Annotated in this window: 38 protein-coding genes and 2 tRNA genes; 37 read left to right on the forward strand and 3 right to left on the reverse strand. The window is 50.5% G+C overall.

The window, feature by feature from the left end; genetic code table 11:
• The coding region (locus tag KOO62_09825; protein MBU8934292.1) for a VCBS repeat-containing protein at nucleotides 1-1231 on the forward strand (1231 nt) is incomplete at its 5' end.
• Between the two features lie 330 nt (nucleotides 1232-1561).
• On the opposite strand, the gene KOO62_09830 is transcribed toward KOO62_09825, so the two are convergent.
• On the reverse strand, nucleotides 1562-3370 hold the full coding sequence (locus tag KOO62_09830) for a S41 family peptidase (protein MBU8934293.1): 1809 nt from the start codon (nucleotides 3368-3370) through the stop codon (nucleotides 1562-1564).
• Between the two features lie 345 nt (nucleotides 3371-3715).
• Between KOO62_09830 and KOO62_09835 the strand changes: the two genes are divergently transcribed.
• From KOO62_09835 to KOO62_09860, 6 genes are all read left to right on the forward strand, one after another.
• On the forward strand, nucleotides 3716-4510 hold the full coding sequence (locus tag KOO62_09835; GenBank protein MBU8934294.1) for a hypothetical protein: 795 nt from the start codon (nucleotides 3716-3718) through the stop codon (nucleotides 4508-4510).
• Nucleotides 4511-4548: 38 nt separating this feature from the next.
• The gene (locus tag KOO62_09840) at nucleotides 4549-5172 is read left to right on the forward strand and encodes an HAD family hydrolase (protein ID MBU8934295.1); all 624 of its coding nucleotides are present in this window, start codon (nucleotides 4549-4551) and stop codon (nucleotides 5170-5172) included.
• Between the two features lie 97 nt (nucleotides 5173-5269).
• The gene (locus KOO62_09845; protein MBU8934296.1) at nucleotides 5270-6367 is read left to right on the forward strand and encodes an aminopeptidase; all 1098 of its coding nucleotides are present in this window, start codon (nucleotides 5270-5272) and stop codon (nucleotides 6365-6367) included.
• A gap of 152 nt (nucleotides 6368-6519) precedes the next feature.
• Complete coding sequence (locus tag KOO62_09850) at nucleotides 6520-7119, forward strand: hypothetical protein (protein ID MBU8934297.1); 600 nt, start codon at nucleotides 6520-6522, stop codon at nucleotides 7117-7119.
• A gap of 108 nt (nucleotides 7120-7227) precedes the next feature.
• Complete coding sequence (locus KOO62_09855; GenBank protein MBU8934298.1) at nucleotides 7228-7740, forward strand: transposase; 513 nt, start codon at nucleotides 7228-7230, stop codon at nucleotides 7738-7740.
• Nucleotides 7741-7947: 207 nt separating this feature from the next.
• Complete coding sequence (locus tag KOO62_09860; protein ID MBU8934299.1) at nucleotides 7948-8514, forward strand: hypothetical protein; 567 nt, start codon at nucleotides 7948-7950, stop codon at nucleotides 8512-8514.
• Nucleotides 8515-8728: 214 nt separating this feature from the next.
• Here the strand turns inward: KOO62_09860 and KOO62_09865 are convergent, their stop codons facing one another.
• Nucleotides 8729-11098 carry a S8 family serine peptidase gene (locus tag KOO62_09865; protein MBU8934300.1) on the reverse strand — a complete coding sequence of 790 codons (2370 nt, stop codon included), beginning with the start codon at nucleotides 11096-11098 and terminating at the stop codon, nucleotides 8729-8731.
• 379 nt (nucleotides 11099-11477) lie between these two features.
• On the opposite strand from KOO62_09865, the gene KOO62_09870 reads away from it, so the two are divergent.
• The 17 genes from KOO62_09870 (at nucleotide 11478) to frr (ending at nucleotide 28925) form a co-directional block, all read left to right on the forward strand.
• Nucleotides 11478-12005, forward strand: a complete 528-nt coding sequence (locus KOO62_09870) for a prepilin-type N-terminal cleavage/methylation domain-containing protein (GenBank protein MBU8934301.1) — start codon at nucleotides 11478-11480, stop codon at nucleotides 12003-12005.
• Between the two features lie 350 nt (nucleotides 12006-12355).
• On the forward strand, nucleotides 12356-13408 hold the full coding sequence (locus KOO62_09875; GenBank protein ID MBU8934302.1) for a pilus assembly protein PilM: 1053 nt from the start codon (nucleotides 12356-12358) through the stop codon (nucleotides 13406-13408).
• A 7-nt stretch (nucleotides 13409-13415) separates the two neighbouring features.
• On the forward strand, nucleotides 13416-14114 hold the full coding sequence (locus KOO62_09880) for a PilN domain-containing protein (protein ID MBU8934303.1): 699 nt from the start codon (nucleotides 13416-13418) through the stop codon (nucleotides 14112-14114).
• An 11-nt stretch (nucleotides 14115-14125) separates the two neighbouring features.
• A complete protein-coding gene (locus tag KOO62_09885; protein ID MBU8934304.1) occupies nucleotides 14126-14734 on the forward strand; it encodes a type 4a pilus biogenesis protein PilO in 609 nt (202 codons plus the stop codon).
• A 15-nt stretch (nucleotides 14735-14749) separates the two neighbouring features.
• On the forward strand, nucleotides 14750-16249 hold the full coding sequence (locus KOO62_09890) for a hypothetical protein (GenBank protein MBU8934305.1): 1500 nt from the start codon (nucleotides 14750-14752) through the stop codon (nucleotides 16247-16249).
• 19 nt (nucleotides 16250-16268) lie between these two features.
• Complete coding sequence (locus tag KOO62_09895) at nucleotides 16269-17555, forward strand: hypothetical protein (GenBank protein MBU8934306.1); 1287 nt, start codon at nucleotides 16269-16271, stop codon at nucleotides 17553-17555.
• Nucleotides 17556-17691: 136 nt separating this feature from the next.
• On the forward strand, nucleotides 17692-20631 hold the full coding sequence (locus tag KOO62_09900) for a hypothetical protein (GenBank protein ID MBU8934307.1): 2940 nt from the start codon (nucleotides 17692-17694) through the stop codon (nucleotides 20629-20631).
• Between the two features lie 137 nt (nucleotides 20632-20768).
• Nucleotides 20769-22421, forward strand: coding sequence for an AMP-binding protein (locus KOO62_09905; GenBank protein MBU8934308.1), 1653 nt, complete (start codon nucleotides 20769-20771; stop codon nucleotides 22419-22421).
• 40 nt (nucleotides 22422-22461) lie between these two features.
• On the forward strand, nucleotides 22462-22878 hold the full coding sequence (locus KOO62_09910; GenBank protein MBU8934309.1) for a secondary thiamine-phosphate synthase enzyme YjbQ: 417 nt from the start codon (nucleotides 22462-22464) through the stop codon (nucleotides 22876-22878).
• Between the two features lie 8 nt (nucleotides 22879-22886).
• On the forward strand, nucleotides 22887-23888 hold the full coding sequence (mtnA, locus tag KOO62_09915) for an S-methyl-5-thioribose-1-phosphate isomerase (protein MBU8934310.1): 1002 nt from the start codon (nucleotides 22887-22889) through the stop codon (nucleotides 23886-23888).
• A gap of 67 nt (nucleotides 23889-23955) precedes the next feature.
• Nucleotides 23956-24642, forward strand: coding sequence for a SprT-like domain-containing protein (locus KOO62_09920; GenBank protein ID MBU8934311.1), 687 nt, complete (start codon nucleotides 23956-23958; stop codon nucleotides 24640-24642).
• A gap of 564 nt (nucleotides 24643-25206) precedes the next feature.
• Nucleotides 25207-25638 carry a 50S ribosomal protein L13 gene (gene rplM / locus KOO62_09925; protein MBU8934312.1) on the forward strand — a complete coding sequence of 144 codons (432 nt, stop codon included), beginning with the start codon at nucleotides 25207-25209 and terminating at the stop codon, nucleotides 25636-25638.
• Between the two features lie 19 nt (nucleotides 25639-25657).
• Complete coding sequence (rpsI, locus tag KOO62_09930) at nucleotides 25658-26050, forward strand: 30S ribosomal protein S9 (GenBank protein ID MBU8934313.1); 393 nt, start codon at nucleotides 25658-25660, stop codon at nucleotides 26048-26050.
• 140 nt (nucleotides 26051-26190) lie between these two features.
• On the forward strand, nucleotides 26191-26985 hold the full coding sequence (gene rpsB, locus KOO62_09935) for a 30S ribosomal protein S2 (GenBank protein MBU8934314.1): 795 nt from the start codon (nucleotides 26191-26193) through the stop codon (nucleotides 26983-26985).
• Nucleotides 26986-27003: 18 nt separating this feature from the next.
• Complete coding sequence (gene tsf, locus KOO62_09940; GenBank protein ID MBU8934315.1) at nucleotides 27004-27597, forward strand: translation elongation factor Ts; 594 nt, start codon at nucleotides 27004-27006, stop codon at nucleotides 27595-27597.
• A 1-nt stretch (nucleotide 27598) separates the two neighbouring features.
• Nucleotides 27599-28333: a UMP kinase gene (gene pyrH, locus KOO62_09945; GenBank protein MBU8934316.1), complete on the forward strand. Its 735-nt coding sequence runs from the start codon at nucleotides 27599-27601 to the stop codon at nucleotides 28331-28333.
• A gap of 34 nt (nucleotides 28334-28367) precedes the next feature.
• Nucleotides 28368-28925, forward strand: coding sequence for a ribosome recycling factor (gene frr, locus KOO62_09950; GenBank protein MBU8934317.1), 558 nt, complete (start codon nucleotides 28368-28370; stop codon nucleotides 28923-28925).
• An 81-nt stretch (nucleotides 28926-29006) separates the two neighbouring features.
• On the opposite strand, the gene KOO62_09955 is transcribed toward frr, so the two are convergent.
• Nucleotides 29007-29444 (reverse strand): CBS domain-containing protein, encoded by a 438-nt coding sequence (locus KOO62_09955; GenBank protein MBU8934318.1) that lies wholly within the window; start codon nucleotides 29442-29444, stop codon nucleotides 29007-29009.
• A 176-nt stretch (nucleotides 29445-29620) separates the two neighbouring features.
• Here KOO62_09955 and KOO62_09960 point away from each other — a divergent pair, with 176 nt between their 5' ends.
• The 13 genes from KOO62_09960 to KOO62_10020 all read left to right on the forward strand — a co-directional run bounded on the left by KOO62_09960 (nucleotide 29621) and on the right by KOO62_10020 (nucleotide 41046).
• The gene (locus KOO62_09960) at nucleotides 29621-30292 is read left to right on the forward strand and encodes a hypothetical protein (GenBank protein ID MBU8934319.1); all 672 of its coding nucleotides are present in this window, start codon (nucleotides 29621-29623) and stop codon (nucleotides 30290-30292) included.
• Nucleotides 30293-30349: 57 nt separating this feature from the next.
• Complete coding sequence (locus KOO62_09965; protein ID MBU8934320.1) at nucleotides 30350-31114, forward strand: isoprenyl transferase; 765 nt, start codon at nucleotides 30350-30352, stop codon at nucleotides 31112-31114.
• On the forward strand, nucleotides 31111-31971 hold the full coding sequence (locus KOO62_09970) for a phosphatidate cytidylyltransferase (protein MBU8934321.1): 861 nt from the start codon (nucleotides 31111-31113) through the stop codon (nucleotides 31969-31971). The genes KOO62_09965 and KOO62_09970 overlap by 4 nt, the downstream gene beginning before the upstream one ends.
• 101 nt (nucleotides 31972-32072) lie before the next feature.
• Nucleotides 32073-32579 (forward strand): C40 family peptidase, encoded by a 507-nt coding sequence (locus KOO62_09975; protein MBU8934322.1) that lies wholly within the window; start codon nucleotides 32073-32075, stop codon nucleotides 32577-32579.
• Between the two features lie 39 nt (nucleotides 32580-32618).
• A complete protein-coding gene (uvrC, locus tag KOO62_09980) occupies nucleotides 32619-34445 on the forward strand; it encodes an excinuclease ABC subunit UvrC (protein ID MBU8934323.1) in 1827 nt (608 codons plus the stop codon).
• A gap of 38 nt (nucleotides 34446-34483) precedes the next feature.
• Entirely contained in the window at nucleotides 34484-35692 is a 1209-nt protein-coding gene (gene xseA / locus KOO62_09985; GenBank protein MBU8934324.1) for an exodeoxyribonuclease VII large subunit, read from the forward strand.
• A gap of 1 nt (nucleotide 35693) precedes the next feature.
• Nucleotides 35694-35936, forward strand: a complete 243-nt coding sequence (xseB, locus tag KOO62_09990) for an exodeoxyribonuclease VII small subunit (protein MBU8934325.1) — start codon at nucleotides 35694-35696, stop codon at nucleotides 35934-35936.
• Nucleotides 35936-36823, forward strand: coding sequence for a polyprenyl synthetase family protein (locus KOO62_09995; protein MBU8934326.1), 888 nt, complete (start codon nucleotides 35936-35938; stop codon nucleotides 36821-36823). Before xseB ends, KOO62_09995 begins: the two co-directional genes overlap by 1 nt.
• Nucleotides 36824-36837: 14 nt before the next feature.
• Complete coding sequence (gene dxs, locus KOO62_10000) at nucleotides 36838-38805, forward strand: 1-deoxy-D-xylulose-5-phosphate synthase (GenBank protein ID MBU8934327.1); 1968 nt, start codon at nucleotides 36838-36840, stop codon at nucleotides 38803-38805.
• Between the two features lie 24 nt (nucleotides 38806-38829).
• A complete protein-coding gene (locus tag KOO62_10005) occupies nucleotides 38830-39480 on the forward strand; it encodes a YiiX family permuted papain-like enzyme (protein MBU8934328.1) in 651 nt (216 codons plus the stop codon).
• An 82-nt stretch (nucleotides 39481-39562) separates the two neighbouring features.
• Nucleotides 39563-40429 carry an NAD(+)/NADH kinase gene (locus KOO62_10010; GenBank protein MBU8934329.1) on the forward strand — a complete coding sequence of 289 codons (867 nt, stop codon included), beginning with the start codon at nucleotides 39563-39565 and terminating at the stop codon, nucleotides 40427-40429.
• Between the two features lie 121 nt (nucleotides 40430-40550).
• Nucleotides 40551-40623: transfer RNA gene (locus KOO62_10015), tRNA-Gly, on the forward strand.
• 350 nt (nucleotides 40624-40973) lie between these two features.
• Nucleotides 40974-41046: transfer RNA gene (locus KOO62_10020), tRNA-Thr, on the forward strand.
• Nucleotides 41047-41114 lie beyond the last annotated feature (68 nt).

The raw sequence follows: 41114 nt of genomic DNA on the forward strand, positions 1-41114 counted from the left end.
GGGTAATGGCGATGGAACCTTCCAGAGTGCGGTTAACCATGCCGCCGGAGATAATCCTGTCTCTGTTTTCTCGATTGATCTTAACAGTGATGGTCACAATGATCTGGCCACAGCGAACTATAGCTCTGACAATGTTTCGATACTGCTGGGTAATGGCGATGGAACCTTCCAGGGTGCGTTTAACTATGCCGCCGGAGATCGCCCTGTCTCTGTTTTCTCGATTGATTTTGACGGCGATGGGGACAATGATCTGGCGACTGCAAACATAGACTCTGACGATGTTTCGATACTGCTGAATGAAACGATAACGGACATCGATGGCGATGGGATAAGCGACGACGATGATAACTGTCCAACCGATTATAACCCCGGACAGGAAGATACTGACGGTGACTTGATAGGTGATGCCTGTGACCTTGACGACGACAACGATGGTGTCGAAGACCTTGTAGATTTAGACCCGCTCGACCCCAGTGTATGTACCGATGCCGATTCAGACGGGTGTGATGACTGCACAATAGGTACTGATGGCTTCGGTCCCTTAGCAGATAATGACCCTGCCAACGACGGATTAGATACAGATGCTGATGGTATCTGTGATGCTGGCGACCCTGACGACGATAACGATGGCGTTTCGGATGCTCTCGATCCAAACGACACTGATCCCGATATTTGTGGTGATGCTGATTCCGACGGTTGTGATGATTGTACTATAGGTACTGACGACTTTGGCCCCTTAGCAGATAATGATCCTGCCAACGACGGCATGGATACAGACGCTGATGGTATCTGTGATGCTGGTGACAATTGCCCCGACTCAGCTAATACCGATCAATCTGATGTAGACAGTGACACGATTGGTGATGCTTGTGATAATTGCCCTGATTCAGTCAATACTGATCAGTCTGATGTTGATGGCGACACGGTGGGCGATGCCTGTGACAACTGTCCGGATGATCCCAACCCGGATCAGCTCGATACCAATGGTGACGGAGTTGGAGATGAATGCTGCTGCATCGGCCTGCGTGGCAATGTCGACTACGTATTGCCCGATGAAATCAACATCGCTGATCTGACTTACCTTGTAGCGTACTTATTCACTGGTGGTCCGCCGTCAGAATGCGAAGAAGAGACTGACATAGACGGCAATGACGAGATCAATATCGCTGACTTAACCTATTTGGTTTCGTACTTGTTTACTGGAGGACCCGCACCGGTTGTGTGTCCGTAGGGGTGGGATGATTGTCGAAACTGAAGACAGTGTCGACCTACAAGACTGGATGCCGGATCAAGTCCGGCATGACAAGTCCTTCGGGGGGATCAAGTCCGGCATGACAAGTAGTTCGGCCGGGTCTTACACATTACAGAATGGGGCAGACGACAGGTATCACCTGTTTAGGGCGTCTGCCGCCCACTTATGTAGTACCAAATTCCATGGGTGTTTGCCGCCCACGGAATCTGTCAGGGAATGGTTCCACCACGCATGTTTTAGTGTATCTACAAAGAAAAACGCGGCAGACAATCATGTCTACCGCGTGATGCTCAAACAGAGCTTAGTAATTTAGTTCACTTCGACTTTTTTCTGTCCCTTGGAGATCAGGTCCGAGTACTCGTTGCCTGATAGAAGAATCTCTACCGCCTTTTGAACGGCGGGATCGGTTCTTAGAACTACCTCTTCATAGACACCACGTTCTCCAGCAATTGCAGATACAATCTCGCGTTTGACAGTTTTGCGGATGTAGTTCCGCGACCGGTCAAAGTCATGACCCTTTTCGGATTCCACTGCAGCTTTCAGGCTGTCGAGCATGTTGGCAAAAAGGTCGGTCTGCTCTTCCTTTTCGATGGTCTCTTCCAGGCGTTCGACGGATGCTTCGAGGGCCGAAGTATAATCGAATTCTCTTTCCTCAATGTAAGCCCGAAATTGTTCGACGATGTCGTCGGTTATCTGGAAGCCAGGTTGTACATCGGGATGGTCGGAAACATACTTCACGGCAAAATCGAAGAACATCGACTTGCGGTAAAGGTTGATTTCGATTGGTTTCCAAAGGTCGCGTTCGACTTCGATGTCGGGAACAATACCGCCACCTCCGTACACGATCCGGCCGCCATTAGTATAGAAGATTTCCTTCTCTTCAACGACAGTCATAGTGTCGGTCTCATCAGCATCTTCGAGGTTGGCACTGGCGTGGGCGTCATCCTTGGCCTGTTTCTCAGGTTTCTGAATGCATCGTCCCGATGGAACGTAATACTTGGCGGTCGTGAGCTTAAGATTCATGGAGCCATCGTTGGAAATAGGGAATATCTGTTGCACCAATCCTTTGCCATAAGTTGTGGCCCCGAGGATGAGACCGCGATCCCAGTCCTGAATGGCTCCTGAGACGATCTCGGAGGCAGACGCGGTGCCCTCGTCAACGAGGATTATCAGCGGTTTGTCAGCGTACAGGGGCGGTCGTTCCGATTGGAAATGACGTTCACTGTTTTCGAACCGTCCCCGGGTGTAGACGATCTCGCGGCCCTGCTCGAGGAAAAGCTCAGCCGTTTCCTTAGCCTGGTCAAGAAGACCACCGCCGTTGGATCGCAGATCGAAGATCAAAGCCGAGATGTCCTGCTCGTTGAGAGCGCTAATTGCATCGCGTAATTCGTGACTGGTCTCTTCGGCAAAACGTGAAAGGCGGACATAGCCAATATCAGTCTCGGGAACGACGCCATAATAGTTGACCGACTTCAACTCAATCACAGCTCGCTCGATTTCAAACTCAATAGGGTCTTCAATACCAGTTCGTTTGATTGAGAGGATGATTGAAGTGCCGGCTTTTCCACGCATCAACTTGGATGCTTCCGAGGCCGTCATACCTTCGGTAGAGGTTCCTTCAATCTCCCAGACGACATCTCCTGCCCTGAGACCTTTGCGATAAGCGGGGGTGCCTTCAATGGGCGATATGATGCGTATTCGATCATCGCGGGCATCAATCTGCATCCCGAGACCTTCATACTTGCCATGGGTAGATTCCATCAGGGCATCGTATGATGAGCGCTTCAACAGGCTGGAGAAACGATCAAGCCCGGACAGCATACCTTCAATACCGGCAGTGATGACTTCGTCAGCATCAATCTCTTCCATGTACTGGTTGCGGATATTAAATGCAGTCTGGGTCAATCTCTTGACGTCGCGAAGGAAAGACTCTCTTTTCTCGCGTTGGGTTTCTTCGGGAGCTGTCTCAGTATCATTCAGGTCAATATGAACAGTATCGGCCCAAAAGACAGGCTCACTTGACGGTTGTCCCTGATAAGCCTCACCTGAACCTGCGAACCATATTAGAGCCAGAGCGAAAACGGTGAGTCCAAAGAGCTGAACTGTAAAGCGAACCATATTTGTGCCTCCATTGCACTTGGGGTCATTCTTTCTGCAATCTATCTACCAGAGTTCTATTGTCAAGTTCCGCCTGTACTTGTGGCGACTCAATCCTTCTGCTTCTTATACGCCTGTAATGGCGTTGTGGTTGCCGCTTCGACTGATGTTAAGAAGGTTGTTTTTACCAACCATATGCCATTTTTGATGTTGCCGCAGCCAATGTCAGGCCCCACATTAAGTTGTGATTTGTCCGTCACTCCCGTGAGAGTCGGGCTTGGTTGATAACCTGTTTGCATATATCGGGTTGCCCAGTGGGAACCATCACCGCTGGGCGAAAGATTGTGCTGATTGTGAACATGTGAGATGAAGGTAGTACGCCCCGAAAAGCGCGACTCTGTCCCTATAGCCATACTGATGCACCTGTTGATACCAGGGCTTGGCCACATATATTGGAAAGAGTATTTGTTCGGTCTATTCATCTTTCTTATCACCCTTACAGCCTCAGTATTGTTTGTCGTCTCTCTGTTCATTGCAATCCCGGTGCCAGCCCGACTGGTCATTTATGGTCTTCCCGTACTGTTCTATATCTTCTCGTTCGTTGATCTCTTTCGATCAGTCAGGACTGCGGCGGGAAAGGTGAGGCATACCCAACGCAGAGCAATTGTGTGTCTGACCGTTGGGTTTATTTTCCAGCTATTCTGGCCATTGGCTCCTGCTAACCTCGCTGTACGCAATTTCCCTGACATATTTATTCAGAACAGCGGAAACCTGTCGCCGTTCCATCTTGAAGGCGATTTTCTCAAGGCTAGTTCGCTGAGCTACTTTTTCAGCGTCTGGGTGGTGGACAAGCGGATTATCCATTCCTTGCCGGAGCGTTTTGATCTGGTGCGTTTCCACGACGAAACCGGCACCAAACAATGCGGCTGGGTAGTTGGATTTCCGGCTGAGGTGGTGGAACTTGCAGACGGAATTCTCATTGTCGATAACACACCGATCATTTCTATGGGCAGTAACGTGCCAGCTCTACCGGGAGACTGGCCGCTGGTCTCAGTCGGAGGATACAATATATTAATTGTCACGATGAATCTGGGCACGGTCGAACGTTTCCACGAAATCGATCTGGGAAGAATTGTCGGAAAGGTTGGTAAGGTTTTCTGAAACACTCGCAGTATGTCATTTTCGATCTGGACGGCACATTGATAGATTCCTCCGATGGGGTTGTAGAGGCTGTGAATTACTCATTACGGGAAATGGGAGAGCCGGAGCAGCCCCCGGATAAGATCAAGCCGTTTATTGGCTATTCGCTCACCCATATGTATCCGCATTTCACCGATGCACCCATGGGCGAACTACGCCGCCTCTTTCAGATTCAGGCCAAAAGGTCGATGGTTGCCTCAACTGTCGTTCTACCGGGTGTGGAGGAGGTGTTGAAGAGGCTCCATGAAGCTGAATACGGTCTGGCCATTGCATCCACCAAGATCATAATACATATTTCCGGTATCCTCGCTAAGTTTGGGTGGGAATCGATCTTTGAGGTGTTTTCCGGAGGGGATGAGGTGGCCCAGGTCAAACCCGATCCAGAGATATTTCGTCTCACGCTCGAAAGGTTGGAAGCCAATCCGGGGCAAGCGGTAGTGGTGGGCGACACGGTCAATGACGTCCTTGCAGCGCTATCTGTCCCTGTGTCGGTAGTGGCGGTGGCTTCACCATACGGGGGAGAGGACAAGGTTCGTCAGGCAGGACCGGATCATTTCCTTGAACATGTCGAGGAGCTACCAGATCTATTGACATCAATCTTTGAGAAAAAGAGTAAGTCCTGACTAATCACTTAGCTACGACCGCTTTACATTTGGCCAATGGTTTCTTTTATTAGCTACAACGAAAACATAGGTTCGTCTCAACTTGAGGAGTGTCTAAATGGACTCACGAATTGACAAACTTGCTAAACTGTTAATCCACTATTCGCTGAAAGTCAAAAAAGGGCAGTTGGTCAAAATACAGGGTGAGTATTCGGCGTTACCACTAATCAACGCCGCGTTTAAGGAAGCTGTTGCGGTGGGTGCCCAGCCATTCACCAAGATCATAGTTCCAGAGAACGAAGAGGTTTTCCTGAAATCGGCTTCGGACAAACAACTACAGTACATTCCTCCGATGGCGCGAACGGAGATCAACAAGATTGACTGCTTGCTGGTTATCTGGGGAAGTCAGAATACTCGCAGCCTGTCGGGGGTTGAACCGAAACGACAGGCCAAGCAGCGACGTTACATGGTTCCCCTGATGAACAAGTTGTTTAAACGCACCGGAGATGGATCGCTGTCATGGGTGGGGACACTGTTCCCGACCAATGCTGAAGCCCAGGAAGCGGATATGTCGCTGGCCGACTTTGAGGATTTTGTTTTCACCGCCGGTCATCTCAACGCGGCTGATCCGGCCAAGTATTGGAAGAAAGTTTACAAAGACCAGAACCGTCTGGTGCGCATTCTCAATCGAACCCGGAAGCTTCATTTCCGTTCCGATGGCACGGACCTCAAGATGAATGTCAAAGGGCGTAAATGGATCAACTGTGCCGGGACCGAGAATTTCCCTGATGGAGAGATTTTCACTAGCCCGATTGAGGATACCGTCAATGGCCATATCCAGTTCACTTACCCGGCCATTTATATGGGACGCGAAGTCGAGAATGTGCGGCTGGAGTTCAAGAACGGCAAAGTCGTAAAAGAGAGTGCCGGAAAGAACGAGAAGTTCTTGACCACAATGCTCAACATGGATAAGGGAGCGCGGTTTGTCGGTGAAATTGCGGTTGGGACCAATTACGACATCAAGCATTTCTCTAAAAATATTCTCTTTGATGAAAAGATCGGTGGCACGATCCATCTTGCGGTCGGAAAATCGATTCCCGAATCGGGTGGTAAAAACAAAAGCGCTATTCATTGGGACATGATCTGCGGTATGCAGAAAGGCGAGATTCTGGCCGACGGCAAAGTGATCTATCGCAAGGGGAAGTTCACGATCTGATGTTGTGGGCGGCAGACGCCCGCGCAGTACAAGTACATCATGGTGCTGAAGATGTTCCTTTGGTCGTGGATGTTGAGGAATTGTATGCATCGATCCTATCGAACTAGACCCACAGCAAGCTGTGGCTAGAATTTAATGATGGGATATTTACTATGTTGAAGCTCTGTTCCCTGGCCGCTGTGTGTGTCTGCGGTGTTAGCATCCTCTTTGCAGGTGGCTGCACGGTGCTCAAGTACTATGACATTGCCCCATTGACCAATCAGCAGCTGATTCAGGGATCACTCAGTTTCAAGATGTACTCAATGGACTGGGATCTACAGCGCTGCAATGACTCGACAATCTATTCAGATTCTAGGTACACACCAGAGATGCTCGACTTCTACTCCCAGTATCGCGACTTTCAGGTAGATACATTGAAAACATACTGGTCAATTCTCATTTGTCACGACATCAAGTGGGTCCAGAACACACACACCAGACTGCGGGTGGATTCAATCGCAATACTGTTGCAGAAGAACGGATCCAAGATTCCGTATGAGGGGCTTGTTCATGAGACAATTACTCACGATCGTTGCCCTTATGCAGCGTCCATATTCATCGGTCCGATCGGCATTCCTAAGGGCTACAAAGACACATGGTCAATTAGCTTTGTTCTGTCAATCTTTGATGCTGAGAGTGACGATCTGCAGGAGCGCATACCAGTCGAGTTGGAGTCCCATTGGAGGAAGAAGCTATATCCGATACATCCGTGAGTTCTACGAGATCCGTAGAAAGAGCGATTATCGTGGGCGGCAGACGCCCCCGTCTGCCCCATTCCAAAAACTTGTTGAGTTATCGACACTAGGAATAGACCATATAATATGGTAGTGAGGAAGAGACTAAACATAGCTGGACCTGCAATTGCTTTTATCACCACCACTGTGTTTGAATGGAAACCGATCCTAACTCAGATGAACGTTGCTGATACTATCATTGAAGAGATCCAAAAGACTCAATCACTATTTCAATGTTCGATGATAAGCTATGTGATTATGCCGAGTCATATTCATCTGCTCATGGGTTTTGCGAATATCGATGATCTATCGAAATATATGCAGAGTTTCAAAAGTATTACTTCCCGAAGAATCAAACGATTCACCCTTCAAGAATTGGCGGAGAATGACTTTAAATTATGGAAGCCACGTTTTGATGATTTGATTATTCAATCAGAAAGGCAATTGAGAATCAAAATGGAGTACATCCACAACAACCCCGTTAAAGCAGGACTGGTAGAAAATGCTGAGGACTGGCCGTATTCAAGTGCTGTTGATTGGCTGACATCAAACGGAAATGTAATTAAGATCGATAAGGCGTTTCATTGGTTAACGAAATGATGAAGGGGCAGACGAGGGCGTCTGCCGCCCACGCAAAATTCAAGGCCGCTGAAGTTCATTTCAACCGGGTCCCATCTCAAGGACTCGGTCCGCTCTGGACGCCTACCGGATTGTTGAGCGCAGGACTGCACATGCTGGTGGATGGCGCAGACCAATCTCGCTGGATGATACCGCGTAATTGGCTTGTGAATACATACGAGGCCGCATATGGCTATAGGACATCCTATGTGTACTAAGGGCATCAAGTGGTTGGTCCTGGGATTTGGGCTGATCCTTGTCGGAGGGTGTGGGATTATCTGGGATACGGAGTACGCAAAGGAGTACATAATCCGTGGCGATCCGTTTGAGACAGATAATACGATTGCATGTCGCGATCGGAATGTCAGGTTAACGGTTGCGGCTCGCCGCGCGCGACACCCTGTCGTTGACAGTTTTTACAATATCAGCATGGGAGTATCCCCTGCTGATGTCAAACGCCGGGGTGACACGTGCTTCATCAACCGCCTTACGATAGACCGTCTGTCAATAGAGTTCGTGGGGGATGATAACGGCCTACGGGATCTCCGGCCTGTTAAGGCCCGGTACTTTCCCAGCAGATCTTCGCCCAGGGGCCGATACCTTGAGTTTGGGCGGCATATGATCCCGAACAGTGTTGATACAATCAGGATTCACCTTTTCTACCGATATGAAGATAGCACCGGCGTAATGGCGGCCGACACGGTAGTAGATATGTGGAAAGTGGAGGACCATTTCACAGGAGCGATAATATGGTAATCCGTTGGATACTGGTGGTCTTCCGCGCGGGTGCCATGCTCAAACTTGGGCATGAATTAGATCAGAGGAATATTCATGAAGGGCAGACGAGGGTGCCTACCGCCCACGAACCCATAGCACAAGCTATGGGGCGCCGAACACGTAGACTACTCAGATAGAAAAGGCCGACGCTGTACAACGTCGGCCTTTTTGAATTCTATTGATCGAGATTGTCTTATGGTGTGCCGGGGGGCGGGCCACCCTGGAAAAGATAGGTGACCAAGTGTGTAACATCCGCGACATTTATAGTCATGTCTCCGGTACAATCTCCTGCTTCAGTGCAAACGGGGGGCGCGCCGCCAGTGAAAACATAGGCGACCAGATGAGTGAGGTCGCCGATGTTGATACTCAGGCTGTAGTCGAGGTCACCACTGATGACATGGATCATCGAGATTGTGGCCGGATCAAACCTTTGTGGCTCGTAGTTGATTTGGGGGGAGGTCAAACTCATTTGATGGCTGCCATTAGTCGAGTCCACATAATCGGATTCGCCACTCAAGGCAATAGGATCGGTAGAGAAGTGAATCTGCATCACCTCGCCCGAACCAGCCGGCAGATAGGGTGTTGGAGCATCAGGGTCAGCCATCAACTCAACGACCCACTTACTCGACCAGGGGTCAGAGGCAATGATTCGAACGGTATCGAAGTCAATCGTTCGTTCACCAAAGGTCACGGAGTCCATATCAATCACGCCCGAAGCACCAATTGTAAATGGAATCTGGATCCGAGTCAGGGGCTGCGAATTTCGGATATTAACTGACATCGCCACCGGTTGACCGGCAAACGCCGAATCGGAGGCGAATGTAACTGTGTCCCCAAGAAGGATGATAAAAGCCATTTCGTTCCGGGTTATTGGTCCCCATTCAGTGTCAATGGTCAGAGAAACATCGAATAGTCCCGGTTCGTCGTAGTAGTGGCTCGGGTTTTGTACGAAGGATGAGTCGCCGTCGCCAAAGGACCATACCCAGGTGGTGGTTTCAAGTGTTGACTGATCAGTGAAAGTGACCATTGCGGGAGCCTCGCCGAAATTTAAATCACCGGAGAAGTTCGCACCCCAGCCAAGTGCTTCCTCAAGATTCATAATGCCCCAGCCGTATGTATTGTTGGGGTCGCTAGCATTGTCGGCCCCATCCATAAGAGCTTGTCTTATAAGAGTTGGAGGAAACTCTGGACGCGCCTGAATCAGCAGGCACGCTGCTCCGGCCACTAGTGGTGTGGAGAGCGAAGTCCCGCTTGCAACCTGGTAGCCGGCATCGGAACTGGGTGATGCGCAGAAAGTGTTGGTGCCGAGGGCGCAGACTTCCGGCTTAATGCGGCCATCATAGGTCGGGCCGTGTGATGAACTCGTCGAGATAGTGCCGCTTGAATTAACGTTGCCCACACATAAGATGTCGAATGCGTCGGCCGGGGGAGTAATAGTTCCCGCTCCGGGGCCGCTATTGCCTGCCGAATTGCAAACCACGATGCCCAAACCGGCGGCGGTGCTTGCGGCGGCCGAAGTCACTGCCGTGAGACCGTCATAATCTTCATAGGTGTACCAGTCTGAGTAGCCCAGAGAGGAGGTGAGGACATCGGCGCCGAGCGAGTCCGCCCATTCCATGGCAGCTACCCAGTTGTCTTCTTCAACCTGTGTTTCACTGCGTATATCTTCCGTTTTACACAGGATGAAATTAGCTCGATAGGCTGGGCCATAGATTGAGCCGTCGAGAAATCCACCGGAGACCGACCAGATGTATGTCCCGTGGTTCCACTGGTTGCCCCAGTCCTCTGGTTCATTAGCCGTTTCGTCATCGTCAAAAATGAAATCCCGTTCGGCCAGGACTCGTCCTTCAGCATAATGATTCGCGAAAGCTTCATGGCTCTTGCGGTACCCGGTATCGAGGATGGCCAATGTAACGCCGGAACCGTCCAGACCCTGATTGTGACCGAACGGAATACTGATCTGTTCGAGTTGAGCGGCTGCCCCTCCGTAATTGAGAGCATCGGGCGAGAGCGACTTTTGGTCAATATCGTCAAACCGTATTTGTCCGATCTCCACCGGTTTACGTTTGTATCCAGCCACCGACCGCAGTTCTGCGACGTGCGGGAGAGAGGCAACATCGGCCAGTTTTGTGGTAGGAATGTCAAAGGAGGCGGCATTGAGCCAACGGGAAATGTGTCTTAGCTCACCACCGGTGAGGATGACCTGATCAATGTATTCCTGAACTACCGGCAAATCGGCAAAGACTACTATATCTTTATTAACCTTGGCACGCCGTTTCAAAGAACGTTCGGGGACAGTGATACTGGTAGCCTGATTGTCGAATTCCTGCTTAGTGAACACTCCCTTGTCTGTGAAGAAAACCCATACTCGGGCGGACTCTGCGTTCACCAGGCGAAGGCTCTCGAAGGTTGCTTGCCCGACGCCAATGTCTGTCTTGGATATCACCAACGGTTGTGGCTCAAGGATACTGAGTTGGGTAGTCGCGTGGCAAATGGAGACTGAAAGCAAAATGGCGGTTACAAAAAAGAGGCGATAACATCCAGGCATCCAGCGCTTGGTCATCTGTTCATCCTTTCGTCTAACTAATTGCAGATTACTGATATAGCACCGCAGGACCATAGTCTAAGCTAAACTTACATTGGTTTCGGGTTTTGTCAACCGTTAATTGTGTTTGACCTACTGCTATTGGCTTTTCCCCATATTTTTGGTGCAACAATTGCTATTCTGACTGATTCCAGACCATATTCCCAGTTCTTATGACCACCTGTAATTCATTATCGGACAAAGTGATGTACACTAAACTCACGTTGCACAATATATTTCCCGCGAAGGCATGGCGGATGCTCATGACTAAGACACAAAGAATAACAAGCTGCGTCGAAAAGTCAGAGTCCGGGGTGTCGCCCGTGCAGGACATTTCGACGATAACGCCGGAGTCAATATGACCATGACATTTAGAAAATCGTCTTCCCATGATGGGTTCACTTTTATTGAACTGATGGCCACCGTAGTCATTATTGGGATTGTATCGGCCATGGCTGTACCACGGTTTGATGCTGCCTTTGAGCGTATTCGTTACCGTAGCGCCAACAGGCTTCTTGTCTCTAAGATCAAGGTCGCCAGATCGTTGGCGATTTCCAGTAAAGTGCAACACGGTGTTTTCTTCGATGGAACCACAAAGCTTGTGGTTGTGTTCCGGGATGATTTGAACCCAGCATCGTACCAGTTTGACACTGGAGATTCAGTCATTACTACCGACTCCCTGGGGCGAGAATTCAGCTGGGTGGGCACCAATCTGGACGGCGACGTACTGGTTTTCGGTGCTAATGGTGCTGCGCACTTCACGGCCTCGGGCGGAACCGGAGCTAACATTGTGACGATGTTGAGCTCCGGACATACATTGGCGATCACGTCGCACAATGTGTTGGCATCAACCGGGCGAATCAAGTCGATGTCCAACTATTATTAGTAAGGGCAGATTTCGATTCAATCAGGGTGGCATTCTGGCCTATTTCGGGGCCATGTCGCTTTGAGCATCCTTGATACCGGGCCGTGTCTGGCCCACCCTGTACATTCAAAGGCCCCTGTCTTAGAGACAGGGGCTTTCTTGTTATCATTTCGGATTACCTAATCATGCAATTAAGACGTTAAGTGCGGCCATGTGCAAGCCGATAACTTATCTGAAAAGACATGATCTCCGGCACGAACAAACTGCCCGATGTATCCGCCTTTTTGTACCGGTGCGGTTAAATGAATGTGGATTATGTCGATATAAAGAAGCATACGAAAATGAAACGACCATAAACTATAGAGAAGCCTATGTTGTTTTCCTCAGAAAGCAAGAGTTCGGTCGGACTGGACATTGGTGCCAGTTCCGTCAAACTGGTCAAACTTGACCACACTAAGACAGGATTTTCCGTAGCTGCAATTGGCGTCAGGGAACTTCCGCCGGAAGCTATTGTGGGTGGTGAAATCCGCGACCGCGAGGCTGTAATATTCAATGTACAGTCTCTGATTGATCAGACAGATCCCAAGATCAGGGATGTAGTCATTGCTGTCTCAGGTCATGGTGTCATGACTGATCGATTCACGATCGACAAGAAGACCGGCAACGAAGCAGAGCAGGCTATTCTGTTTGAGACTGAGCAGCGTGCGCCATTCGATGTTGATGATGTCTCACTCGACTATCACATTATCAACGTTGATGAGGATATCAACAAAATGGATGTTTTGCTGGTAGCTGCTCGCAAGGAATATCTTCAGGCTCAACTCGATCTTGTGGAAGATTGCGGATTGCGGCCATGTATAGTTGATGAGGATGCCCTGGCTATCTTCAATGCTTACGAATACAACTATGAGGTCGACCCAACCAAGACTACGGCTCTGGTCAATATCGGGTTTGGTGTGACTAATATCACATACGTCAGAGATGGAAACTACCATTCCACTCGCGACGTTTCCTGTGGTACTGGTGATATCTATAATGCTGTGCAGAAGGAGTTCAGGCTTAACCCGGAGCTGACTAATAAGGCCATCAAGGGTGAAATGAATGATTCCATTGATCAGGACATGCTCAAGGCTACCATAATAACAGCTTCCGAGGAACTTTTCTCGGGCATTGATCTGGCTTTCTCCTATTTCAAGTCACAGAGCAAGGTTGATGCGGTCGACTGGCTCGTTCTTTCAGGTGGAGGTTCCTTGATTCCGTACATACCCGAATTGCTTCAGTCTAAACTTAACATACCACTGGAGATAGCCAATCCACTTCGCCGGATTGACTATGATCCGGAATTGTTCCAATATCTGCAACCTGAGAAAATCGCCCCCCTCCTGACGGTATCTGTAGGTTTGGCGATGCGGAAGGTGAGGTAAGAGACTGATGATTAGAATAAACCTACTTCCGAAACAGTATCGGAGGAAAGCAGTTAATCTGTCGCTTGGTAAGAGCGGGTTGTACGCATTTGGAGGTGCGGCCGGAATTATACTGATGCTAGTCTGTATCACGTTTTACCAGACGCACCAGATCGGGCAGTTGGAGGACAATATCTCCAAGGCTCAACAAAGGGCCGCGATGCTCCAGAAAGACATCCAATTAGTGGATGCGCTGACCGATGTCAAACAGAAGATAAGTGCCCGTATGACGGCAGTGGAGATGCTCGATAGCCATCGCACTGGCTGGGTTCGTGTTTTGGAGAATATCTCTCGAAACGTACCGGAGTTTATCTGGCTGGCCCATTTTACAGAAAAGGCACCGCCACCGGTTGACACCTCTGTCGCAGGTCAAGCGGCTACGATAGCCCCTGCCAACACTATGGTTCGGAGGGCAGAGATTGAGGGCTACGCATTTACTCTCAATGCACTGGCTTCATTCATGATCAACCTGATGCGTTCGGAATACTTTGATGAAGTCGAGATGACCTCGACCTCGGAAAAAGTGCTGGGCGATCAGAAGGCTTACAATTTTGTGTTGTCATGTGACCTCCATTTTCTCTCCGATGAGGAACTCAGGGATATTATCGCTATGGCCGCATCACCGGTCGACCAGAACAACAGCGCCACCCACAAGAGCCTTAACTGAGGAAGCTGATCATGGATTTCAAAGAACCCAAAACACAGAAGATAATGATTGGCGTGATTGCCCTCTTCATTGTGGGCTATTTCTGGTACACTCGTCTATATGTCAACTACGACGCTCAGATAGCTCAGAAGAGTGCTGAGTTTGAGACAATCACGACCAATCTGCGCAATGTGGAGATCAAGGCCAAGTCTCTGGATGCCCTCCAGGTGGAGTATACGGAACTGATCGACCGTTATCATGAGATTGAGGCGCTCCTACCGGAGGTGAAGCAGATTCCTTCTCTGCTCGTGCAGTTGCACACGGCTTCATCGCTGACCGGCACGCGCATTACGAATATTACTCCACGGCCGATAGGGACCGAGGACTTTTACAACATAGCATCGTTCGATCTGGAGATGACCGGCACCTATCATGATTTCGGTAAGTTTGTTTCATATATGGCTAACTTTCCGTTCATCGCCAACCTTTCCGACATGCAGTTGACTTCCCAGAAGTTGGTGATTTCGGAGGAATCCGAAGATGACGGTTCGAATACCAAGAAAGAGACAATGACAGCCAGATTTGTCCTGTCGACATACTTCGTTAAGGAGGGGGCACGGCTCAGTGAGTTGGCCCTTTAGGAGGTTACACAAGCAATGAATAAGACTCTAATCATACTTTTGGCAGGTCTTGTACTCACGGCCGGTAGTGTCCTTGCCTCTCGAGTAACGAATGTCGAGGTGAAGTACGAAGACGGTATGGCCCTGGCTCAGATTGACGTTGAGGGAACGGTGCGTTTTTCTCACCAGACCGAGATTGCCAAGGACGGTAAACCGTTCCGCGTGATCGTCGATATTCTCTCAGCGACTCATAATCTCGGGGCGAAGAATTTCTGGGCTTTGCCCAAATGCCCTATCAAGGGACTCAGGACAAGCCAGTATTCGGTCAAGCCTGAAAAAGTCGTTCGGCTCGTATTCGATCTTTACCAACAGAGCGTCTACCAGGTAACTTCGGATGACAAGTCAGTGACGATTTCAATTCCGTACTCTAAAGGTAAAGCTTTTGCCAGTTGGACAACTACCAATGTTGTTGCCCAGTTGGCGACCTCGCGCCAGAAGGACAAGACCACTGTTGCTTCCAAGCCCGCTCCGGCGGTCAAACCAAGTGCGGTGGATAAGTCTGCAATCCAAATGAATGCGGCAATTGACCATGACCGTATGGCTAGTCTGGAGAGCACTCAGACCTCTACGAAGGCAGCTCCGGCTACGAAAGCGAAACAGACTGCGGTGGTAACACCAAAGGTGACCAAACCTGACACTATCGCCCTCGATATTCCGGCTCGTCCGGAGACTGGGGATCTCGTTGACCCTGCTCCGCGAGTTCCCGGTCCGTTCGTGAGCAACCCTGCTCCGGTCAAGACAGCTCCTGTCAAGCCGAAGGCGACTACTGAGAAGACTACGGTAGCCAAGGTTACACCTGAGAAAAAGATTACAGTTACCAAGGCAGTTCCAGCTAAGCCGACCACAGCCAATGTGACGGCCAAAGTACCTGCGACGCCGAAGGTTGCAGCTTCATCTATAGCCAAGACTAAGAAGTCTGCCAAGCCGCCGGTGGTCGTAGCGAAAGCTGACGAACCGAAAAAGACAAAGGCAATTTCCCCTAAGAATGCCAAGGTGGACGATAAGAAAAAGCCACAGACAACGGTAGCCCGGACCGCTGCTAAACCGACTACCCCGGAGACCGTTGCCGAGACTAGCAAGAAGAAGCCTACTTCGCGGTTCCGTCGATCACCTACTCGGCCAACCAAGATCAAGGGAACGCTGGTGGCGGAATTCCCAAAGCGACTCGTAATTAAGTACAAGTCTCGTGGACGGGATCCGTTTGAGACACTCATTAATGCGACGCGGACTTCTGACAGTCCCATCGGACAACGTGTTCCCAACGTCGAGGGTTTGAGACTGGTGGGCGTAATCGAGTCGGGTGGAAAACCCAACAGCGCCTTGTTTGAAGATAACGACGGCTATGGATACATCCTCAAGGAGGGCGACAAAGTCCGCAAGGGTTACGTGCTTCGGGTTGATCAGGATCAAGTCCATTTCCAGATATTTGAGTACGGTTGGAGCCGTACGCTCTCTTTGAGTTTGGATGAATACTAACGAAAGGCAGGTTTGCATAATGTTGTTAAAAGCGCCCAAAAAGCTTCAAGTGTTGTTGGCCCTCATGGTAATGGTAGTGCTCGCGCTGCCGATTATAGCCCAGCAGGCCGATGATCCGGGACAGCCGATCAAGAACCTTCAGTTTCAGTCAGCCGAGATCCGCTCAGTACTGACCTTCCTGGCCGATTACGGAGGTGTCAATGTGGTGGTGTCTCCCAAGGTTGACGGAGTCGTTACCATCAGATTGCAGGATGTCAAATGGCGGGCTGCCATGGATATCATTGGCCGTACCTATGATCTGGCCGTAGTAGATGAGGCGGATGGTTATATTCGGGTTCTTCGCTCAGAGGACTACCGCACGGAAGTAACTGAACGTGAAAAGCACGCTCAATCGACTCGCGAATTGGTGGCGCTGGATACCAGGATTGTCTACATTTCAAATTCCACTTCGGAAGACATTGTTGAGGCTGTCAAGTCGTTGCTGACCGATCGTGGCAAAGCGACAAGTGATTCACGGTCAAACTCGATTATCCTGCAAGAAGTCCCCAGCAATATTGAGAATGTAATTAGTTACATCACGCAGCTGGATCGACCGTCCAAGCAGATCAGGATATCAGCTCAGTTGCTTGAGGTATATTCCAATGACCTCGAGGAACTTGGCATTGATTGGTCAGCCTCCGGTACTTATTACACCGAATCAGGACGCAGCTTCCCTCAGGAAGGCAAAGTCAACGCAGCGCGGAGTCCCGATGTGGTGGGTAGCTATACGGTTGCTGCGGTACAGCACGGTTGGACGGTCGAAGCGGTTGTGCAGGCCATAGTCAATAGTGGCAAGGGCAAGATCATTGCCCATCCGGAAATTACAACGGTGGACAACAAAGAAGCTCGCATTCAGATGGGCCAGAAGATTCCGGTTAAGCAATTTGATGAATCCGGTAACGTGGTTATCAAATTTGAAGAGGTTGGAACGATTCTCAAAGTTACACCTCATATCACCGCTGAAAATCGAATCTTGATGCACCTGAAGCCCGAGCGCTCGACCTACCAGTTCGATCCTAACGGCGTCATCATCAATACCAACAATGCCGAGACCAACATAATCGTTAGTGACGGCCAGACAGCAGTAATTGGTGGATTGACCACTGAAGACGAAGTCGAGTCGCAAGTCGGTGTGCCATTGTTGATGGATATTCCGCTTTTGGGCAGGTTGTTCAAGTTCACTAATAAACGGTCCGAAGTTCGTGACCTGGTGATTTTTGTGACACCGACCATTGTAAAAGATGACCTGGCCATGGAGGGTAAATAACATAAAATAGTACTCCGCAATGTGCCTGGCGCATTTTGTGCGTCAGGCGTCGGGGTTACTGTTAGATCCGGAAGGTTGGTTATGCGCTGGTTGGAGAATATCAACAGAAAATAAGTTTGCAGATACGGGAGACAGTATGTTTAGTAAGAATCACATAAGCTGGGTCACTTTCTCAATGGTGTCCCTGGTGTTGATTGTAGCTCTGATGATGGGTTGCGATTCGAAGAGTGTACGAGACGATACAACTGGTGGTGGCAGTGGGGATTTTCAGATTACATTGACCGCTACACCTACACAGGTTGATCTCAACTCCAGTATCATTGTAGAAGCTCTGGTCCAGGATGGTGGTGTAGCACAGACCGACCAGGAAGTCAGTTTCCAGGCCACTCCTTCATCTGCGGGTTATTTTTCGTTAGAGACACCTACTACCGATGATAATGGAATTGCCGCGACGGTATTCATTCCGTCATCCACAGGATCAGCCGTAATTACCGCAAATGCTGAAATCGGTCTGGCGACGGCAACGAATTCGGTCACCATAAGTATTACAACTTCCGGTGGCGGCGCATCTACAGAAGTCGATAACGGAAACTTAGGTATCGATTTTTCCAAGTCAATCCTTCTGGCCAATGGAGGAGACACTTCGGTTGTTACCATTGCAGTAGTTGACTCAAACGGCGTACCAGCCCCAGACGGCAGTATCATCAAACTCACCGCTGGTGATCGTTTTGTTGATGTTGATGGTGATGGCTATTGGTCTCTCTGCTGCGACTCGCTGATCAATGATCTGGATGGAGACGGTAACTTCGATGCTGTCGGTACTATCCCGACGGCAGCGATCGTCAGTGGAGGTACCGGAGTAGCTACAGTAAATTACATTTCCGGGATAGACTCTGGACAGGTCTACATTCGAGCTACGATTGATGCCGGCGACATACATGCCTTTGAAGAGAGATCGATTCATTTGACACCGAATATCAAGGCAGGATTTGTGGGCATCTCGGTCTCTCGTGCCGAGGTTCTCGCAAACGGTAAAGACACGACCATCATTACGGTAGCCGTGTGTGATGCTGGCGGAGATCCGGCACCGGACGGAACTCCGGTAACGATTCTGGCCGGTGAAAAATTCTATGATACGGACGGAGATGGCCTCTGGTCGCAATGTTGCGATTCTCTGATCACAGATTATAACTCCAATGGAGCATGGGATGCTATCGGTACTGTTGCACAGACAGTCCTCACTTCCGATGGAACCGGTGAGGCTACGGTTGTCTATTATGCTAGTTCCGATTCGGCTACCGTCTGGATCAAAGCGACCGTGGATACGAACGGCATTCAGGGCCGTGCCGATTTCCCGATCCAGATTCTGCCGCCGGGAGCAGGTTCCATCGAAGCTTATCTTTCGAGAGACTTACTCCTGGCCAATGGTGTCGATACCACTATTTTGACTATACAAGCCTGGGATGGCTTCGGTATGCCTGTGGCAGAGTCAACTTTGGTGGTCGTTACCGCTGGTGAGTTGTTTGTCGACGTAGACAGCAACGGCACTTTCTCGACGGGTGTCGATTCGGTGCTCTATGATGCCAACAACAACGGACAATGGGATGCTATCGGTCTTGTGTGTCAGTATAACTATTTCATTGGTGATAACGGCGTGCTTCATATTCCTTACGTTTCAGGGCATGTCCCAACCACTATTTATCTCAAGGTCACGTTGGTTGACCCGAAGATCCGGGTAGCCACTCAAGTACCCGTTCAACTTCAGGCTGATGCTATCATCAGCTCCATTTACATGAAGTCTGATTCCATCAACCTGGTAGTGAAACATTGCGGTGGCATTGAAATTGCCAACCTGTACGCTACCGGCTATGACATTCACGGTAATCCGGTCTCTGAGGGAGTAGAGATGGAGTTCCTCATTACCAACGGGCCGGGCGGTGGCGAATGTCTTGATACGGTAGGCTACGGTCCTTACGTTGCTAAGACCAATAGTCAAGGTACGGCCACAGTATCAGTCCACTCAGGAACTATCTCCGGGACCATTCGTCTCCGAGCCAAGGCCAACGATTCGATTCTTTCCAACGCCACGCATGTGATGATCTCGGCCGGTCCGCCAAAATACATTGCTGTCGGCGCGGAGTTCTGTAATGTTGATTACCTGTACAGTGTTGGCTATGCCATCGCTGTGACAGCCGTCGTGTCGGACACGTTCCATAATCCGGTGAACGACTCCACTGTTGTTTACTTCACCGCGGACGAAGGAACTATGCAGTCCCACGAGAAACGCACCGAGAATTTACAGGGTATCGCCACCACATGGTGGTTCTCCGGATATGATCCCGATGCTTTTCCTGTTCCTGACGGTATAGTCGTGATTACTGCCGAGACGGCTGGCGGAACGGTCAGTAGCTCGGCAACGTTCTACAACACCGGATCGCTTACCTCGTTTACTGTGACAGGCTTTCCCGATTCAATGTTGGCGGATGGTTTGTCTGAGGCGAATGTGGTTGTATATGGCTGGGACATCAACAACAATCCAGTCGTCGACGGAACTCTGTTCAAGGGTGATGCCAACTTCCTGTTGGCAGCGGGGGGTGCTCTCTACTACGCCTGCGGTGGCAGCACCTCTTCGTGTCGAATCCAATTGCAATCACAGATCCTTTTGGCCGACTGGTCTACCCCTGGTGGCAACGATGATGGCGTCGGAGCCATAGATGTAGTGCAATTTTGGAAGGGTGCCGCTGGTTGGAATGATATGGTAGTGCTAAAGACTGGAGAAGCTTATTCGGGCAACTCGTCGATTGGTGGAAACTTCTCTGTCAACGTTGGTGAAACGGCTTACCTTAATGTCACGGTCAAGGACCGATGGACCAATCCACTGGGAGATCACACACTGGTAGCAACCTATCCAGGCACAGGTGTGGCTGGTCCGGGTACTAAAGAAACTAACCTGTACGGTGAGGCTTTCGGCTTCTCTTGGACGCCGGCTGACACCGGAACGTTCCAGATTGTAATAACCGATACTGATCCTCGCGGTGGGATCGTTTGGTCGCAAGCCATCACCGTCGGACAATAATAGCTTTCTGATTTGACTTTACAGGCCGCCGGTTTCAAACCCGGCGGCCTTTTTTTGCGTGAGTCCGGGGTCGAGAGCGCATAGCTTCGCATCATTTTTCTCTTTGTCCTCTGGCTCGCTCGACCTACATTGAATTGATGCCGACACCAAATCAGAAAAATCGGCGAACGATCCACGACGAGTTCCTCAGGATAGCAGGAGATTACGCCGGCCGGACCCTTTTCAGGGCTGAAGGAGGACAGGGACGCAGCTATACCTATGGTCAGGTGGCTGAGTTCGTGAGTTGTTTTTCCCGGAGTCTCCGCGCCGACGGGTCGATGGATACTCCGGAAATAGGATTGCTCTCGGAGAACTGCCCCGAATGGTGCATTAGTTACCTGTCGATACTGGCGGCCGGTCGAACAGTGTTGCCCATAGATACCCGACTGAAGCCGGAGGAGATTCGCTCAATAGTTACCCATGCCAGGCTACGGACGGTGGTGGTCTCGGCTGCTCTCGCTCCGATTCTGTCTGAGATGGCAGATGACCTCCACCTGATTTCACTCGATGACGACTCGCCCGACAGTTGGAGACATCTCCTTAAATCTGATCCGGAGCCGACGTTACCGTTTCACAATGAAACTGCGGTTATCATCTATACGTCCGGCACAACGGGCACCCCGAAAACAGTGGAACTCACGCATGCCAACCTGTTAGCCAATCTGGAGGGTGTCAGGAGCTCGATACAATTTGACGAACACGACGTGTTCCTTTCTATTCTCCCTCTCTATCACACCTTTGAGGCGACTTGTGGTTTTCTCACTCCGTTGATGAGCGGGGCTACGATTGTTTATGCCCGTTCGCTCAAATCAAAAGAGATTATTGAGGACCTTTCTCGAAATCGGGCCACGGTAATGTGCGGTATGCCACTATTATATGAGAAGATGTATTACTCTTTTCGGCGCAAGATTGCAGCTGCGCCATGGTTCAGGCGAATGCTGTTTCGAGTTCTATATGTTCTCTCAGGAATTTTGTGGAAGTTGGGTTTCAAGGTGAGCAGGTTGCTCTTCCGCTCGCTAAGGGGCAGGGCCGGAATGGATTCTATCCGGATATTCGTGTCGGGTGGTGCTGCTATTCCATCCTCGATTGCCCGGTTTTTCAATCTGATTGGTTTTGATTTTATCCAGGGCTACGGCATGACCGAAGCTTCACCAGTGATTACGGTTCATCGACCTGAGAATATCAAGTTCGGTTCGGTGGGACCGCCACTTAACAATGTTGAGGTTCGCATTGACTCTCCCGATGAGGCCGGAATTGGAGAAATAATCGCACGCGGCGATAATATCTCGCCCGGTTATCGCGATAATCCAGAGGCGACTGCCGAACTGGTGCGTGATGGTTGGCTGTACACGGGTGATCTGGGACGGATGAAGGACGGCCACTTGTGGATCACAGGTCGCCGCAAGAGCCTGATTGTCTCGGCTTCCGGTAAGAACATTTATCCGGAAGAATTGGAGGAGAAGCTTGTAGAACATGCGATCGTTCTTGAGGCGGTTGTCTTTGGTCGCAAGAAACAGGGGAGACAAGGGGAAGAGGTTCGTGCCATAATTGTTCCGGACCAGCAATGCTGGGATTGTGAATCATCATCAACAAAGCTCGATGAAGACAAGATCAACCAGGCTATCAAGGACGCTGTCGCTGAGGTCAACAGCCACGTTGCAACCTACAAGCGGATCGTTGGCTATGAAATTCAATACGAGGAGTTGGAGAAGACATCAACCAGGAAAGTAAAGCGATTCTTGTATCAGTGACTGTGGGAATCTATCAGGAGAATCAGAGCAAGAGGGACAGATGGTAGAAACGAGAGAGATTCAATTGGAGGTGAAGGGCTATTGCGATATTGTTGACATCACCGCCGATCTTCATGAAGCCATTAGACAGTCGGGAATAACCAGTGGAACTATCACAGCCTTTTGTCCCGGATCGACAGGTGGTATTACGACCATAGAATATGAGCCGGGATTGTTGAAAGACCTTCCGGAGTTCTTTGAGAAATTGTTGCCCTCCGACCATACTTACCATCACGATGAAACCTGGCACGACGGGAACGGTTTCTCGCACATGAGATCGGCTCTGATCGGACCGAGTCTCACAGTGCCATTCGTGGGTGGCAAACTAACTCTCGGTACCTGGCAACAGGTAGTTTTCCTGCATTTCGACAACAAGGACCGACAGCGGAGCCTTGTGCTCCAGATGATAGGGGAATAACGACAACGGTGAATGTCAAAGCTATTGAAAGGATTGGGAACCATGTGCGGTTGGTGGCTCAGACGCGTTTGCCGGGCGAATTGACCTGGCTGGAAATCAATGACTACCCGGATATTATTAGGGCTATCAAGTGCCTTGATGTCCGGGGTGCACCGGCTATTGGCATTGCTGCGGCCTATGGACTGGCACTCGGGGTTCAGCATACCAAGGATTACAGTCAATCACACATAAGCAGCGTTGCTGCCGAGATAAAAGCGGCCCGTCCAACGGCTGTGAATCTTGCCTGGGCGATTGATCGGGTCCAGGATCGTTTCACAAAGGAACAGCCCGACTCACTGGCATTAGCCCTGAGTTTACTGTGGAACGAGGCCGAAGCAATCCATGAGGAAGACCGTCACCTCTGCGATCGTATCGGGCAAAACGGCGCTCAATTGATAAAGGACGGCGACTCCATCCTGACCCACTGCAATGCCGGGGCGTTAGCAACGGGGGGGATCGGTACTGCGCTCGGAGTGATCTACACCTGTAAGAACCAGGGTAAGAATATCTGTGTCTACGCCGACGAAACCCGACCATTGCTTCAGGGGGCAAGGTTGACTTCCTGGGAACTTATGCAGGAAGGAATTGATGTCACTCTGATCTGTGACAGTGTGGCGGCCGTTCTTATGCGCCAGGGACATATTGATCATGTGGTAGTCGGGGCCGACCGGGTAGCGGCCAATGGTGATTTCGCCAACAAGATCGGTACCTACGCTGTGGCTGTTCTGGCCAAAGAGCACGATGTGCCGTTCTACATCGCCGCTCCCTATTCGACATTCGATAACAACCTACCCTCCGGTGCTGACATCCCCATCGAAGAACGAACCGCCTCCGAAGTAACCGAGGGCTTTGGATCACGGACTGCTCCTGATGGAGTCCGCGTATATTCGCCGGCTTTTGACATAACTCCCTTTGAATTGGTTACCCAGTATGTCACTGACAAAGGCCTTACACCGGGCGGTCGAGCCTGAGGATTATGCTCTTTAAGATTGCTTTCTCCTCAACCGATACCTATAGAAAGCGGTAGAAGGAGAGAACATGGCGCGCACCAAACAGGCAACCAAAGCACTGAAGGCTCTCAATTATAGTCTTTTCGAAGAGGAGAGTCTTATCCCCCCGGCGCCAGTTACATTGCATACCAAGATCAGGTTGGCAACGCAGAAGCAGCCAGTTGATCGTCCGGCGGTGGGGTTGACGACCAGTTATAATGGCCTGCCGGAAGTGACCGATCTTTATCGCCGTTTTGATATATTCAACTGGACATTCTTCGGGGGGAAGCTTCCGTCAGTCAAGATTGAGTACTCCAATCGGATGTGCGCCGCGGGTTCGTATTCCCGACAGGTTCGATTGATCCGTATCGGTCGGAAGTACCATGAGATTTTTCCCGACGAGATAGATGATACGCTCAAACATGAGATGATACACATAGTCCATTTCCGCCACGACGCCAGATTCAAGAAAGTCGCCGCGAGGATTGGAGCCTCAATCAAGGCAAAAGCGCACCCATCCCTTCGAAGGCAACCGAAGTTCATTTACGTTTGTCCGTTATGTGATAAGGAGTACCCACGCCAGAAGCGTTTGGTCATGGCTTCATGTGGAAAGTGTTCGACCGGCAGGACGTTCGACCGGAAGTGCAAACTGAAGCTTCAAAAATCGGTGGGAAAACAGAACAACAAAACAACAGATCAAGTAGCAGGTGACTCCACAACTTCATCCTGTGGCTGATTCTTCAGCAATTCATCTAACAGGGGAACGCAAGTTGCCAACGATAGTATATTGCCTCCCTCACAGTAACACCTGATAAGCCGCAATAATACCAACTGTGGGTTGCCGGTACAACTGACGATGTGTCCGTCTTTCGAAACACCCAAGCCGGCCTCTTTGGCTCGTGCAAAGGCATCTTCAGACCCAATGTATTTTGCTTGTTCTCTGATTACGTCTTCAAAGAGATTCAGGTATATTTCCATTTCTTGCCCAAATGTCCTCTCAATTGGTTGCTCTTATCCGTATTAGCCATATCGGTAGATAGAGGTGGATTATCAAGTTCTTGGGAGATCGGGGTGTAACTAAATTGTGGCTACCGAACTTAATTGTTAGCTTGTCACGTCATGCACTTATAGCTAAGTTGTGGTGTCTAAATGTCTTGAGGAGAATACCCGATAATAATTGAGGGCGGAATGGTGATACAGGAAAGTGCATTTTTTTATCGTACGAGTATTGACACAGAGAAAAAAGGTTGTATACTTGGTAGCTGTTTTATGTTTGACCACTAATGGTTAAGGCTGGTAAATGAAGACTTTTATGCCCAAGGTTGATGCGGACAACCGCAAATGGTGGATTGCCGATCTCAATGATGTTATCCTCGGACACGCTGCTATCAAAGTTGCGGACATTCTCCGAGGGAAAAACAAACCCATCTTCACGCCTCATCTTGACACCGGCGATCACGTTGTGATAGTTAACGCTCGGAATGTCAGGGTGAAAGGCAAAAACAAACCTGACCAGATGAGATACTACCGGTATTCCGGATATCCTGGCGGGTTGAGAACAACGACTTTTGCGCAGATGATGCAGAAGAAACCGGAGGACGTTTTTCGTCTGGCGGTTAGGCGTATGCTCCCTAAAAATAGATTGGGGCGAAAGATGCTGAAGAAGCTTCATGTATACGCCGATGCAGGACATCCGCACAAGGCTCAGAAACCGGAAACACTTACTCTATAGAAGATAGCAAAGATACAGTATGGAAAATGAGGTCTATGCTGCCACGGGGCGGCGGAAAGCATCAGTTGCCCGGGCTACGTTAGTTCGCGGTGACGGTAGCTTCACTGTCAATGGCAAGGATGTGAAAACATACCTTACCCGCGACCCGTTGGCGGCCCATGCCAAGGAACCATTGATTGCAACCGAACTACTCGACCAGGTATCCATCACTTGCAAGGCAAGCGGTGGCGGACTTTCCGGTCAGGCCGGTGCGGTTCGGCTAGCGGTGGCTCGGGCTATATTGAAGATGAATCCGGAGTTGCGCGCGACTTTGCGCAAAGGCGGGTTTCTCACTCGTGACGCTCGTGAAGTCGAGCGCAAGAAGTATGGCCAGCCCAAGGCTCGCAAAAGGTTCCAGTACTCGAAGCGTTAATTCGAGTGCAATCATCCCTGCCCCAGGGCAGGGAAATAAGCAGTTCCGGTTGACCGGAGTGGTGGTCCCTGCCAAATGAAAAGGGTCCACTTCGGGATGACGCCGGAATGAAGTAACAACCATTTATGCAGAGGAAGCCAATGGCTACTCCCCAAGTAAAAGTACTGCTCGAAGCCGGGGTTCATTTCGGCCATCAGACGCGACGATGGAACCCCAAGATGAAACCGTTCATCTTTGCCGCACGCAACGGTATCTACATCATTGACTTGCAGAAGACGGTCAATGCCCTCGTACAGGCACAGGCCAAGATGAAAGAGGCGGTTGATCGTGGACGGGCGATCCTGTTCATTGGCACCAAGAAACAGGCCAAGGTGGTCATCAAGGAAGAAGCTGTTCGTTGTGGCGGTTTCTATGTCACTGAGCGTTGGTTGGGCGGAATGCTCACCAATTTCAATACTATTAAGAACTCGATCAAGAAGCTCAAAGATATCGAGCGGATGCGCGTTGATGGTACCCTTGAGAAGTTCACCAAGAAGGAACGTGCTCGTTTTGAGAACTCTGCTGCCAAGCTGCAGAAGGTTCTCGGTGGTATCAAGGATATGAATCAACTGCCAGGACTGGTAGTTGTGGTTGATGCTCGCAAGGAACAGATTGCGGTAGCCGAAGCACGGCGACTGGGGATTCCCATTATTGGTATCGTTGATACCAATGCGGACCCTGACCCTATCGATTTCCCTATTGCCGCCAACGATGATGCCATCAAGTCAATTCGGATACTGATCCGATCCCTGGTGGATGCTGCTGTGGATGCGCGGAATCTAATGCCGGTGGCATCGGCCGAGACTTCCGAATCGAAGCCGAAACCGGCCGCTCCAAATACAAATGCGGCGGGAGCCGGTCCCCGTCCTGTATCTGATCCCAAGCGTGACAACTAAGAAAAGAGGTACGGTTCAATGGCTATAGATGCGAAGCAGGTCAAGGATCTTCGAATGAAGACCGGGGCCGGAATGATGGATTGCAAGAAGGCTTTGGTCGAAGTTGAAGGTGATTTCGAAAAGGCCATCACTTACTTGCGTGAGCAGGGAATTTCCAAGGCTGGCAAAAGACAGGGCCGTGCGACTGCCGAGGGACTGATCACTACTTATGTACACACTGGTGACAAACTGGCGGTAATGGTTGAGATAAATTGTGAGACCGACTTTGTCGCTCGGACCGATAATTTTCGTGCCTTTACCCGCGACGTGGCAATGCACATCGCCGCTTCCGCACCTCTATGTGTGACCCGTGAAGAACTGGATCAGGAATCCATCGAGAAGGAACGCGATGTCTATCGCCAGCAGGCCCTCAACGATGGCAAGCCAGAGAAAATTGTCGACAAGATCGTCGATGGCCGCATCGATAAATACTACGGTGAAGTCGTTCTCATGGAACAGCCGTTTGTGAAAGACAGCGACAAGACCATTGAGGATTTTGTTAAGGAGATGATTGCTTCACTCGGAGAGAATATCCGTATCGCCCGGTTCACCCGATACTGTCTTGGTGATTAATATGGATTCTGAGGACAATAGTCCGTCCTTCAAACGCGTTCTTATCAAAATATCCGGTGAGGCGTTGATGGGGCCGAATGAATTCGGTATCCACACGCCCACCGTCAAATCAATCTGCAATGAAATCAAAGCCGTCATCGAGCTTGGCGTAGAGTTGGCCGTAGTCGTTGGCGGCGGGAATATCTTCCGTGGTCTGGACGCGTCCGGTCGGGGTATGGATCGGGTTACGGCTGACAATATGGGTATGCTGGCCACGGTTATCAATTCGCTGGCCGTCATGGACACGCTGGAACAGATGAGTGTTGATACGCGAGTTATGTCGGCGGTCAAGCTGGAGAGTTTCGCCGAACCGTATATCCGGCGAAGAGCTGTTCGGCATATGGAGAAAGGGCGCCTGGTGGTTCTGGCGGCCGGTACCGGCAACCCGTATTTCAGCACCGACACGGCCGCGGCACTTCGAACTATGGAACTGGGAGCCGAGATGCTCATCAAGGCGACCAATGTGGATGGTGTTTATTCGTCAGATCCCAAGACTAACGATGATGCCGAGTTCTATCCCAAGCTGACCTACATGGAGGTTCTCACCAGGGAGCTTCGAGTGATCGACTCGACTGCGGTTTCATTACTGAAGGACAACAATATCCCACTACGGGTTGTTTCCCTCAGTCAGTCGGGAACGCTGTCTCGGGTGGTGTTGGGAGAGGATGTCGGCACGTTGGTTTGCACGACCATATGAAATAACCCATTTGGAGTAATACGGGAGGTTGGTGATGTTGGACAAGCTTTACAAAGAAACCAATGACCGAATGGACAAGACGCTGGAATCGGTCAAGAGGGAGTTCGGTACTATCCGCACTGGAAAAGCCACTCCACAGCTTTTGGATACCATTGTCGTGACAGCGTATGGAACACAGATGCCCCTGAATCAGGTGGCCACTATTGGTGCTCCGGAACCGCGTCTGCTGATCCTGCAAGTATTTGACAAATCGACGGTTGGTGATGTCGTGAAAGCTATCCAGGGGGCCGACCTGGGACTTAATCCCCAGCCGGATGGTCAGGTTGTGCGTGTGCCTATCCCGCCTCTCAATGAGGAGCGACGTCTGAATCTGGTGAAGCAGTGCAAGAACGTAGCCGAGGATGGTCGAGTTGCGCTAAGGAATATTCGCCGTGATGGCAACGATGCTGCCAAGAAGCTTGAGACTGACAAGGACATCTCCGAAGATCAGCAGCATATTGCCCTCAGCGAGATTCAGAAGTTCACCGACGAGCACATCAAAGAAATCGATACGCTTCTGACTGCCAAAGAAAAAGAGGTAATGGAAGTCTGAGATTCCACTACTGAATATTCTGGTTATATGGAAGAAGCCCACGCCAAATGGCGTGGGCTTTGCTTTTTCTTGACGCCAAACCTATCCGGGGTAGGAACCGTCTATATACTGCCTTAAAGTGCGGTTTTCTATTTCCATGGAACTCATGTTCGCCTTGATAATATCGCCCACCGAAATCAACCCGGCCAGCTTGCCGTCATCCATGATGGGAATGTGGCGAATGCGGTTATTGGTCATAACCCCTGAGATGTAGTTGAGATCGTCATCGGGGACTCCAACAATCAAGTCCGTAGACATTAGTTCGGCCACAGTTGCGGCGGCGAATCCCTTCTCATCCCGATAGCTGGCTCCGAAGATGTCTTTGTCGCTGATGATACCGACCAACTTATCATCTTTGTCCATAACAGGCAGACAACTGATTTTGTTTTCAATCAACATCTTCATTGTTTCTTTGATTGTAACGTCAGGAGTGATTGAAATGACGTCACGCTTGTTCTTGAGAATGCCATTCACCTTCATAATATGGTCTCCGCTTCTTCCAGATAATGAAGAACGCATGGGTACCCCACCATTCTTACGGTGGGAACGGCCCTTGCTCCAAACTGTGAATCCCATCATTAATAATGGGCTACCAGCCGTTACTGGATATCGAGGTTCTTGTTTTCCTGATTCCAAGTTGCTATAATATGTTTACCATGTGCAACAAGAAACGTCATTGGCAGGTTCCCATTCTCATCTTTCTGGTTTTCTGTAGTACGGCCGTTCTTTTTGGTCAGGAGGAGCAGGCTGATCCGGTCCTTGATTTCTATTGTAGTCGGGCCAAAGCAGTCTATCCAACGCTAAACCCGTCAGACAACGGCGCTGCCATTTCTTTTGTGGCCCGATCATATCTCACAGAACTCAAGCGTGGCGGCAGGGAGATTCTAACTGATTCCTCAATTGTGCAATATTATTTTTCATTTGGTCAGTTGGATTCGCAGCAAGTCATCATCTCCACCACCGATGAACTGCTTGAAATCGACTTCTCATACCCCAACCTTTTTGACCGGGACTATGATTTCTATTTCTATCCCAACGATGCGGGTGGCGATGCCATAGCTATTGGAGTCGATAGCTATACGACCAGCGGGTTGTCTCCGGTGGGAATGGCGGTCATTGATCGTACCCATTATTATCTTCTCAGGCTGTACCTGTACTTTCCCGGACCCGACAAATACGAGCGCTATTCGAAGGAGATGAGTTTCATCAATCACGAAGGTGTTGTTTTCCCCGATACGATGCGAGTCACTTTTGCCCGGGCGGGTGTTTTCTCGACCGAGCATTACCGACGCGAAACGATAGTGGACAGTCTGGTTGTGACGCCGTGACCACTATCTGTTGAAAGCACTTGCGATTGATTCACTTAACGACTAATTTCGAGGGGTATGAAATCAAAAGCTGACAAACTGAAAGAAGAGATTCTATCCCAGACGGATCGGATTCCGGCTCACATAGCTATCATTATGGACGGCAACGGCCGGTGGGCGGCCAAGCGTAACAAACCGCGTACTTTTGGCCATGAAGCAGGTGTGAAAGCGGTCCGGGAAGCCGTCAGTGCCGCTGCCGAGTTGGGGGTCAAGTATCTCACATTGTATACCTTCTCATCAGAGAATTGGAAACGTCCTCGTTCGGAAGTTGCAGCCCTGATGTCGCTTCTGTCGCGTACGACGCGCAAGGAACTCAACGAGTTGATCAAGAAGGATGTCAAGCTGGTGACGGTGGGGCGGATCAGCGGTCTGTCAACCAACCGACGAAAAGTGCTGGCTGAGGCGGTTCGTAAGACGCGCAACAATAAAGGACTGGTTCTCATACTTGCTCTCAACTATGGTGGCCGAACGGAGATACTTGATGCTGTCAAGGCTATCGCCAACTCAGTGCGGGCGGGCATAGTAGACCTGCCCGACATTGATGAAGAACTCTTTTCCAACTTTCTCTATACTGCCGCCTTTCCCGATCCGGATATGCTCATTCGCACGTCGGGAGAGATGCGCCTCTCGAATTTCCTTCTGTGGCAAACGAGCTACACGGAGATGTATGTGATCGATACCCTGTGGCCGGACTTTGATCGCCAGGAGCTTTTTCTGGCTGTTCGGGATTTCCAGCAGCGAGAACGCAGGTTTGGAAAGATTGGCCGAAAGACTCTTCCATGAGCAATAATCTGATTGCCAGACTCGCAGTAGCTGCAGTTGCGATACCGGCTATTCTCTGGGTTACCTATCAGGGAGGAGAGTGGCTGTTTGGCATGTTGCTGCTTTTTGCCCTTATTGGTTGTGGGGAATTTTTATTGGGGGAGAAGTATCGTCTGTCCCAACCGTTCTTCTGGCTTGTTCTGATATTTATTGCTGTCTTCTTCATGGTCTTGTCCGGGATGCATCCGCCGGTCATATCCAGCCTGTGTGATCTCATCGGAGGGGATGTAGTTGACTGCTCTCTGGCCTTGCTGATAAGTTTCTTCCTCTTGTCAGCGATGCTTTTTGCGATAGGCAAGAGCAGTCCGGCCGAACTATTCAATCGACACTCACGCCTGTTCTGGGGCGTAACATATATCGGCGTTGCCTATCCTGTCGTATTTCTGGTGGGCAACGGTGTGGATCAATATCACGGTGGGGATTCGTTGCTGTTTCTGTTTGGTCTCTTGTGGGTAGGCGACACAGCTGCTATGGGGATCGGTTCCTGGCTGGGTAAACACAAACTGGCTCCAACTGTTTCGCCAAACAAGACGGTCGAAGGATTCATCGGAGGGATAGTTGGAGCGTTGGCGATTGGCGTTCTCATGTACTTCTGGAAGTTCGACTATTTCGGACTGTGGCACACTCTTGGTCTGGCCGCCGGATGTTCTATCTGTGGCCAACTGGGTGATCTGGTCGAGTCGATGTGGAAACGGTCTATCGGCATCAAGGACTCGTCGGCCATCATTCCCGGTCATGGTGGAGTGCTGGACCGTTTTGATTCACTACTTTTCGCGGCGCCGTTTATGTATTCTTATCTCAAACTGGTTGCGCCATGAAGGTTCTATTGGGACTGTCTTGATTTTGTAGTTGTCCTCGTTCTTGGGACCCGGTTATATTATCATTAAAGATATGAATTGGCCTATACCAGGTTGTTTTAATGAAGTTACTAGTATTAGTTGTAATTGTTGTTTTTCTCTGTGTCGTTGTAGGTTGTGCTCCCTATCCGCGTTACCGCACGGGCGGGGCAGAGCTTCCGTCTTTGGTCGTTCCCCAGGGTGTCAGCTGGCCCACCAGTGAATATGTCAAACTTGGTCTTGTTTTTGAGAGGTATCTGGGCAAGCCGTATGCGGGTAAGTCAGAATACGAGCGTGGGATCGACTGTTCGCTGTTCACCCAGGAAGTGTACCGCAAGTACAACAGGACCTATCTTCCACGGACGGTCAAGGAGCAGATGACGTTTGGAACTGAAGTTCATCGCAGACTGCTTCGCTACGGCGACCTGGTTTTTTTCCGCACTGAATCCAATCGCATTTCCCATGTCGGCATCTATGTCGGGCACGACCAGTTTATTCACGCCTCCTTATCGAAGGGTGTTATCATCAGCAGTCTCCACGCCAAGTATTGGAGTCAGCGTTATGCGGGTGGCCGACGTCCGGGCAAGTGATCGGGAAGCGGGAGCCGAAACCTCTGGAGCAGGTTTGTCATGGTTGATCTGACGTTGGACCTTAAACTCAAGCTGAAGAATCTTCCAACTTCACCCGGGGTCTATCTTTTCAAGAATGCTCGGGGACGGATCATCTATATTGGCAAGGCGAAGAACCTTCGCAATCGGGTTCGTACATATTTCCATTCATCGGCCGACCATGCGCCCCGCACGGCTCGTCTGGTGACTAAGATCGTCGATCTGGAATTGCTTCTGACCGACAACGAGATCGAGGCACTGATTCTTGAAGCCAATCTTGTTCGCCAGCACAAACCGCGCTACAACGTAGATCTCAAGGATGACAAGCACTTCCCATATATAAAAGTAACGACCCGAGAATCGTTTCCGCGCATGCTGATCGTGCGTCGGATCGAAAACGATGGCGCGACCTATTTTGGTCCCTATACGAGTTCGCGTCACATGCGGCGTACGGTGTCGTTCCTTATCCGCCTGTTTAAGATTCGATCCTGCAATTTTGTTCTTCCGCCACCGAAGGGAAAGAAGGTTCCGGTCTGTCTTGACTATCATATCAAGCATTGCGGAGGACCATGCGAAGAACACCAGACAGAAGAAGAATACGGCGAAGGGATCAGTGCAGCGCTGATGGTGCTGGCGGGGAAATCCAAATCTCTGGCTGAGCTACTCACCAAGAGGATGCAAGTTGCCTCGGAAGCACTGGACTATGAAGAAGCTGCAAAGTTGCGGGATCAGATCGATGCATTGCAGGCAATGGGCGGCAGGCAGAAGGTTGATATCGGCCAGCTGATAGACCGGGATATCATTGCGCTGGCGCGTGAGGAAATTCATGCGGTGGCAGTTGTTCTCCAGATTCGAGAAGGGGTTTTGATCGGGCGACAGGATTTCCAGCTGAAAGCTGAAAACGACCACACCGATGAGGATGTTCTCAGGACATTTCTGATGCAGTACTATGGACAGCAACCCAATCTTCCCCGGGAGTTGTTCGTTCCGCACCAATTCCCTGATATGAAACTGTTCGCCAAGTGGTTGAAAACGCAGAAGGGGAGACGCGTCAAACTTGTGATGCCTCAGATTGGTGTCAAAGTGCGCTTAGTTGAATTGGCCCGTCGAAACGCTCGACTGCTATTGGATGAATTGCTGATTCAGAAACGCAAACAGTCGGAACGCACCAGCAAGATGGTCACCAGTCTGAAGGATGATCTCAGGCTTGTTCGGTCGCCGCGAAAGATGGTCTGTTTTGACATTTCCAACACAGGCGAGACGGACGCAGTCGGCTCGTGTGTCTTTTTCGCCAATGGCCAGCCACGGAAAAAAGAATACCGCCATTTCAAGATCAAGACCGTTCAGGGACAGGACGATTACCAGATGATGCGGGAAGTTGTCGGTCGCTATTTTCGGAGACGGTTGGATGAAGACCTAGCGCTACCTGATCTGGTTGTTCTTGACGGCGGCAAAGGACAGCTCTCCTCGGTTATGGCCGAACTGGTAGTTTTGAATCTGACCGAACTGCCGGTCATTGGTTTGGCTAAGCGCCTGGAGGAAATATTTGTTCCGGGTGTGGCTGAAGCTATTTCCATCAGGAAAACGTCCCCGTCTCTGATGCTTCTCAAGCGGATTCGGGATGAGGCTCACCGCTTTGCTGTTACCTACAATCGCAAGGTTCGTTCCAAGCGAACGATCAAGTCGCAGTTGGATGAGGTGAAAGGAATCGGACCGGCCAAACGAGCCTTGCTCCTAAGAGAGTTCGGTTCCGTAAAACAGATCAGGAAGTTGTCGGTTGAGAAACTTGCATCCATGAAGGGAATATCTCCCAAGTTGGCCGGCGCTATCCTTGAAGTGCTGGCATAAGTTGTTGCTCCCTGATTGAACTGCTGGTATACTCCGTTATGCCTGAGCAGCTTCGAGCCTATACTGTGTCCGCTATCACTCGTATGATCAAGGGCATGTTGGAGGAGGGTTTTGTTAACCTTTGGGTAGAAGGCGAGATTTCCAACTACCATCACCATTCGTCCGGTCACCGTTATCTCAGTCTGAAAGACGACAAAGCGGTTCTGAAGGTTACTATCTGGCGTTCGGCCGGAAGCGGTCTCCGTTTCGAACCGGAGGACGGACAAAAGGTTCTGGCGTACGGTGACATATCCGTATATCCCAAAGGTGGGCTGTATCAACTAAATTGTCGCAAGCTGGTGCCGGTGGGGGTTGGTGAACTGGAATTGGCTCTACGGCAACTAAGTGCCAAGCTCGAAGCTGAAGGACTGTTCGATGAAGATCGCAAGCAACCTATCCCACGTTTTGTGAGTAAGGTTGGCATCGTGACTTCGTCCACCGGAGCCGCTGTTCGCGATATCATTCAAATTGCCCATCGTCGTAACCCCGCCGTTCAACTCATAGTGTTTCCGGCTAAGGTGCAGGGAGACGGAGCGGAGGCAACGATTGCGTCCGGGATTGAGTATTTCAACAACCGTGAGGACATTGATGTCATAATCATTGGCCGGGGCGGAGGATCGCTTGAGGATTTGTGGCCATTCAATACCGAGGTGACAGTACGTGCCGTTGCATCCTCCCTGATTCCGGTCGTATCGGCTGTTGGACACGAAGTTGATTTTTCCTTGTCCGACCGCGTTGCGGATCTGCGAGCTCCAACCCCGTCGGCTGCCGCCGAATTGGTGGTGTGGTCGCGGCGGGAATTGCAACAGACATTGTCGTCCATGCAACAGCGACAAGCTTCGCTTGTTCAATCTCGGCTGACCGAATCTCGTGGCCGATTAACGGCTTTACTTCAGCGGCCGGTTTTGGCACGACCGATGGATATACTCCACCAGCACCGGCAGTTCCTGGATCAAATACAGCATCAGCTTGTCCAGGCCGGAAAAAACAGTTTTGAAAAACGCCGAAACCAACTATCTTTGACGGTGTCGCGATTAGAGGCTTTGTCACCTATGCGGGTTTTATCTCGCGGATACTCTTTTAGTCGTTTGTTGCCGCAGAAGACCTCGGTAGTCTCGGTGGATCAATTGCAGCCCGGAAGTCGGCTGGAGACAACTTTTTTGGATGGTGCCGCTGTATCGGTGGTAGAACAGGTGGAAAAGAAGTAAAATGTCAGCCCGGAAAAAGCCAAAAGATTTTGAAACAGCAATTGATCGACTGGAAGAAATCACCGGTCTGCTTGAAAGTGGAGATGTTTCGCTGGAGAAATCGATTGAGTTGTATTCCGAAGGTATCAAGATGGCCGGGTTGTGCAACGAGAAACTCACCGAAGCCGAGAAGACAGTGAGAAAGGTCGTTCAGGGCATTGATTCTCTTGAAGAAATGGACTTCGATCAGGGAGAGGACACCTGATGAGTTCTGTTGATGCCACCGGTGTGCGTACTTATCTCAAGGAGAAGGGGCAGTTTGTAGATCAGTTACTGGATCGCTATCTACCTCCGATTGATGCCGAGCCGAAATCGCTCCATGCTGCTATGCGTTACTCTGTGCTAGCGCCGGGAAAGCGTTTGCGGCCGATTTTGGCACTGGCGGCGTTTGAGTATTGTGGCGGCGACGCCGGTGGCGAAGATCAGCCCATCCATTTCGGCATGGCCGGACTGGAGATGGTTCACACCTATTCGCTTATCCACGATGACCTGCCCTGTATGGATGATGATGACCTGCGCCGGGGAATGCCAACTTGCCACAAGAAATTTAATGAGGCTACGGCTGTTCTGGCTGGTGATGCTCTCCATGATGTTGCTTTTCTGCTGATGGCGCGAACAGGTCTGGCTCAGGCCGGGTTGGAACTGGCTCAGGCTCTGGGCACCGAGGGAATGATTGGCGGCCAGATGGCCGATGTCAACGCTGAAGGTCATGACGTAGATCGTGAGGAAGTGATTGGCATACATCGCCGCAAGACAGGTGCACTGATTCGTTGTTCCCTGCGACTGGGTGCTATTCTGGCCGGGAGCAGCGACGATCAACTGAATGCTCTGACGAAATATGGCGAGAAGATCGGATTGGCTTTTCAAATCATCGATGATATTCTCGATGTGGAGGGTGACTCTGAACTTCTGGGAAAGAATATCGGTTCTGATAGTAGAAAGAAAAAGGCTACCTATCCGGGAGCCGTTGGTCTTGATGTTGCCCGTCGTGATGCTGCCGCTCTCATTGAAGAGGGAGTGAGCGTACTTGACGTTCGTCGAGATAGTGTCCTGAAAGACATTGCATATTACATCGCCAACCGAGACAGTTGAAGCGGTCGAAACAAATGAAGTACTTGCCGAAAATACAATCTCCAAAGGACATAAAAGATCTGTCCTCAGATGAGCTGGTCGAACTGGCTTCCGAGATTAGACACGACATAATTGCTGCTGTCTCCCAGACCGGTGGGCATCTGGCCAGTAATCTGGGGGCGGTTGAATTGACCCTGGCTTTGCATTATGTGCTCGACTTGCCGACCGACCGCGTGGTCTGGGATGTTAGCAATCAAACCTATACGCACAAGATTATCACTGGCCGTCGTGACCGCATACACACCTTGCGTCAGCATGGGGGGCTGTCCGGTTTTGCCAAGCGAAGCGAATCCGAGTATGACCATTTCGGTGCCGGTCACGCATCAACCTCGATTTCGGCAGCCCTTGGTATGGCTGCCGCCCGTGATAATGCGGGGAAAAGCAATCGGGTAGTAGCTGTAATCGGTGATGGTGCGCTAAGCGGAGGGCTGGCCTACGAAGGCCTCAACAATGCCGGTTCATCAAAAAAAGATTTGCTGGTCATTCTCAATGACAACACATGGGCGATCTCCCGAAATGTCGGAGGGATGTCACACTATCTGACGACCATCATGTCTGATGAGAAACTCAATCGTCTTCGCGACGAAATCTGGGACCTGACAGGGAGATTTAAGCGGCGTGATAAGATTCGTAATACTATTTCGCGCATTGAAGACTCGGTCAAAGCACTCTTGGCCCCGGGCATGCTCTTTGAGAAGCTTGGTTTTCGATACTTTGGTCCTATCGAAGGCCATAATACTGAATTGCTCATCAAGACGTTGGAGCGGGTAACGAAACTTCGAGGCCCTATTCTTCTTCACGTTGCTACGGTTAAGGGCAAAGGGTATGGCCCCGCCGAGAGCAACCCATCCAAGTTCCACGGCGTGGGCAAGTTTGACAAGGCTACCGGCGAGACCACATCCAAGAAAGGTAGCCTTCCCGCCTACACGAAAGTTTTTGGTGATACTATGGTGGAGCTGGGTGCTAAGGATGACAGCGTGGTGGCGATTACTGCCGCTATGACTGCCGGCACCGGCCTGGTTGATTTCGCCGAGAAATATCCCGGTAGGTTCTTTGATGTCGGTATTGCCGAGGGACACGCCGGGACGTTTGCAGCAGGAATGGCGGTCGATGGCATCAAACCGTATCTGACCATTTATTCCAGCTTCCTGCAACGTGCCTATGATCACATCATCCACGACATAGCGCTTCAGAAACTTCCGGTTGTGATGTGTCTTGATCGGGCGGGTTTGGTCGGCGATGATGGACCGACCCACCACGGCACGTTTGACTTGTCGTTTCTTTCTTCGATTCCCCATATCACTATAGCCGTACCAAAAGACGGTAACGAACTGCGGTCCATGTTGCACTACACCGTCGATGGTGAACTAGACGGACCGGTGGCAATTCGCTATCCGCGCCTGGCTATTCCCTCTGAGATGCGGCGAGAGATTGACACTATCGAGTGGGGGAAATGGGAACGTCTGACACCGCGCTCGGAGATCGTTGTGCTGGCTGTCGGAACAATGGTTACACAGATGCAGAAAGTGGCTGAAGTGTTGGCTGGCAAGGGGCATACCATGACGGTTGTAAACGCGCGTTTTGTGAAGCCGCTCGATGAAGAAATGCTGGGGAAGATCGCTGGTTGGGCTCGTGTGATCCTGACTGCAGAAGAGAACCAACTCAGCGGAGGCTTCGGCGATATTGTCGCGAGCTACCTGATGTCACATGGCTATGCCGGACGGTTTAAAGCGTTTGGGATACCTGATCGATTTATCCAGCATGGCACTCGAGAGTTGTTGCTCAAGGAAACCGGTCTCGATGTGGATTCAATGGCGGCCGCGATCATGGAACTTTCCGGTCAAAAGGAGAGCGGACGATTCCTGCGAAAGCTTCGTTTCCGCAAGAGTAACAACGACAGGAAGCCTCGCAATGAGGTCAAAGACGCAGTGAGCAAAGAATAGAGGATTGGGCAATTGGGTTTGCGTCTGCTTCTATGGGGAACACGTTGTGATGGCTGTCCCTGGCCGACTGTTATCTCAATAGCCGCCTGTTGCATCCTAGCGTGGACGAGTTGTTCTCGAAGCCAGAATGATCTCCTGAAAACCGGAGATCTGATTTTTCATACATCGATGTCATCGCAGAGCAGGGCGATCCAATTAGCTTCCAGTTCTCCTTGGACTCACATGGGGATCATTCACTGCGCTGGCGATACCGTTTTCGTATTGGAGGCTGTTCAGCCCGTCCAGTTGACGGATATTGACACCTGGATTGAAAAAGGTCTTGGTGGGCGGTATGTGGTTAAGCGCCTGAAGAATGCTGATAAGTTGCTGACTCGGGACGTCATCTCAAGAATGCAACAGATCGGCGCGGGATATATCGGGAAGGACTATGATCCGTATTTTGAATGGTCCGATGAGAGAATCTACTGTTCCGAGTTGGTATGGAAGATATACAAACGGGTTCTCAATCTGGAGATAGGTGGTTTGCAGCGGATCGGTGATTTCGAACTCTCTCATGCCGCTGTAAAAGAGAAGCTCCGGGAACGCTTCGGTGACCATGTTCCCGAGGAGGAGCCGGCTATCTCTCCCGCGCAGATGTTCAGTTCAGAGCTTCTAATAACAGTGTGCTCTCGATGATTATGGACAACACCAAGTCCGCAGCAAGTAGACCTCATCCTTTCACTTGCCATCATCACCTCAGTGGCGTTATCTTCCCTATATGCGTTTTGGACTAATTGCCAACGTCAGTCGTTACGGTGCCGGTGATGCCGTTATGGCCTTTCTCGAATGGGCGCGTAAGGGTAACCACAAGGTCGTTATTTCCGATGAACACCGGCAAGTAGGCGATGATACTCACACATACCTCTCCCGCGATGCGGTCGCTGCTGAAGTCGATATCTTGGTTTCGATGGGAGGAGACGGCACACTGCTGGCCTCGGCCCGTGCCGTGGGCGCTACGAGAACTCCTCTTCTGGGGATCAACCTCGGGTCTCTTGGGTTTTTAACCCAGTTGATGCCCGAACATCTTACGAGCGCTCTGGATGCTGTGGTCGATGGAAACTACCAAGTCGAAGAGCGGATGCTGCTCAAGGCAACAATCGAGGGGGGACAGGAACTATCAAAGCCCTATGCCCTCAATGATATCGTAGTGGATAAGGGGGCTATCAGCCGTCTGATTGAAATCCGTTTTCGCGTCAACGGTGAGGATATTGTCACTTACCGCGCCGATGGTCTGGTGATCGCCACCCCGACCGGTTCGACCGCTTATTCGCTTGCTGTAGGGGGTCCGATTATGCATCCGAAGATGAAGGGAATAATTGCTTCCCCGATTTCATCACATTCGCTTTCGACCCGACCGATGGTTTTTGACGCCGACGATGTTCTGGAGTTGACGGTCAAGTCCGAGGAACGTGTGGCCGGACTGACGCTTGACGGCCAGGTGATGGCGCCGCTTATGGACACAGCCCGAGTGACGATTACCAAGGCGGAGTTCACAGCTCAGTTTATTGTTCTCCCAGAGAACTCTTTTTTTAAGGTCCTGCGCAACAAACTCCACTGGGGCGTCCCACCACTCACCAAACGGTAGGTAGCTTCGCCGCTATATATGTCCTTCATCCAATCAGGCAATGGCTGTGAGCTGAGTCGAGGGACGGCACGCAAAAATGTCTTGCGCATTGGGACCATTGGATATACAATAACCACCGATAGCGGGAGTAACTCAGCTGGTAGAGTAACAGCCTTCCAAGCTGTTCGTCGCGAGTTCGAACCTCGTCTCCCGCTTTTTTTTGTATCAGGCTCGATTAAGATATGTAGAGATCTTCGGTTCTAGTGGGTTTAGGACTCTCAGCATAGATCTATGTGTATGTCGTACGACATGTTACAAGGAAAGAAGTGGCTCAGGCACCTGTGCGATTTTTGAACATTTTAGGTCAAGATTGTACCGAATAGTGCCGAAAAGGAAGAAACCGGCGCCTGTTCGCTAAGAGCTTGAGCGGCAATATTTTTTGTTGAATAGACGAAAATTGCCTTGACACGCTTTTCTTTGTGTCTATATATTCAAGGTTCCCGTGAGGGCGCTTGTGGCCTTTTTTTTATGGCCAAAAGTGTGTATGAGAAAATAAATTTGTCTGGCCCAGATAGCTCAGTCGGTAGAGCACATCCTTGGTAAGGATGAGGTCACCAGTTCAATCCTGGTTCTGGGCTGTTGTATAGTTTTGGAGGTAAGTCTTAGTCATGGCGAAGGAGAAGTTCGAACGCACGAAGCCGCACGT

It is taken from the genome of Candidatus Zixiibacteriota bacterium (genome assembly GCA_019038695.1).
Classification (GTDB): Bacteria; Zixibacteria; MSB-5A5; order GN15; family FEB-12; genus B120-G9.

What these genes read in the sequence shown, in the direction of transcription:
- KOO62_09830 (MBU8934293.1), bottom strand. Translation starts at nt 3,370, where the DNA reads ATGGTTCGCTTTACAGTTCAGCTCTTTGGACTCACCGTTTTCGCTCTG.
- KOO62_09835 (MBU8934294.1), top strand. Translation starts at nt 3,716, where the DNA reads ATGAAGGTAGTACGCCCCGAAAAGCGCGACTCTGTCCCTATAGCCATA.
- KOO62_09845 (MBU8934296.1), top strand. Translation starts at nt 5,270, where the DNA reads ATGGACTCACGAATTGACAAACTTGCTAAACTGTTAATCCACTATTCG.
- KOO62_09850 (MBU8934297.1), top strand. Translation starts at nt 6,520, where the DNA reads ATGTTGAAGCTCTGTTCCCTGGCCGCTGTGTGTGTCTGCGGTGTTAGC.
- KOO62_09855 (MBU8934298.1), top strand. Translation starts at nt 7,228, where the DNA reads ATGGTAGTGAGGAAGAGACTAAACATAGCTGGACCTGCAATTGCTTTT.
- KOO62_09860 (MBU8934299.1), top strand. Translation starts at nt 7,948, where the DNA reads ATGGCTATAGGACATCCTATGTGTACTAAGGGCATCAAGTGGTTGGTC.
- KOO62_09865 (MBU8934300.1), bottom strand. Translation starts at nt 11,098, where the DNA reads ATGACCAAGCGCTGGATGCCTGGATGTTATCGCCTCTTTTTTGTAACC.
- KOO62_09870 (MBU8934301.1), top strand. Translation starts at nt 11,478, where the DNA reads ATGACCATGACATTTAGAAAATCGTCTTCCCATGATGGGTTCACTTTT.
- KOO62_09875 (MBU8934302.1), top strand. Translation starts at nt 12,356, where the DNA reads ATGTTGTTTTCCTCAGAAAGCAAGAGTTCGGTCGGACTGGACATTGGT.
- KOO62_09880 (MBU8934303.1), top strand. Translation starts at nt 13,416, where the DNA reads ATGATTAGAATAAACCTACTTCCGAAACAGTATCGGAGGAAAGCAGTT.
- KOO62_09885 (MBU8934304.1), top strand. Translation starts at nt 14,126, where the DNA reads ATGGATTTCAAAGAACCCAAAACACAGAAGATAATGATTGGCGTGATT.
- KOO62_09890 (MBU8934305.1), top strand. Translation starts at nt 14,750, where the DNA reads ATGAATAAGACTCTAATCATACTTTTGGCAGGTCTTGTACTCACGGCC.
- KOO62_09895 (MBU8934306.1), top strand. Translation starts at nt 16,269, where the DNA reads ATGTTGTTAAAAGCGCCCAAAAAGCTTCAAGTGTTGTTGGCCCTCATG.
- KOO62_09900 (MBU8934307.1), top strand. Translation starts at nt 17,692, where the DNA reads ATGTTTAGTAAGAATCACATAAGCTGGGTCACTTTCTCAATGGTGTCC.
- KOO62_09905 (MBU8934308.1), top strand. Translation starts at nt 20,769, where the DNA reads ATGCCGACACCAAATCAGAAAAATCGGCGAACGATCCACGACGAGTTC.
- KOO62_09910 (MBU8934309.1), top strand. Translation starts at nt 22,462, where the DNA reads ATGGTAGAAACGAGAGAGATTCAATTGGAGGTGAAGGGCTATTGCGAT.
- KOO62_09920 (MBU8934311.1), top strand. Translation starts at nt 23,956, where the DNA reads ATGGCGCGCACCAAACAGGCAACCAAAGCACTGAAGGCTCTCAATTAT.
- rplM (MBU8934312.1), top strand. Translation starts at nt 25,207, where the DNA reads ATGAAGACTTTTATGCCCAAGGTTGATGCGGACAACCGCAAATGGTGG.
- rpsI (MBU8934313.1), top strand. Translation starts at nt 25,658, where the DNA reads ATGGAAAATGAGGTCTATGCTGCCACGGGGCGGCGGAAAGCATCAGTT.
- rpsB (MBU8934314.1), top strand. Translation starts at nt 26,191, where the DNA reads ATGGCTACTCCCCAAGTAAAAGTACTGCTCGAAGCCGGGGTTCATTTC.
- tsf (MBU8934315.1), top strand. Translation starts at nt 27,004, where the DNA reads ATGGCTATAGATGCGAAGCAGGTCAAGGATCTTCGAATGAAGACCGGG.
- pyrH (MBU8934316.1), top strand. Translation starts at nt 27,599, where the DNA reads ATGGATTCTGAGGACAATAGTCCGTCCTTCAAACGCGTTCTTATCAAA.
- frr (MBU8934317.1), top strand. Translation starts at nt 28,368, where the DNA reads ATGTTGGACAAGCTTTACAAAGAAACCAATGACCGAATGGACAAGACG.
- KOO62_09955 (MBU8934318.1), bottom strand. Translation starts at nt 29,444, where the DNA reads ATGAAGGTGAATGGCATTCTCAAGAACAAGCGTGACGTCATTTCAATC.
- KOO62_09960 (MBU8934319.1), top strand. Translation starts at nt 29,621, where the DNA reads ATGTGCAACAAGAAACGTCATTGGCAGGTTCCCATTCTCATCTTTCTG.
- KOO62_09965 (MBU8934320.1), top strand. Translation starts at nt 30,350, where the DNA reads ATGAAATCAAAAGCTGACAAACTGAAAGAAGAGATTCTATCCCAGACG.
- KOO62_09970 (MBU8934321.1), top strand. Translation starts at nt 31,111, where the DNA reads ATGAGCAATAATCTGATTGCCAGACTCGCAGTAGCTGCAGTTGCGATA.
- KOO62_09975 (MBU8934322.1), top strand. Translation starts at nt 32,073, where the DNA reads ATGAAGTTACTAGTATTAGTTGTAATTGTTGTTTTTCTCTGTGTCGTT.
- uvrC (MBU8934323.1), top strand. Translation starts at nt 32,619, where the DNA reads ATGGTTGATCTGACGTTGGACCTTAAACTCAAGCTGAAGAATCTTCCA.
- xseA (MBU8934324.1), top strand. Translation starts at nt 34,484, where the DNA reads ATGCCTGAGCAGCTTCGAGCCTATACTGTGTCCGCTATCACTCGTATG.
- xseB (MBU8934325.1), top strand. Translation starts at nt 35,694, where the DNA reads ATGTCAGCCCGGAAAAAGCCAAAAGATTTTGAAACAGCAATTGATCGA.
- KOO62_09995 (MBU8934326.1), top strand. Translation starts at nt 35,936, where the DNA reads ATGAGTTCTGTTGATGCCACCGGTGTGCGTACTTATCTCAAGGAGAAG.
- dxs (MBU8934327.1), top strand. Translation starts at nt 36,838, where the DNA reads ATGAAGTACTTGCCGAAAATACAATCTCCAAAGGACATAAAAGATCTG.
- KOO62_10010 (MBU8934329.1), top strand. Translation starts at nt 39,563, where the DNA reads ATGCGTTTTGGACTAATTGCCAACGTCAGTCGTTACGGTGCCGGTGAT.